Below are 56032 nucleotides of genomic sequence, written 5' to 3' on the forward strand. Positions count from 1 at the left end.
CTCTGTCACGGTGATGTCCATCAAATCGAAAATGATGGGCACCACTTTGATGTCGCTTCTCGCCCTCGTCTACGACGGTCGCCGTGAGGCGCTTACCTGTTTTGCGCAAATGCGCGCTCTACAAGGCACCAAGGGGGATTTTCAGATAACGCGTGCCGTTGTCTTCCGGTTCAGGCAATGAGCCTGCGCGAATGTTGACCTGGACAGCTGGAAGGATGAGCGTAGGCATATCAAGCGTCCGGTCGCGTGCGGTGCGCATCGCGACGAACGTAGCTTCCGAGTTGCCATCATGCAGATGAATATTGCCTTTGCGCTGTTCAGCCACTGTGGTTTGCCATTGGGGTTGACGCGACTGAGGCGGGTAATCGTGACACATATAAAGCCGGGTCTCGTCAGGTAACGACAACAGTTTACGTGCTGAGCGATAAAGCGTATGCGCATCACCACCCGGAAAATCACACCGTGCGCTACCTACGTCCGGCATGAACATCGTGTCGCCGACAAAAACCGCGTCCCCGATCTGATACGCCACGTCAGCCGGCGTATGTCCCGGCGCATGTATGGCATGCGCACTCAGCCCGCCGATCTGGAACGTTTCGCCAGCGGTGAACAGATGATCGAACTGCTGACCGTCGTCCGGCACGTGCGTACCCAGGTTGAAGACGCGCTTGAATACACCCTGCACTGCGCGAATGCTCTCGCCGATGGCAATCCTTCCTCCCAGTCGCGTCTTCAGATATTGAGCTGCCGACAGATGGTCCGCGTGAGCATGCGTTTCCAGCAGCCATTCGACACGCAACCCATGCGCCCGCACAAATTCCACGACCTTGTCGGCCGATCGAGTCGAGATACGGCCGGCCTTCGGGTCATAGTCGAGCACCGAATCGATCACGGCACACGCAGAGCCATCGCCGGCGTGAACGACATAGGTAACGGTGCAGGTGGTCCGATCAAAGAACGCTTCTACCAGTGGCTTCATCGCATGTTCCAGTCAGTACATTGAAAAATAATATATATTTTAATATAATGAAGGTCAACATGATTGTCAGGTAAAAGGACGCCGATCGATGGGCACGCCATTATCTCCCGCCGCGCTCGACTCGCTGCGGCAATCCGCGACGAAATGCTGCGCCCTTCTCAAAGCCATGGCGCAGGAGGACCGTCTGCTGCTGTTGTGCCAACTGATCGAAGGCGAACATAACGTTGGGGAACTGGAAGCAGCGGTCGGCCTTCATCAACCGAGCCTTTCGCAACATCTTGGCGTGCTGCGCGAAGAAGGCCTTGTCAGCACGCGGCGCGAGGGAAAGTACATGTACTACAGTCTCGCGGGCGCCGAAGTCTTAAGCATCATGGAGACGTTGTCGAACCTCTATTGCGGCAAAGTCAAAGGGCGCCTGAAATGAGCATCGATCTTGCTCACTTCACGCCGCTTCCCGCACTCGCCGGCGGCTTGCTGATCGGTCTCGCGGCAACGCTGCTTGTGCTCGGGAACGGCCGTATCGCCGGCATCAGCGGGATACTTGGCGGCCTGCTCAACACGACATCCAGCGATCATGCATGGCGCGCAGCATTCGTGCTTGGGCTCTTTGCTGCGCCCTGGGTATTCAAGCTTTTCACGGCACTGCCGACCGTCGCGATTACGTCATCGCCGCCAGTGCTCGTTGCGGCTGGTCTGCTCGTTGGCATCGGCACCCGCTATGCGTCCGGTTGCACGAGTGGTCACGGCGTATGCGGCCTTTCACGCGGTTCGGTCCGCTCGCTTGCGGCCACCGCGACGTTCATGGCAATGGGCTTTTTGACCGTTTTCGTTACCCGCCATCCGCTGGGGCTTTGACATGCTGATTCTCAACGCGCTACTGGCCGGTCTGATATTCGCCACGGGACTGATCGTTTCCGGCATGGCCAACCCTGCGAAGGTGCTGGGTTTTCTCGATATCGCGGGCAACTGGGACCCGTCACTGGCGTTCGTCATGGCCGGCGCGATCGCAGTTAGCAGTGTCGGCTTCACGATAGCACGCAGGCTCAAGCGGAGCCTGCTCAAGGCGCCCATGTCGCTGCCGACCGCGACGCACATTGACCGCCGCCTGCTTGCTGGTAGCGCCATGTTCGGTGCCGGCTGGGGCATGGCAGGATTCTGCCCGGGACCGGCTCTCGTTAGCGCCGGAAGCGGTGAGTTTGAATCGATGCTGTTCGTCATCGCCATGCTCGTTGGCATGAAGATTTTCGCGTTGGTCGAACAACGCGTTACCCAAACCAACTGATCGTAGCCGTGCCCAGACCTCGCACTTCCTGACGCGGTGGTCTGGCCGATATGGTGTGCCGGTGCCTGCTACTGTCAGCTAGTGTCATGAGTTGGAAATTCATTGAATGATGTCGATCGCGTACTAAAGTGTTCTGTGTGGCACTTGATACGAGGAGACATCGATGAGCGGACGGGCCAAAGGGGAACTCGTGCTGAGCGAATCGGAGCGCGAAGAACTGCAAGCGCTGACGATGCGACGCAAGACTGCGCAGGCCCTAGCATCGCGGGCGCGCATAGTGTTGGCCTGTGCCGACGGGATAGACAACAAGGCCGTTGCAGCGAAACAGCGGGTCACTCAGCAAACGGTTTCGAAGTGGCGGGCGAGGTTCATGATCCACCGTCTGGACGGACTGCTCGATGCACCTCGACCTGGCGCGCCGAGAACGATCAATGACGCGCGCGTCGATGCGGTCATCGCAAAAACGCTTGAGTCGGTGCCTGTCGGAGCAACGCACTGGAGTACGCGCACGATGGCCCGTGAGATGAAGCTGTCGCAGACGGCGGTCACGCGGATCTGGCGTGCTTTCGGCTTGCAGCCGCACCGGCAGGAAACGTTCAAGTTCTCCAGCGATCCGATGTTCGTCGACAAGGTGCGGGATATCGTCGGGCTTTACCTGAACCCGCCGCTCAAGACGATGGTGCTGTGTGTGGACGAGAAGAGCCAGATTCAGGCGCTGGACATCGCGACCGGTGAAGTGATCGGCGAGATACATCGGCGCCATCGCAGCAGCGAATTCCTACGCTTTCTGCGCACCATCGAGGCCACCGTGCCGTCTTACCTGGATGTTCATCTGGTGATGGACAACTATGGCACGCACAAAACGCCCTCGATCAAAGCCTGGTTCGCTCGTCATCCTCGCTTCCATGTTCACTTCACGCCCACCTCGGCATCGTGGCTTAACCAGGTCGAACGCTGGTTCGCTGCGCTGACTGAAAAATACCTTCGACGCGGTACGCACCGCTCGACGCGTCAACTCGAAGACGCGATCCGCCATTACCTGGACGTCTATAACGCCAATCCGCAACGGTTCATCTGGAGCAAGTCGGCTGATGGCATTCTGGCGAGTCTCGAACGGTTTTGTGCGCGGATCGGCAACGCTACGGCAGGTGCGTCATGAATATCAATACCGATGCAATCGACGAAGTCGCCCTGGCACTGCTCTACCTGACCCTGCACGACCGGTACCGCGCGTGGAAGGGATTCGACTGGGATGTGCTGAACCGGCTCTACGAGCGAGGTTTCATTGAAGACCCGGTCAACAAGACGAAGTCCGTGATCTTTACCGAAAAAGGATTGCGTGAGTCCGAGCGGCTCTTCAATCAGCATTTCGTCATTCCGGACAAGACAGGAAATTGATTCAGCGAACTTCTAACTCACGACACTAGCTGTGCACCGTTCTCGTTGTCTTTCCCTAGATGAGCGATACTCCCGGTCAGCGGTTCGACGCTCCCGATCTTCACAATTTCATCCGCTTGAACAGCGCCCGTCACCGCGACGAGCGCGATGGTAGCCGTAACATAGGACGCGAGCTTGCACGAGGAAAAGATCAAGCTTTTTCTTATCACTTTAGTTTTCCTATTTTTAAAAATCACCTCATAGCCAAACTTTCCATTCGACCGCTGGAAGTTCAGCCGAACGTATCGCCGAGCGCCGCCTCGATATCTGCAATCAGATCGGCCGGGTCCTCGAGACCGATCGACAGGCGCAGGTGACCATACTCCCGAAACACGTCCGGATAGCACTCCGATCCGCCGCGCCCCGCCTTGCCGACGTGCACGATCAGAGACTCGTCATGTCCGAGCGATACCGCTGAGGTAATGAGACGCAGATTAGCCACGAAGCGATTCTGTCTGTCCGGTTCACCTTTGACGGCAAACGCCATGACACCGCCGTATCCCGCGCCACCAAACTGGCGCGATGCAAGCTCATGTTGAGAATGAGAAGCCAGTCCCGGAAATGCCACGAAAGCAATGCGCGAATCCTTGTCGAGGAACTCGGCAACTTTCCGTGCGGTAGACATATGCTGAGCCAGACGTAGCGGCAATGTCACCGAGCCTCGCATGATCAGCCACGCGTTGAAAGGCGAGATCGAACCGCCCACGTCGACAAGCGCATCCGCCTTCAGGCGGCGGATCAACTCCGCGCGGCCGATCACGGCTCCGCCCATTGCGTCGCCGTGTCCGTTGATGTATTTCGTCAGCGCATGAACGACGAAATCCGCATCGTGCTCAAGGCCCCGGAACATCGGCGGGGGCGTGAAGGTCGCATCGATCGACAGCATGGCGCCCGCATCGCGCGCAATCGCCGCCAGCGCCCGGACGTCCGCCACCTTCGTGGTTGGATTAGCAATGGTCTCAGCATGGATCAGCTTCGTATTCGGCCGTACCGCTTCGCGTACCGCGGTGAGGTCGCTGACGTCCACGAACGTCGCTTCGATACCGTACCGCGCCGGGAGCAGATCGCTGAAGAGACGCCAGACTGCCTCATACGTGACATCGCTGACCACGACGTGATCGCCGCTTTTCAGGAAGGTGAAAAAAATCGCATGCAACGCAGCAACGCCCGTGCTGAACACGGCAGCTTCCTCACCACGCTCCATCGCGGCAAGCTTGCGCTCGAGGCAAAGCTGGTTGTGCCCGGAATTGCGGTTATAGAAGAGTGTCTGCGAGTCCGACCAGTCGAGCGCGGACGGGTCATCAGGCAACCGGTATGAATTCGCCATCACGATCGGTGTACGGATCGCGCCCGTCGTCGTATCGATGACGTTTCCCGCATGCACCGCCTGACTACAGAAAGCGAGGCTAGCGGGCTGATCTTTATCGGGGCGTTGCTGAATGCTTGCGGGTGGCATATTCGCTCTTCCTGATACACACGACCTTCGGTTGTGTCATTTCCTCGTACGCAAACCTGACGCCTTCGCGGCCCAGGCTTCCGTACTTGAAGCCGCCGAACGGCATGGCATCGAACCGGTAGTCCGACGAGTCGTTGATCATGACCCCACCGGCTTCCAGTTCGTCAGCCGCCTTCAGCGCAGCGTGCAGATCATTGGTGAAAATGCCAGCATGTAGACTGTACTCGGGGCTGTTGGCGAGCAGGAGCGCCTCCTCCAGCGTCTCGATCCGCTGCAGCACGACAACCGGGCTGAAAACCTCCTGATGCCACAGGTCGCATGCGAAGCTGACATTCTCGAGCACGGTCGGAGCATAGAGCGAACCGTCCTGAGTATTGCCGCAGAGCAGCGTGGCGCCCTGACCGATTGCAGCGTCCACCACGCGTTTCGTCCGGACGGCCGCCTGGGCCGTGATCATCGGCCCGACATCGGTGTCGGGCAGCGCGGGATTGCCCGTCCTGAGCGCTCTGGTACGGTCAACGAAGCAACTCCTGAAGTCGTCATAGACGGACGACTGGATCAGTATGCGCTGCGTGCCGACGCAATTCTGGCCTGCGGCCCAGTACGCTCCCGATACGCAGGACTCGACGGCATCGTCGAGGTCGCAGTCATTCAGGACGATGACGGGCGCGTTGCCTCCCAGGTCCATCGCGAGCTTTTTGAGGCCTGCGGCGCGGGCTATTTTCTCGCCGGTGATGAACCCGCCGGTAAAGGACACCATTCTGACGTCCCGGGATGAAACCAGTGCTTCGCCGAGCGCCGCCCCGCCTGTTGCCACCGACACGACGTGCGGCGGCATGCCGGCCGCCACAAGGTAGCCGACCAGCTTGATGGCCGAAAGCGGCGTCAGTTCCGAGGGTTTGAGGATCACGGCATTGCCGCCGGCGATCGCGGGCCCGAGCTTGTGCGCGACCAGGTTGAGCGGGTCGTTGTACGGCGTGATCGCCACGATGACACCGAGGGGTTCGCGCGTGAACCATCCCTGCCGGTTGGCCGATCCGTCATAGGCATCGAACGGCACGACTTCACCTCCGTTTCGACGTGCCTCATCGGCGGAGAGCTTGAGCGTGTTCACGCAGCGCAGCACTTCCTTGCGGGCCTGCCGGACCGTCTTGCCCGCTTCCGCGACGATGAGTTCGGCAAACGCATCCCTGTCGCGCTCCACGAGCGACGCGCAGGTCTCTAGCACGCGAGCCCGTTCGTAACGGGACAGGCTTCGGCAGGCGCGCGCCCCCTCCTTCGCAGTCTCTATCAGCACCTGCGCGCCTTCCGGCGGAATATCCACGACGGTGCCCACCTCGACGCCATCGAAGGGATTGGTAACGGAGATAAAGCCGGACGATGATTCGATGGGCAATGCGTGGTTCATTTCACAACACCAGGGGGTCGTCTTTTATGTCGAATGGGGAACATGCCGGAAATCGAAGTGCAAACAACTTCAGCCTGTCTCGTTGCCGGTCCCGGTCCGAAGCGTCAGCGAACCTTCCACCGATGTGACGCAGGCACCGCCGACGCGCACATTTCCGTTCGCATCCACGCTCACCTTGATTCGTCCATCCCGGCCAACACGGCGCCCCTGTGCAGCCACGTAGTCCGTCCCGCCGGGCGGCAACAGGCCGCGCTGCCACTGGAAGGCCGCCACGCTGCCGTTGCCGCTTCCGCAGACAGGATCCTCCTCGACCCCGCACGAGGGCGCGAAGGTCCGCACCTCGATTACCGCGTCGCCTCCCTCTTCGCGAGCGCCGAATACGGTCACGCCAGTCACGCCGAGGCGACGCTCGAGGTCCGCCAGCCGCGCGAAATCCGGCCGAAGATCGAGTACGGAAGCGGCATCCTTCAAACGCGCCACGATCCAGACTGGGCCAACAGTCACGATACCCGGCGCCGTCTCGACGTCCACCTGGCAGCCGAGAATGCGCGCAAGTTCAGCCTTGTCTTCGGGGTGCAACGGCTCCAGCTTCGCAGGCGGCAAGCAGAAGCTGAGCTGACCGCTTCCGCCTTGCTCCTCGGCCCTCACTTCGACGAGGCCGATACTGCATTGCTGGACCAAACAGCCGCCTTGACGAAGGGTAGCGCGTCCGGCTTCCAGCAGGGCGTGCGCACTGCCGAGCGTCGGATGTCCCGCAAACGGAAGCTCACTGCGCGGCGTGAAAATCCTCAGTCGATAATCGGCTTCGGCGGTCGTAGTCCGCAGGACAAAGGTGGTTTCGGAAAGGTTGGTCCAGCCCGCGATAGCCTGCATCTCGCCGTCGGTCAGTCCGTCCGCGTCCATGACCACGGCCACCGGATTGCCCAGCAGTGGCCGGGACGTGAAGACGTCGACTACTCTATAGGATCGCTTCATAACGCTTCGCTCGACTCCCTCGGATATCGGGGTTACCTTCGGATGCAATGGAACACATGCATCGTAGCGCCTGCGGCGCAGCCATAACAGTCACAATTTTCGCGCCATTGGAGCATCACAATTTCTCTTCGGGATGCGGGCGTGGGCTCACCGGTTGACGATCCGCTTCGGCATCGCGAGCGCCAGCAGGGAACCCAACAGCAGGCACGCACCAAAAGTGATGACACCCGCGCTCATGCTGTGCGTCCGATCTTTCAGCCAGCCGAGGAAATAGGTGCTCGCGAAGCCGCCAAGGTTGGCGATGGAGCACGCGAACGCAATCCCCGCCGCCGCAGCCGTGCCGCGGAGAAACGTCGACGGGAGCGCCCAGATCACCGGCATCGCGGCCGCTGCCCCGGCGTTGGCCATCGAGAGCAGGATGACGATCGCGGCAACGTTGCCCGGAAAGAAAGCGCATGCAATCAGGCCGAACGCCGACCACAGAAACGGCACGGCGACATGCCAGCGACGCTCGCGGAACCAGTCGGAGCTGATCCCGGCTACCAGCACCATGACAACCGCGAAGCCATTGGGTATCGCCATCAGCGCGCCTATCTGGACTGCGCTCCTGACGCCGGCCTCACGCAGCATGGTGGGCATCCAGAAGCCGATTGAATAGAAGCAGAGCAGCACGCACAGGTCGAGATAGCCCACCACCCATACTTTCGGATTGGCAAATGCCTGCGCCAACCCGTGCGCCTTCGTCTGATCCTGATCCGCCTCGATGTCGCGCCTGAGCCTCGCAAGTTCGGCTGTGGTGAGAAAACGCGCATCCTGCCAGGTTTTCGGCAGGCACAGATAGACGAGCACGCCCAGCAGCAAGGACGGCAGCGCCTCCAGCGCGAACAGCCACTGCCAGCCTTGCAGGCCGCGCAAGCCGTCGAAGACCGACAGGATCCAGCCGGAAAGCGGCGAGCCAAGCAGACTCGACAGCGGCAGGCCCACCATAAAGAGTGCGACGATCCGGCCGCGCCGCGCATCGGGAAACCAGTAGGTGAGGTAAAGCAGTGCGCCAGGAAGAAAGCCTGCTTCCGCCACGCCAAGCAGGAAGCGCACGACGTAGAACTGCGCGGGTGTCTTCACGAACATCGTCAGCCCGGAAAGCAGGCCCCACGTGACCATGATGCGCGCAATCCAGAACCGGGCGCCCACCTTGTCGAGTATGAGATTGCTGGGTACCTCGAACAGGATGTAGCCGACGAAGAACAGGCCTGCGCCGAGCCCATAGACCGTTTCGCTGAAGCCCAGCGAATCGAGCATCTGCAGTTTCGCAATGCCCACATTGACCCGGTCCAGGAACGCGGAAAAGAAACACAAGCCAAGGAACGGGGCGAACCTCCACGTGAGCTTGCGATAGAGACTGCGCCCGGTCAGCGCGTCGTCTTCGAGTTCACAGGACGGAATGTTCACGGGAGACGTCGACATGTCGTATCCATTCAGGATGGTAGGGAAAGCGTGGGTCGCCACTCGCGGTGACCCGCGCAAAGGGGCGTCACGAATAGTTGATCACGAGCAGTTTGATTTCCGACATCTCGTCCATCGCGTATCGTGTGCCTTCACGGCCCGAGCCGGATTCCTTCCAGCCGCCGAAAGGCATGTTGTCGATGCGGTAGATCGGAACATCGTTGATCATCAATCCACCGACGTCCCACTTCTCCAGCGCCCGGAACGCACGCTGCAGATCCCTCGTGAACAGGCCGCCCTGCAGGCCATAGCGCGAATCGTTGGCACGCGCGACGGCCTCGTCGAACGTGCGATAGCTGTTGAGTGTGAGCGCCGGCCCGAAGATTTCCTCGTCCTCGACCAGCATGCCCGGCTGGGTATTCGCCAGCACCGTCGGCTGCACCACGGCTCCGACGCGCGGACCGCCGGCCAGCAGGTGCGCTCCCTCAGCCTGGGCCGCGTCGATCCAGCTCTGGATGCGGATCGCTGATTTCTCGTCGATAACCGGTCCCACGTCGATACCCTCCTCCATCGGATCGCCGACGCGGCAAGCCCGCACCTTGTCGAGCAGCCGGGTCTCGAACTGCTCCCGCACGCTTTCGTGCACCAGAATGCGTTGCACACCGATGCAGTACTGTCCGCCGAACACGACTCCGCCACGGACACAACGCGCCGCCGCGAGGTCGAGATCCGCGTCTTCCGCCACGATCACCGTGCCGTTACCGCCGAGTTCGAGCGCCACCTTTTTGTGACCGGCAATCGATTTGATGTGCCAGCCGACCTTGGCGCTTCCCGTAAAGGTCACCATGGCAAAGCGGCTGTCGCGCACCATCGACTCCGCCAGCGGGATGCTGCAGTGACACACCTCGAGCGCGCCGTCGGGCAGGCCCGCATCGCGCATGACCTGCTGGAGCAAGAGGCTGGTCAGCGGGGTTTGCGGCGCAGGCTTCAGCACGACCGCATTGCCTACCGCAATCGCCGGCGCGACTTTGTGAAGGACGAGGTTGAGCGGAAAATTGAATGGCGAAATCGCCAGGATGACACCGATCGGAAACCGCCGTGCGAGACCGACACGACGGCGCATGTCCGCCAGCTTGTCCACGTCGAGCCCCGACAGATTCGTCGCGCCGCCGCTCGCATCGGTCGTCTGGTACTCAAATACGCCCGCGTCGACGTCGAGCGGCACTTCTTCGCCGTGACTGCGCCGCGCTTCGGCAGCCGCATTGCGCAGATTGAAGATGCCACGCGAAACTTCGCCGCGCGCATCGTACAAGGGCTTTCCCGATTCCGCCGCGATCGTCCGCACGAATTCGTCGCGCCGAACTTCGATCAGGTCCGCCGCGCGGCGCAGGATATCCGCGCGCACAAAGCGGGGCAGACTGCGCATGATCTCGAACGCTGCCTGGGCACGCTCGATCGATCGCTCGACGGCATCCGCGTCGGCGACCGGCATATGACCGACCACGCTGCCGTCGTAAGGGCTGCGCACAACATCGGATTGTCGGCTTTCGACTTCGCTTTCGTTTTTCATATGGAATCCTTATCTATCGGTTTAGTTTCAATTCATTGCTGGTCGCTTTCGCCCTGCTATCCGAAGGCAGGCCTTTTGCCGGCTAGGCGACGACCAGGGTCCGGGTCAGATCCACGATCGCGCGGACGAGGCTGTGGGGCGCCAGCATCGAGGTTTTGGGGTTGCTCGGCAACGTCTTACCTGACACAGCGATGTCGATCTCGCCAAAGTCGCCCTGCGCCTTGATCCGGTGCGCGTTGCCGGTGGCGAGAGGATCGGCGTTCAGGACGACTTTGGTCTGATCGAAGCCGATGCCGGCGAGCGCGACGGCAGCCGCCACATTGGCATTCTGCGGAAAGAGGCGTGCCGCATCTCGCGCCGTGCCCTCATAGAAGGCGGTGGGCCGCATGATGTCGTCGAGCGCCACCAGCGCTTCGGCGGGCGTGCCCCGCCACGCATCCGGCGCCTTGTGCGATTCGTACCGCACCTCGCGCAGGCCGGCGAACTTCGCCGCACCGAGCGCGTCGAGCCCGCCCAGCGCGCCGGAGGGAATGCGCAGACGCGCCCCTTTGGCCGTTGCCGCATCGATCAACAATGTCTCGAGCACGGGATCCGCCAGTGCACCGACCGAGGCGACGAGCAGGTCATGCCCCGCCGCCAGGACCGACGGTCCCAGATTGCGCAGCGCTTCGTGGCCCGCGCATTCGACGACGAGATCGAGCTCGCCATCGAGCAGATCGTCAACGCTGTCGACGATCCGCGTGCCGGTGCCGGTACCGAGCGCCTTGCGCGCACGTTCGCGGGATTCGGTCCGCTCATAGACGACCTGGACCCGAACACCAGGCGCATATCGACCCAGCAGGTCATAAAGCAGGCTACCGATCGCTCCGCAGCCTATCAATCCTACGTTCATCGTTTTCCTCGCTCGGTTCGCGGCGCAAAGGTGCGGCGTCGCGTGATGAACACATTAGAGGTGAACCAAATTTCCCGAGGAAGGTGCTTGAGGTGATGTCTATGGTCACCAAAACAGAACACCAAGTGCGATGAGGAAGGAGGAAGGAAGGGATTCAGCGCGCCGTCCCCAGGCGGCGAAGCAGAACTTTCAGGAAGCGCTGCGCCGCGGCGGACATCTGCCGTCCCCGGGCCGTAATCACGTCGATCGTGGCAGCCCCGGAATCGCGCTCGTCGAGCGGAATGGCGCGCAGCCAGCCGTGCGCCTGTTCCTGCGTCAGGGTGAGCGGCGGCATGAAGCTGACGATGTCGGACTGCCTGACGAGGTTCTTGATCACCTGCAGCGAGTTCGCTTCGACGGCGATCTGAAGCGTGACGTTCGCCCGCTCGGCGGCCTTTTCGATCAGATAGCGGATACCGAAGGTCCGCGCCGGCAAAGCGACCCGGATCATCTCCAGTTCGGACATCGACACCGCTCTTCGGTCGGCCAGAGGATGCTCCGGCCGGCAAATCATCTGCAACGGCTGGACGGAGCGGCCGTGCAGATTGAGGTCGTCGCGATTGAGAACATTGAAGGCCACGCCAATCTCGGCGCGATGGTCGACGAGCGCGTCGACGATCTGTGCGGTGCCGCAAACATCGAGATGGACGACAATGCCCGGATAGTCGCGAGAAAACTCGTTGATCAGGTCGGGCATGAAGCTGTGCACGGCGGCCTCGACCAGCGCGACGCGGACCGCGCCTCGGCGTAACGCGCTCAGGTCGTCCATCGCGGCATGCAACTGCTCCACGTGGCGTGTGTTGGCGCCAACGTAATCGAGCAGAAGCTGGCCGGCCACGGTCAGCGTCACGCCGCGCGCCGAGCGGTCGAACAGCGTGACGCCCAGTTCCTTTTCCAGGTTGCTGATCTGTTTGCTGATCGCGCTGGGTGCAACAAAGAACGTCTCGGACGCATGCCTTAGCGACCCCGTGCGCGCGACCTCTGCGAAATACCTGAGCGACTGCGGCTGGATCATGATGTCAGGTCCGCGCGGCAGAGCATCCAGCCTGACGCCTTTCTTCTCAGGCTGCGCTCACGCCGTCGAGCTCCGTGCGTGTGAGACCGTACTTCGCCATGCGGGCACGGTGATCATCCGAACCGAGGTACTGGCGAAGCTGCTCGTTCACGGCCTGCAGGAGATCAGGGTTGCGCTTGCTGAACGAAAAGGCACCCACGGGCGCTCGCCCGTCCCGACTCATCTCGAGCGCAGCCACTTCAAGTTGCGGGTTGGCACTCGCAAGGGCACGGCTTCCAACCGCCGTGCTCGCGTAGGCATCGATCGTTCCTGACAGCAGTGCGTCGATCGCGTCGGGCTGGTCCTTGAATGCCACGATCTGGCTATCGCTCACGCCGGCCGACTTCGCGGCGTCGAGCTGAACCGTCCCGGCGACGACCCCAAGCCGCGCGTCGTTCCGCGCCGCGACGGCGCCGTAGCTCGTGAGCACTTTCGGATTGCCATGCCGGAGCAGCAAGCCGTCACCCAGTGCCCAGACCGGCGCGCTGAACGCCACGGACCCGGCACGCTCTGCCGTCACGAAAATCGGCACGTTCATGTCCCAACGGTCTTCCTGCACGCCACGCAGAAGCTCATCGAAAGGTACCCGCTGATATTCGATGGCCGACACACCGGCTGCCCGCAGCACCACCTCGGCAAGTTCGATGTCGGCGCCCTTCACGGATCCGTCTTCGGCCGTCCAGTAAAAGGGCGGTTCCTCGAGATAGGCGATTCTTACTTTCATAGCTTTGCTCCGCATGTAGAGGAGTTAAAGGACCTTGAATGCCAATCCGGTTGCGGCACACGCAGTCCGTCGCGTTTCATTTGAGCGGGTTCGTCGTCCGCTTTGCACAGGTTGCCGCATGAATCTCGCAGCGTTGTGAACCGAGTCCCTCAATTCCGCAGGTGATGATGTCGCCTTCCTTCAGATAGTCCGGATCCGGCTTGTTGTAGGCCACGCCTTGCGGCGTTCCGGTCAGGACGAGATCGCCCGGCAGCAACGTCATGAACTCGCTCAGATGCGCAACGATCTGGCTGACCGGAAAAACCAGCCTGCCGGTACGGCTTTCCTGTCGGGGCACATCGTTTTTCCGCAGCCAGATCCTGAGATCCAGCGACGCCGGAAGTTCATCCAGCGTGACGAGCCATGGCCCGAGGGGCGCGAACGTATCCGCGCTTTTCGCCTTGCTCCACTGGCCGCCACGCTCGAACTGCCATTGCCGGTCGGTAACGTCGTTGGCGACGGCGACGCCCGCGACAAGCGACGCGGCCTCCCCGGGTCGAACATTGCGAGCCACGCCCCCCATGACCACGGCGAGTTCGACTTCCCAGTCCACCGCATTGGCCGTCGCCGGAATGACGATCGGGTCGAATGGTCCGCTAAGCGCGGTCGGAGACTTGAAGAAAATGAGCGGTTCCCGCGGCAGGTCGAATCCGGTTTCCTCCGCGTGATCGGCGTAGTTCAATCCAATACAGATGATTTTGCCCGGGGTGCCGATCGGGCAACCCAGCCGGGACCGTGCCTCCGCAACCGGCAGTTGAGAGACGTCGGATCGCGCCAGGTCGCGCAAGGCGCCGACCTCCAGCGCGTTACCGGACCAGTCGCGGACCAGGCTGCTGGCGTCACGGACGGTTCCGGACGCATCGAGGACCCCTGGTCGCTCTTCTTCGGGCAGACCAAATCGAACAAGTCTCATGCCGATGGTATCCAGTTGTTACGACGCATCACGCCGTAACCGCGTCCATGACCGACGAAAGTGCGGACAACGCGGGTCCAAGGCGCGCAGACGGCAGATAACCGAAGCCCAGCCGGAATACCCGGCTACTTTCGCCAAACCATGTTCCGCACGCCAGTTGCAGGTCGTGGCCGGGCAAACGGTCCCAGAAGCGCGAGACAGCGGCTTCGTCGAATGCGTCGGAGCGTAGCCGCACGCAGCACAGCGCGCCGGCATCCGGGCGTACCCACTCGACGCGTCCGTGCTCGCTCTCGCACCAGAGCGCCAGTTGCTGGAGCGCGCCGGCAAGCAGCTGGCGTCGCGCTGAGAGCACGCCTTGCCTGTTGCGCAGCAACGCCACAGCGAGGGTCTCGTCGAGTACCGAGCCCGAGATCACGGTGTTCATTTTGGCGACGGTCAGGCGCGCCCGAAGATCCGCGTCGGGCACCGTGAGCCAGCCGGTGCGCAAGCCCGGCGCACCGAGCGCCTTCGATACCGACGCGCCGGTGACGATACGTGGGTCCATCGCGGCGAAACTCTCGATGACGGCGTCGTCGCCATAGGCGGCCTCCCGATAGGTCTCGTCGATGAACAGGATCGCTTGCGGCGAGCGCTTTTCCATCAAGGCAAGGAGCTTCTCGACGTCTGCACGAGACGTCTGGATCCCACTCGGGTTTTGCGGCGAAGCGATACTCACCAGCTTCGTTTTCGGCGACAGGCTTGCGGCGATCTGGTCGAGGTCCAGTCCATAGCCGTTCTCGAACGACAGCTTGACCTCACAAACGCTGACGCCAGCGCCGACCAGGCAGTCACGACTCGGCGGAAAGCATGGTGTCGCGAGAACGGCGTCGTCGCCGGACCGGCACACTTCGAAAGCAAGCAGAAACAGCCCGAGCGCGGTGCCTTGTGTCGTGATGATCTGCTCTGCCGGAACATTGCAGCCCTCGGCAATGGCCTCACGAAGGGCGCTTGAACCCGCCGACGTGCCATAGCCCAGCTTCAGCGAGCGGATCTGATCGAGACCCGCCAGATCCAGCAGTTCGCCTAACGTCAGATCCTGTGAGGTACTCTCCGCCAGATTGAACGGGCGATTCACGTCGAGCAGCGAAATGATCTCGTTGCGTGGAAATCGCCCGCGCCATTCAGGACGATCCGATTCGCTCGCTCCAGACCTTTGCCTTGCGTTGAACTTCGCTTGAAAACCATCATTCATGCGCTTGCCTTTGTTTGCCTTGAACTATTGCCGGACGATCGGCCGCGAGCAGCCGACCGCTGCTCCATCGTAGCCTCGATGAAATCTACGGCTGCACGGGCTTCACTGCGGTATGAGATCCGGATTGCTCCGGACGCGATCGCATAGCAAGCATCGTAGCGCTGCCGCCTCGACCATAACAGTCACAATTTCTGCGAGAACGAACCATCACAGTTTCTCTTGGCTGACGGGAGTTCCGGGCCGATAATTGCGGATTACCCCGTTCCGATCGCTCTCATGGACACGCCCACTCCGTACCGGTACGAACAACTGGCCGAACTCATCGTCGGCATGATCGACAACGGCGCGCTAGCACCGGGCGTGCGTCTGCCTTCCGTGCGCACCGTCAGCGAACAGCACCGCATCAGTATTTCCACGGCACTCCAGGCGTACCGCCTGCTCGAGGATCGAGGCATACTCGTTGCGCGGCCACAGTCGGGCTTCTACGTTGCCGCCGCACGCCGGGGTGCGCTCGCGTTGCCGTCCGCCTCGCGACCGCGCGCGAAAGCATCGACGGTGTCAATCAGCGGGGCCGTCGCGGCACTGCTCGAGCACGCATCGAACGCGGGGCTCGTGCCGCTCGGCTGCGCCGTACCGGATGCGGAACTACTGCAATCGAAGCGGCTCGACATGGCACTGGCGCGCGCCGCGCGCCAACACGGCACGCGCTACAACATCTATTGCGCACCGCAAGGCGAACCGCGCCTGCGCCGCGAAATCGCAAGGCGGGCCATGGGTATCGGACACGCGCTTTCGCCCGACGACGTGCTCGTGACGAGTGGCTGCACCGAGGCGCTGACTCTCGCGCTAAGTGCTGTTGCCAAGCGCGGTGATGCGATTGCGATCGAATCACCGACCTACTTCGGCTTTCTGCATACGATCGAAATGCTCGGCCTGAAGGCATTCGAACTGCCGACCGACCCGACGCGAGGCGTCGATGTCGACGCGCTGGCGCGCCTGCTTGATATGGAACCGGTCGCCGCCTGTCTGCTGTCGTCGAATTTCAACAATCCGTTGGGTTGTGCAATGGCCGAGACGGACAAGCGCTCGCTGCTCGCGTTGCTCGCACGGCACGACGTGCCGCTGATCGAGGATGACGTGTACGGCGACGTCTACTTCGGCCGTGAGCGCCCCAAGCCCTTCATCGCGCTCGACGGCGGCGCCAATACGATCTACTGCAGCTCTTTTTCGAAAAGCCTTGCTCCGGGGTACCGGGTCGGCTGGATAGTCGCGGGCGCCTACGCGCAGCGGGTGATGGAACGCAAACTCGCGTTCAGCCTCTGCGGCGCCGTCTTGCCGCAGGTCGCGCTCGCGGCCTTTCTGGAAAGCGGCGCTTACGATACGCACCTGCGCACGATCCGCCGCCTGTTCGAAGAGAACCTTGCACGCATGACGCGCACGATCGAGACAAGCTTCCCGGCCGGCACGAAAGTGAGCCGGCCGGCTGGTGGCTTTGCGCTCTGGCTCGAACTGCCAAGGCGCTTCGATTCGCGCATGCTCTTCGACGAAGCGCTCGAACACGGCATTTGCTTCGCGCCTGGTGATGTGTTCTCTGCAAGCCGGCGCTTTCGCAACTGTCTGCGCTTGAGCGCGGGGCATGCGTGGAATGACCGTATCGATGACGGCGTTCGCCGCCTGGGTCAACTGGCACAGATCCAGCTTGGGCGCTGAACGGATTTGCAAGCTAGCCAATCGCACTGGCTGTTCAAACCAGCCCCGCCTTGACGTCCGCTTCATGGCGCGCCTGATTTTCGCCGCTCATCGGATACAGGCCCCCAAGCGCCGCGCCCGATCCGACGTGTTTGAGAATCGATGATTCGCTTTGTTCCTGCGGCAGCGCGGCCTTGAACAAGTCATGCAGGACTGCAGAGGAAATGACGTTCGCGCCGTCGGTTAGCGGACGATTGTCAGCGTTTCTCGCCGCTCGTCTATGCGGTAGTCGTATCGAAAGGAAATGGTGCCCGCCGGAGATACTGCAACATACCGTCGCGGTCGGCGATCTTGTACAGGGCTGTGCGCGGCTTGAGGTTGCGGAGTGCAAATTCGGTGAGCATCAGAGAGGCTATTTCACTGTCCTGCAGACTTGGCGAGCGCGGTTTCAACCCACTGGAAGCCAATACGCTCTTGCTCGAGCCGCAAATTTTTACGAAGCCGGTTATCGCGCAGGTCGTTGAACAGCGCTTTCTCCGCATCGTCGAGCCGTGACAAGTCGCGGAGCACCTGATCATGCTCCTCACCCCATTGAGCTTCGTGGGCGATCAGCGTCGCCCGGTCCATCAGAAAAGACTCGACGTGGTCGAATCGGCTGCGCAACTGATCGAGGATGGCGAAGCCATGAGTGTCGATATCTCCCCAGTAGTGGATGCTGCAGCGGGAAAGCCATGCCGCTTTTGACAGCGCGTCCCATCCATAGCCTGCACCGAAGACGACGATCGTATCTGCTAGAGGCGGGAACGCGAGGAAGTTCGTTTCGTTCTCAGTGATGAAAACCCGGCAGGTCGGCATGGCCAGCGCGGCAAAGCTGTCCGCATCGACTGAGATATCGGGAAGCGCAGGGCCGGGAAGCATGGGCAACTGCGCGTCGAGCACGCGAAACCGGATACGGGCAGGCTTGTCGAGGAAGCCGTAGCGGGCCGCGAAGTGCACAGCGCCGTTTCTTTCTACCGCGACGGCCTCCAGGGGAAGGACGAGATCGAGCCATTCTGCCAGCACACCGCGCCAGTTTTCGATGTACTTACTGTGCACACCGGCAATATCCACTTGTCTCAGGTAAATGCCGGGACGTGGATGCCGTACGATCCAACCGACCACTGCCAGTAAACGTTCACATTCGTCAGCCAGCTCAAGCGCCTGCAGCGGACGCCGGCGAAACCATACCAGCAGCGCCGGCTGCCGCGAGCCCACGAGGGCGAGCAAGCGGCCGAATTGTGCCGCTTCGCCAAGCTTGCCGATCATCGCCAGCGCACTGTCCAGATCGTCAATCCAGACCGCCTGCGGCACTCGCTGAACACCGAGGACACGATGATTGAACTCGCGCCATTCGATCCGGATCCGGGCGACGGTGACAAGCTCAGCAATCCATTCGCGCACAGCCTGGAAACGTTCGGTGAGTTCGGCCGAAGCCGGTCCCCTCAGGACGAGCCGCAGCGGGAACGCACAGCCGGAGCGCAGGTCGACCTTCACTTCGTCGCGAGCGGTAAGCACGGCATTCGGCGCCGTGCAGGCGTCGTCGCTAACCATGCTGCGCAACAGTTCACCTCGCTCCCACAAACGGCGCACCTGCGCTTTCAGGTCACTGGCGGTTGTCCAGCTCACGTCGAGCCCTCCGCCTTGCGCGCGAGATGCTCCTCGATCGTCAGATTGCGCAGCTTCGAAGCACGTCCCTCATCGTTGTGCACGAAGCCGACGCTGGAAACGAATGGCTCGATGATATGGATCTTCTGCAGCGGTGTAACGATCAGCAGTTGCAGGTTGAGCTGCTTGAACAACTTAAGCCCGTATTGCGCGGACTCGTCCGAGCCACGTCCAAACGCTTCGTCGATGACCACGAAGCGGAACGAGCGTGACCGTGCCGCGCCCCATTCCAAACCAAATTGATACGCGAGGCTGGCTGCGAGAATCGTATAGGCCAGTTTTTCCTTCTGCCCGCCCGACTTACCGCCCGAATCCGAATAGTGCTCGTATTCCGTATCATCTTCGCGCCAACGCTCGCTTGCGGCAAACAGGAACCAGTTGCGCACGTCGGTGACCTTCGTAGTCCATCGGCGGTCCTGATCCGACAGGCCTTCGCGGCCGCGAAACCGGTCGATAATCGCCTTGACCTGCAGAAATTTGGCTTCAGAATACTGTGTGTCGTCCGAACCGGTCAGCATACCCTCCGTGCAGGCTCGCAGCTCCGCCTGGAAATCGCGGATGTCTGCATCGGGGCTCGCCTGAGACTCCAGCACGATATAACGACCTGGGTCATAGTCGATTTGAGCCAGCGATTCATTGATGCGGGCGATGCGTTCCTTGATCGTTTCGCGTTCCCGCGCCAGTTGCCCGTTGAAGTTGGCAATCTCGTTGATCGTGTTGACGTTCAATAGCTCCTTGAAGCGAGCCTCGAAGCGCGGAAGATCGTCGGTATTCAGGCGAGCCAGCAACTCGCGATACTCGAACGTGGCTTCGAGGCTGGCGTCGAAATCGGCCGTATCGAGCTTGTATGTGTCCTTAAACGTCGACATGCTCTTGATGATGCGCTCGGTGAGGCGATCCAGGCGCTTGGCCTCGGCGTCCATATGCGCCTGCAACGCGTCACGCAGTTCGCGTTCACGGTTGTCGCATGACTCGACCGAAAGCTGATGCTCGCCCAGAATCTGCGCGCGCAGCACGTCAAGCCGCTCGCGGGTATCGGGGGCGATCCCGGCCAGCCATGCCGCGGTTTGCTCCCGCAATGCTTCGGCCGCTTCGCGTCTGGCGTCGATCCCGCCTAACTCCCGGTTGACGTCCGACAATGCCTTCTCGCTCTCCTTCAGCGCCGCCTGCACCGAGTCAAGCTGCGCGGCCAGTTCCAGCAACGCGTTGCTGGCCGCCTCCAGACGCGCTTTCTCATCCTGCAGGCGAGCGATCGTGGCTGAGCAGCTCTGCCAATCCAGCTCACGGAAATCGTTGAACTCATTGAGCGCCGCCAACACCTCCAACTGCCGCCGCAGTTTCGTCTGATCGCCCTGCGCTTTGGCGATCTGGCTGGCGATGCCGCCAAGGCGCATCTCGAGCGCACGCAGTTGCCCTTCCATCGCGGCGATCTTGGCGGCGTTGCTCCAACCGAGGACGTAGCGGCTGCGGTCGTCGAGACGATGGCGGTCGTCTTTCTCATGGCGTTCGCCGGACGCCTTGACCTGCCCTGTGCGAGTCAGCGCACGGGACTCGCGACGAAACTGTTCCTGCGTCGCGCAGCACGCGTAATCGAAGCGCCGCGCCAGCGCCCGCTCAAGCCAGCCGTAAAACGGCGAATCCGGTTTGATCGCGACGTTGCGCACCAGCGAGTCGCGATGCAGCTCGGCGATGTCCTGGTCGCGCGTGGCTCGCACGCGAAAATACACGAGCCGTCCCGCGAGATGCGTGCGATCCACCCACGCGGCGACATCGGAATAGTGCGCATCGGGCACGAGAAGCGAGAGGCCAAAGTTATGCAGCACCCGCTCGATCGCGCCTTCCCATTCGCGCGCTTCTTCACGCACCTGGATCAGTTCACCGGCGAACGGCATGCTGTCTTCGTCGAGACCGAGTGCTGCGCACAACGCCGCACGCATGGCGATCTGCTCCTTGGGGATATTGCTGCGTCGCGCCTTCAGGCTCGCGACTTCCTCGCCAAGCACATCATGTTCGCGCTTGCCCTCACGCAGCGACACGCCCCACTCGGTGATCTGGTTTTGCAGATCGGCTTCCCGCTGACTCACGCCCTCGCGCAGATCGGTCACCTGCTGCCGCTGCGCGATGAAATCAGGCTCGTCGGCAATCGCGGTTTCACCGACCTCAGCAAGCAATTGCGCGTGACGTTCGGCGCGCTGCTGGCGTCGATTGCGTTCGCGTTCCTCGTCTCGAATAGCGGCAGCAAGCTGCTCCAGCCGGTCACCGCCCTGCTCGGCAATCGCACGCTTTAGGCGATCGGCTTGCGTTCGATCCTGGTCGCACTGCTCGATACGCCGCTCCCTCTGCGCGCAAAGGCGTGCATGATCTTCCGCGAGCAACTGCAACCGCCGATCCAGCAGGCCCAGCTTCAATTCGGCGAAGTACGGCTTCAGCGCATCACGGCATACGCGCGAAGCCTCCAGTTCCACCGCCAGCGCGCCGTGCTGGTCGCAGTCCGCCACCAGGGGCCTGAGCAGCTCCACCTGACGCTTCGCCTTGAGCACTGCCTCGTGCGCGCGATTCAGATCGTCGAAGTGCGAGATCAGCGCGGCAATACGAGGCGCGACGTCGAACGGCTCGAGCATGTGGCTACGCACGAAGTCGGTCAGGTTACCGACCGACTTCATCGACACTGTCTGATGAAACAGCTCGAGCGCCTGCTCATTGTCGATGCCGAAGCGCCGGCGAAACCACGCGCCATATCTCGGAAAGGTGTCTTCGATTTGCGCGCCCAGGCTGCGCAACTTTTTGCGCAATTGCGCGATATCGGAGCCGAAGTGGACAAAGTCCGTCGCTATCGACAAATTCCGCTCAGCGCCGACATAAAAACGCTCGGGCTGGCTCTGCGCCTCTTTCATCCAGAAGACCTGCGCCAGCGAGATCGTCTGGTCATACCCAGCGTTGTGGAACACGCCGAGGATCACCGAGTAGCTGTTGCGGTCCCGCAAGGAAACGGGCCTGGCTGTACCGGTCACCTCGTTGCGCTCGGACTTGTAATGCCCGAGTACGTATGAGCGCAGCGTCCGCTCCTTGCTGTCCGCTCCTGCCGCCTTGTTGTAGGCGATACGCTGGGAGGGAACCATTAGCGTCGTAATCGCGTCGACCAGCGTCGACTTGCCCGAGCCGATGTCGCCCGTCAGCAGACCGTTCTTGCCATCCAACTGAAGCGTCCATACGCGCCCGTCGAATGTGCCCCAGTTAAAAACTTCCAGGCGAGTCAGGCGAAAGCCGGAGAGCGTGTCGTCGGCGAGAAAATCCAGTTCCAGCAGTTTTGGAATCGCCTCGTTCGGCTCATTCATCGACATCCCCTCCCGGTCCTGCCGTCGTGCCCGTCAGTTGCGCCTGGTACGCGGCGAGACGCGTGTCGAAGTCCGACAGCCATTGCGCGTCGACGAACGCCTTCAGGATGCGCTGCACTTCGAAACTGGCCGAGCCGTTCGCAACCTTCAACCGGCGCAGGAAGCCCAGCTCAACGATCTTGTTGATGTGCGTTTCGATCTGATCGATCAGCTTCGCTTCATTGCTGCTGTCCGGAAGGAAGACCCTGACGAGCTCGACGATGTCGTCGCGCGACAGCACCAGGCGCGTATCGCCGCCACCGGCATCGAATTCGGCAAGCTTCTTGCGCAGCAATGCCAGCAGCAGGCTGACCGGAAAAGAGATCGGCCGGCGTGCAATCAAACGCGGCAGCTTTGGCGCTGCGCCATCTTCAGCCTGCTCGGGACGGCTGCGCAGGAACGCGTAGCCTTCGGCCTCGTCCAGCACCAGTTCCAGGCCCAGTACCGACACGTAGTCCCGCACGCGTGCCTGCAGGTCGAGCAACGCGCCCCACAGACGTTCATCACCCTCACGATAGATCACGCCTTTGAGCAGCGTGATCGCCAGTGTCGATAGATCGACGTTCCCCGCCACATCTTGTCGTTCGTCTTCCATCTTCACCTCACAAAGATCACGCGTGGCAGCCGTGCGCATCGTGTCTTCGGCGTCTCGCCGCGACGGGTTGTTTGCCACACGATGACTTCGTGCGCATCTTCGTCCACGACCGTCTTGAACGCGTCGCTGCCCAGTTGCAGATACGCGACCAGCTCCGCAAGACCCTGCTGCAGCGGGTGTGATTCGATCAGCTCGCGCAACGTCACTTGCGACCGATCCTGCAAGGCCTGGCGGATATGACCCGCGAGCTGCGCACGGTCAACCACCACTTGCAAATACAGTGCCGCAGCGTCCAGATCGACGTCGCCCGTTTCCAGCGCAATATCCGTGATAACCGGCTTCTGCACGGGCGTGTGCAGCGGACGTTCCATCGGAAGCTCGACGTCGGATGACAACTCGCCAAGATTCATTATCTCGCCGACCGGCGGCGTGTCGCGTACAGCCAGCGCCCTGGCTTCGATGCCGCGCAGGATGTCCATGATGCGGCGGTTCTCCAGCCACGCCTGGTCATCGAGGAACCGGCGCAGTTGCTGCGACAACTGTGCGACCGTGCGCTGCGTGTGTTCGCCCGCTTCCAGCCAGTCGTAATGCACGCGGCCGGTCCGAACGTCGGGCTTGAGGTTGGCCACCACGGGCAATGCAAGCACTCGCGCGAGCCGTTCGGTGAGCTCTTCCTGGCGAGTGCTGGACATCAGGAAATCCCAGAATGCGCGGAAGCTTTTGCCCTCGTCCGAGTTACCGATCGCATCGCGCTCGCCCATGATCTCCTCCAGTAGCGCGCCCTTCGAACCCTCCCACAGCGCAATGCGCTCGCGCACCCGACGGTCGAGCATGCGGAAGTTCTGCTCCACTTCGCGAAAGTCGGTCAGCAGGTCGCGCGCCAGCTGCATGAATTGCTGGAAGCGATCTTTGAGGGCCGTGTCGTCCAACAGTGGAAGGTCCCCGGAATTCACCCGCGCGATCTCGGCATCGATCTCGTCTCGACGCCTATGTAATTCGGCTATGCGCTTTTGCGGATCGGATTCGCTGCCTTCGCTCATCTGCCGCAACAACTCGAACAACGTCAGCAGGCGTGATTCCGTGCCGACGAAGCTGCGTTCCGTTAGCGCATCCAGCCATACGATCGCTTTTTCCGTAGCTGGCGTAAGGTCGAAGTGGGCTTCGTCCGAGCCCTGGCGGTAAAACTTGCGCAACCAGCCCTTTTCCGGGCTGGCCCAGTCGTTGAGGTAGTCGAGCGCGCGTTTAGGATAGGCGTCCGCGTCCAGGCAATCGCGCAGTGTGTACAGTTCGTCTTCGAGCACTTCGGAGAGGTCAGCGGCGGACATCACGCGCACGTTCGGAACCACGAAAACGCGATGCAGGAAGCTCGCCACCAGCGGGGCGTGGTCGGAACGCAATAGCCGCCATGCTGGATGGCGCGTGCGAAGGGTGTCGAGGGTTGAGTAGTCGAGTGGCAAGGCTCTGGTCCCGGGCCGGCTCGTATCATTTGGCATGATCCGGCCGCGCGCTCATGTTAACTTGACGGCTGTAACGATACGCCCATTGCGCGCCCACTTCTGCATGCTTGGAGCAGGAGGAAACCTGTCGTCTCACATCCTCAGCGGCTTCCGTCTTCCATACCCTTGCGCAGCAAGGGTGTGAAATTTCCGACAGGACATCTGCAAGCCGCCTTGCCACGTCCGGTTTTCACCTGGGCCAGCCCAACGGCGGTTCCGCTCGGTCGAGCGGCGTGAATACCGTCGCTGACACCAGCGTGCTCTTTCGAACGCGATCCTCGATACAGGTCGCAACCGCAATGCAGCGCAAGTCAGTGCGTCAACCAGTTCGGGATAACTGCCGCATTGGCCGTCCCTCGATCCCGTCATCGACATAGCCGAGAGAAAGGGGATGCGAATGCTCCCAGCACGATCGAAGCGACGCGACAGCAGCACAGGCTGGCCTGCTACCTGGAGCAGATCGTGATGCGGGGTGGATATGCCGGCGCGTTCAGCCAATCGCAGTGCGATTTCCTCCTAGATACTATGGTTCTGTATTCGTCGGTCTCCTTCGGGAATTTGGCAATCGACAAATAGCCGTGCCGGTCGATGACCGAGACCTTGGGACGTGCGCCACCGAGTGACGACGCCGGCGCGAAGATCAGTTGCAGATCCTCATCAGTTTCCTCGTCCCGCAGGATCCGCTCGGTGATTTGCAGCAGCCGCCCCAATTCGATGAGCGCGGGGACGCCGACGGGCACGGGCGCCTGAAATTCGTCTTCTCCGCTCCAGCGGAATCGCAGTGCACCCAGACGCGTTTCATCCGCTACGCCCAACAGATAATCCGGTTCACCGAGCGTACGCACGCTCCGTCTTTCCCATTCGGCCTGTCGACGCTCCGCGCGCTGCATGAGGCGGTGCCCCCAGGCATCGGGCGCCGAATCGCCGATCGAACCAAAGACGGATTGATCTGGCGGCGGCGGGAAAACACCGCGCGTCAACGCCAGCGCCGGCTCGATCGAAAAGCGCTCGGCGTCGGCCAACCAGGTCTCGTCATATTCGAACGAGACCGTTTGTCCGGCGACAATTACTTCTGCCGGCCTCATACGATCGACATAGCTCGACCTCAAGCGGCTCCTCGCCCAGCCCCCTTTCGTTTATTGCGTTTTTCGATTATTTCGAATACATTTCACTCTGAGATTGCTTCACAACCGAGGAATTCGCCATGACCACTGCCGCACAAACCAAGATGACGCTGCCCGCCGAACGGGAAGTTCAAGCAGCCATGCAGGGTCAACGCGCCTTGGCGGCCTACCTGGCAACGCGCCTCGAAACGCAACGCATCCAGATCTTCGATGACCGGAACCAAGCCCACCAAGTAGAGTTGCCCACCTCTGCGTTGCGTCTGCTCGTCGATATCCTGGCCGAGTTGGCCGACGGCAATGCAGTGAAAGTCGTACCTGTCCATGCAGAACTGACAACCCAAGAGGCCGCGGACATCCTCAACGTCTCCCGCCCTCACCTGGTCAAGCTATTGGAGGATGGTGTACTGCCGTTTCATCGGACGGGAAAGCATCGTCGGGTGAGGTTCGCGGATCTGATGCAGTACAAGGATGCACGCGACCATGCTAGCGAAGAGGCCATGGCCGAACTCGCCCGCCAGGCTCAGGAATCAGACATGGGGTACGAATGAGGCATTCCCCATTCACTGCCATCTTTGATGCCTGTGTTCTCTATCCTGCGCCGTTGCGCGACTTTCTGATGTGGCTAGGACTGTCGGGACGGTTCCGTGCCCGCTGGAGTCGCGATATTCATGAGGAGTGGAAACGCAATCTACTGCTCAACAGGCCCGATCTGACACGCGCGCAGGTGGATCGCACTTCAGACCTGATGGATCGCGCAATCCCCGATGGCTTGGTGGATGGGTATGAAGATCTCACCGCGGGACTGACTCTGCCCGACCCCGACGACCGCCATGTTCTGGCTGCGGCCATCCGCTGTGGTGCCAGCGTGATCGTAACGTTCAATCAGCGGGATTTCCCAGCGGACATCCTCGCTTTCTACGGAGTGGAGTCTCAACATCCCGACGAGTTTGTGGAGAATCTCTTCGATCTTGATGCAGCAGCGGTGGTAGCCGCAGCGCAGCGCCAGCGTGCACAACTCAAGAACCCACCTATTGACGTCGATCGCTATCTGGAAATCTTATTTCGGCAAGGATTGGTTCAAACGATCAAAGCCTTAGCAACCTATCGTTCCATTCTCTAACATCGCAACCCAACACGGGCCGATTAAATTACTCGATACCATGTTGGAATTGTGCGCCCAAACATGGTATCGGCGTTTTTTCCATGGCACGCCCTCCGCGTGCCATAAGAAATACCATTGATGATGTGGGATTATATTTAACGAATATTATTTTTTACCACAAAATCAATAACCTATAAATCACCCTCACTCCCACTCAATCGTCGCCGGCGGCTTCCCCGAAATGTCATACACCACCCGATTGATCCCACGCACTTCATTGATGATCCGGTTCGACACATGCCCGAGCAGTTCATGCGGCAGGTGCGCCCAGTGCGCGGTCATGAAATCAAGCGTCTGCACTGCGCGCAGCGCGACCACGTATTCGTAGGTCCGGCCGTCGCCCATCACGCCGACGCTCTTCACCGGCAGAAACACCGCGAACGCCTGGCTCGTCAGCTCGTACCAGCTCTTGCCGGTTTCCTTGTCGACGGTGTTGCGCAGCGTCTCGATGAAAATCGCGTCCGCGCGACGCAGCAGGTCCGCGAACTCGCGCTTCACTTCGCCGAGAATCCGCACGCCGAGACCCGGGCCCGGGAACGGATGGCGATACACCATGTCGTGCGGCAGACCGAGCTTCACGCCCAGTTCGCGCACCTCGTCCTTGAACAGCTCGCGCAGCGGCTCGAGCAGCTTCAGGTTCAGCGTCTCCGGCAAGCCGCCAACATTGTGGTGGCTCTTGATCGTGTGCGCGGCCTTCTTGCCCTTGCCTGCCGACTCGATCACGTCCGGGTAGATGGTGCCCTGTGCGAGCCACTTCGCGTCCTTCAGCTTGCCGGCTTCCGTCTGGAACACCTCGACGAACTCCGCGCCGATGATCTTGCGCTTCGCTTCCGGATCGGTCACGCCCTTGAGCTTCGACATGAACGCTTCGCTCGCGTCGACGTGAATCACCTTCACGCCGAGGTTGTCCGCGAACATCGACATCACCTGCTCCGCTTCGTTCAGACGCAGCAGGCCGTGATCGACGAACACGCAGGTGAGCTGATCGCCGATCGCGCGATGCAGCAGCGCCGCCGCCACCGACGAATCCACGCCGCCCGACAGACCGAGAATCACGTGCTCGTCACCGACCTGCGCGCGGATCTTCTCGACGGCTTCGTCGATATAGTGGCCCATCTCCCAGTCGGCCTTCGCGCCGCAGATCGACAGCACGAAGCGTTCGAGCATCTCGCGGCCCTTCACCGTGTGCGTGACTTCCGGGTGCCATTGCAGGCCGTAGAAGTGGCGCGCCTCGTCGGCCATCGCCGCGATCGGACACGATTCCGTCGACGCCATCAGCTTGAAGCCTTCAGGCATCTCGAGCACCTTGTCGCCGTGGCTCATCCACACCTTCAGCATGCCGTGGCCTTCAGCGGTACGGAAATCTTCGATGCCTTCGAGGAAGCTCGTATGGTTGCGCGCGCGCACCTCGGCGTAACCGAATTCGCGCAGGTGACCGGCATCGACCTTGCCGCCCAGCTGCTCCGCCATCGTCTGCATACCGTAGCAAATGCCGAGCACCGGCACGCCGAGCTCGAACACCGCCTGCGGCGCGCGCGGCGTGTCGGCGTCGGTGACCGAGTTCGGACCGCCGGACAGGATCACGCCCTTCGGCGCGAACTCGCGGACGAACGCGTCATCGACGTCATACGGATGGATCTCCGAGTACACGTTCGCCTCGCGGACGCGTCGGGCGATCAGTTGAGTGACTTGCGAGCCGAAGTCGAGGATCAGGATCTTGTCGTGCATGGCAGCGGCCGATAGAGAGGGATTGAGCGGATAGGGAGTGATACGGGAAACTGGAAAGCCGCGTGTGCTGCGCGGCGAATGGCGTGTCTGTGTTCGTGATGTGGCGGCGAGGCGGTTGCCGCAAGGCAGTACTGCGGCCGCGATGCGTCCGGTTGCTGAAGCGTTCGATGCGTTCGATGCTGTCGAAGCGCGTTCGATGCGCGCGGGCGGACTTCGTCTGTATTCGTAGGGTTCGGTGTGTTGCGTGCGTCAACCATGAAACGGAGGCCGCGGATTCGCGACCGAGTCGCGCGCTTCGCGCCGCGCTGCTTCGCGCGCCGCCTCCTCTTCCGGCGTGAGCGGCACACCGGGCATGAGCGGCGCGGTTCTCATCGGCGGGGTCGTAGGGATGTCCGGGGGTACGTTACTGCGAGGCGACATCACCGGCTCGACCGGCACATAGCTCGCCGCCGTGAGCGGGGCCGCGGATCTTGGTGCGTTCGTCGCATCCACTGCAGCCGTGTCTCGCGCAGCAGCACGACGGTCGGCCTTCACTTCCGCTTTCGCGTTGCGTTCGGCCACCAGCGCTTCCGCGGCAAGTACCCGTTCGCGCCGGCGTACCGCACCGGCCAGCCGCACGCCACCGAAGCCGATGATCAGCAGCACCGCGCCCGCCAGCACCGATACAAGCTGGCCAAAGCCCGTCAGCGCCGGCTTGCGCAGCGCGAGCAGCCACACCAGCATCAGCACGCCGACCACCCAGTTCACGTGCCCGACGGTACGCGCGACCGGCGTCGTCATCGCGCCGTGCACCGATGCGCGCAACGCAAGCCACGCCATGCCGAGCAGCACTACACCGAATGCCTGACCGACCATCGATGGATCCGTCGGCACCAGCTGCAGCGCGTTGTACAGCGACGTCCAGGGCGTCAGCAGGAACAGCACGCCGAACCCGAGAACCAGCAATGCATCGACGACGAGTACCGCGCGCAGCAACGTTTTCATCGGTGTTTAGTCCACGTGGTAGTTGGGCGCTTCCTTCGTGATCTGCACGTCATGCACATGCGACTCGCGCATGCCGGCCGCGGTGATCTGCACGAACTCGGCCTTGTCGTGCATTTCTTCGATCGTGCGGCAGCCGCAGTAGCCCATGCTCGCGCGCACGCCGCCGATCAGCTGGAACAGGATCGCGCTGACCGAACCCTTATACGCGACGCGGCCTTCGATGCCTTCCGGCACGAGCTTGTCGATGTTCGCGGAGTTGTCCTGGAAGTAGCGGTCCGCGGCGCCGTCCTTCATCGCGCCGACCGAGCCCATGCCGCGGTACGACTTGTACTGGCGGCCCTGATACAGGAATACGTCGCCCGGCGCTTCTTCGGTGCCCGCGAACATGCTGCCCATCATCACTGCGTTCGCGCCGGCCGCGAGGGCCTTCGACACGTCGCCCGAGAAGCGCACGCCGCCGTCCGCGATGGCCGGCACGCCCGTGCCCTTCAGCGCTTCCGCGACGTTCGCGATCGCGCTGATCTGCGGCACGCCGACGCCCGCGACGATCCGCGTCGTGCAGATCGAGCCGGGGCCGATGCCGACCTTGACCGCGTCCGCGCCGTACTCGACGAGCGCGCGCGCAGCATCCGCCGTGGCGATGTTGCCGCCGATCACTTCCACGTGCGGGTAGGTCTTCTTGACCCAGCGAACACGTTCCAGCACACCCTTGCTGTGACCGTGCGCGGTATCGACGACGATCACGTCGACGCCCGCCTGCACCAGCAGCGACACGCGCTCTTCGTTATCCGCGCCGACGCCGACCGCGGCGCCCACGCGCAGCTTGCCGTGCTCGTCCTTGCACGCGTCCGGGTGTTCGGTCTGCTTCGTGATGTCCTTCACCGTCATCAGGCCGCGCAGCTCGAATGCGTCGTTGACTACCAGCACGCGCTCGAGGCGGTGGCTGTGCATCAGCGCCTTCGCATCGGCGAGCGGCGTGCCTTCCTTGACGGTAACGAGCCGCTCGCGCGGCGTCATGATGTTGCGCACCGGCTCGTCGAGCCGGCTTTCGAAGCGCAGATCGCGGTTCGTGACGATACCGATCAGCTGCGCGCCTTCGACGACCGGAAAGCCGGAAATGCCATGCTGTTGCGACAGCGCGATCACGTCACGCACCTTCATTTGCGGCGGCACCGTGATCGGATCGCGCACCACGCCCGATTCGAAGCGCTTCACCTTCGCGACTTCACGCGCCTGCTCGGCCGGCGTCAGATTCTTGTGGACGATACCGACGCCGCCCAGCTGCGCCATCGCGATCGCGAGACGCGCTTCGGTGACCGTATCCATTGCGGCGGACACGAGCGGCATGTTCAGGGAAATCTTGCGGGTCAGCCGGGTTTTCAGGCTGGTGTCGCGCGGCAGAACGTCGGAGAAGGCCGGGACGAGGAGCACGTCATCGAACGTGAGTGCTTTCTGGATCAGACGCATGGCAAATCCTATAGGCGCAAAAGCGAATTATACGCGAAACCGGAGCGGTTTTTGCTGCGCGAACAGCGAGTTAGCCGGTTTCGTGTCGTTTTTCCCGCTTCGGCGCCGTCGTGCCCGCGCGGAAATTTCGCTCTGCCTTTCAGGTCGTGTTCGGACGGTTTTCGTTTGCCCGGATTGCACGTTTCGCGGGCAGTGCAGGATCGAACAAGACCGCGGCCGCGGCACCTTCTACACTTCGCCGCATCGGGTTTTCCTTTTTGTCGGAGCAGTGTCGATGCAGCGCGGTGTGTTCTACGGCGTCCTCGCGGGCGCGATCTGGGGCGCGATTTTCCTCGTCCCGCGCACGCTCCCGGAGTTTTCTCCCGTGCAGATCGCGGCCGGCCGCTACATGATGTACGGCGTCGTGTCCGTCGTGCTCGCGCTGCCGTCCGCGCGCTCGCTGCTCGCGCGTCTCACGCGCCGCGACCTCGCCGAGCTCGTCCGGCTCGCGCTCGTCGGCAACCTGCTCTACTACATCCTCGTGACGGACGCGGTTCACACGATCGGCGTCGCGCCGGCTTCGCTGATCATCGGCGTGCTGCCGGTCAGCGTGACGCTCGCCGGCCGCGGCGACCACGGCGCGGTGCCCGTCGCGCGGCTCGTCGTGCCGCTTTCGCTGGTGATGGCGGGCATCGTCTGCATCAACGTCGACGTGTTCTCCGGCGGCACGCACGGCGCGAGCCTCGCGCTACAGCTCGGCGGGCTGGCCAGCGCCGTCGGCGCGCTCGCCAGCTGGACCTGGTTCGCCGTCGAGAACAGCCGCTATCTGCGCCGGCACACGCATTTCTCGGGCAGCGAATGGTCGATGCTGTGGGGCGTTGTCACGGGCGGGCTCGGCGCGCTGCTGTGGGTCGTGCTGCTCGGGTGGCAGGCGGGGATGGCGGCGCTGCACGCGGGCGGCACGGATCAGCTCGATGCCGCCGCCGCAATTCCGGCGTCGCGCTGGACGACCTTCTGGCTGTTGAACCTGTTTCTCGCGATCGGCCCGTCGTGGCTCGGCAACACGTTGTGGAACGCGGCGCAGAAGCGCCTGCCGCTGACGCTGTCAGGTCAGCTGATCGTCTTCGAGACGCTGTTCGCGCTCTTCTACGGCTTCATCTACGATGCGCGGCTGCCGCGGCCGCTCGAACTCGCCGCCGTCGCGCTGCTGGTGATCGGCGTGAGCTGGTCGGTGCGGCTGCATGCGGGGGAACGGCGCGGCGCGGCTACGTCGGAAACGCCCGATGCGGTTGCAAGAGATGCTTCTGAAGAATCCGTCGAAGACAAGGCCCAGCCGCAAGCGCACTGAGTTGCGCATTGAGTTGATTCGCGCGCGGACGGCCCCAGATTGTTCAAGCGTTCGATCCGTGGAGCCGGGCCCGAACCCGCAGCGTCAGCGCGAGTCCTTCGGCAGCCACTTGCGCCCTTCCACCGACCCGGCCTTGCGGCTCTTGTCGACGCGTCGCTGCCGCGCGGCCTTCGGATCGACGATCAGCGGCCGGTAGATTTCGACGCGATCGTGATCGGCGAGCACCGTATCGCGCGGCTTCAGTTTGCCGAACACGCCGACCTTCGCGTGCGCGAGGTCGAGTTCCGGGTGCTGCTGCTGGATCGCGCTCGCGTCGAGCGCCTGCTGCAGCGTCGCACCTTCGGGCAGGCGCAGTTCGATGCGCGTCTGACGGTCCGGCAGCGCGTAGCAGACTTCGACGAAAAGCTCGCGGCTCATGGCTTGCCGTAGCGCTGGTCGGCGCGCTTCACGAACGATTCGACGAAGGTATTCGCGATGTGACTGAACACTGGCCCAATGATTTTTTCGAGCAGCACGTTCGCGAATTCGTAGTGCAGCGCGAACTCGATCTTGCAGGCGTCGGCGCGCAGCGGCGTGAACCGCCAGTAGCCGGTGAACTTCCGGAACGGGCCATCGGCGAAATTCATGTCGATGCGGGTGGGACGCTCCTGCGTGTTGTGCGTCGCGAAGTGCTGCTTGATGCCCTTGAAGTTGATGTCGATCCGCGCTTCCATGCCGGTCTCGTCCTGACGGCGGATCTCGACGCCGCCGCACCACGGCAGGAAGTTCGGGTAGTCGGCCACGTCGGTGACGAGGTCGAACATCTGTTCCGCCGAATGGCGTATCAGGACGGTTTTCTGGACATCTGCCATAAATAGCGGACTTGCAGCGAGGATGGACTGGCGGCGGCGTTGCCGCCGCGGTGCGCTTTGCTAGAATTGTGATTTTAAACGAGTTGGCCACTTTCCATTCATGAGCATCATCGACAACAGGAAGGCATTCTTCGATTACTTCATCGAAGACCGCTACGAAGCGGGGCTCGTGCTCGAAGGATGGGAGGTCAAGGCGCTGCGCGCGGGGCGCGGCCAGATCAAGGAAGGGTACGTCGTGATCAAGAGCGGCGAGCTGTTCCTGATCGGCACGCATATCAGCCCGCTGCCCGAGGCCTCCACCCATATCAAGCCGGACCCCGTCCGCACCCGCAAGCTGCTGTTGCACAGCGAAGAGATCGACAAGCTGATCGGCAAGGTCGAGCAGCGCGGCTACACGCTCGTGCCGCTCAACTTCCACTACAAGGGCGGCCGCGTGAAGTGCGAGATCGGCCTCGCGAAGGGCAAGAAGCAGCACGACAAGCGCGAAACGGAAAAGCAGCGCGACTGGCAGCGCGAAAAGGCGCGGCTGATGCGTACGCCGACGTGAACGCGCGGTTTCGGGCGCTTCCTGCATCCCGCTTTCCACTTCCCGCAAACGGCAAGGCCCGCATCGAATGCGGGCCTTGCCTTTTTCAGCGTTGCAGCAGCGTGCGTGCGGCGATCCGCCGCGTTGTGGCGCCAGGAAGGCGCTACGAGCGCAGTTCCTCGCTCCGCGTACGGTTCACGATGGTCAGCGCCGACGCGATCATCGAGCTCATCTCCGCGAAATTGCCCGGCACGATCAGCGTATTGCCCTGCTTCGCGAGATTGCCGAACGCCGTCACGTACTGCTCGGCCACCTTCAGGTTCACCGCATCCATGCCGCCCTGCGACTGGATCGACGCCGCGATCTTCTGGATGGCCTGTGCGTTCGCCTCGGCCACCGCGAGAATCGCCGACGCCTGCCCCTGCGCCTGATTGATCGCGGCCTGCCGCTCGCCTTCCGATTTCTGGATGGCCGCTTCGCGCGCGCCGGCCGCGAGATTGATCTGCTCCTGCTTGCGGCCTTCGGACGCCGCGATCAGCGCGCGCTTCTCGCGCTCGGCGGTGATCTGCGCCTGCATCGCGTGCAGGATTTCCTTCGGCGGCGTCAGGTCCTTGATCTCGTAGCGCAGCACCTTGACGCCCCAGTTCGATGCGGCTTCATCCAGCGCGGACACCACGCTGTGGTTGATGAAGTCGCGCTCCTCGAAGGTCTTGTCGAGTTCGAGCTTGCCGATCACCGAGCGCAGCGTGGTCTGCGACAGCTGCGTGATCGCGAACACGAAGTTGCTCGACCCGTACGACGCCTTCATCGGATCGGTGACCTGAAAGTACAGCACGCCGTCCACCTGCAGCTGCGTGTTGTCGCGCGTGATGCAAACCTGGCTCGGCACGTCGAGCGGAATTTCCTTCAGCACGTGCCGGTACGCGACGCGATCGATGAACGGCAGCACGAGCGTCAGGCCCGGCGTCAGCGTGGCGTGATACCGGCCGAGCCGCTCGAGCACCCATGCGTGCTGCTGCGGCACGATCTTGACCGTCTGCGCGATCACCATGACGACGATCAGGAAAACGATGGCGGCGGCAATTGTCGATTCCATCTGCACTCCATCCGAATGGCCTGGCTGGCCGTTATTGGTCTTTTTTCACGCGTGCGCCGGTTGCCGGCTCGCGCTGACGATCAGGCAACTGCCGCGCAGCGCGGTGACCTTGTACCAGCGTGCGTCTTCCGGCTCGCCGGGCGCGAGTTCGACGTCCCATTGCGCGCCGCGATAGCTCGCCCGCGCGCGGCGGTCGTGCCAGCTTTCGACGGCGAGCTCCGCACCGATGTCGAGATTCACGTCGGGATTCTGCTGTGCCTCGAGCCGCGGCGGCCGGCGGCCGATGCGTGAGCGCCGCAGCACGAGCACCGCCGCCACCGCGACGACCGCGGCCACCAGCAGCTGCACGCCGAACGGCGCGCCCGCGAGCCGCGCGATCGCGCCCGCGATGCAACCCAGCGCGACCATCAGCATGTAGAACGTGCCGACGAGCAGCTCGAGCACCACGAGCGCCCCCGCGCCAACCCACCAGAACCATCCGGCAGCACTCACGATTCTCTCCATCGCGCCCTCACGGCGGGCGGTCGCCCGATTTATAGCACGAAGCGCCGGCGTTGTAGCGCAGTGTCAGTGCCGCGCTGCACAGTATGTGCGACGCACGTAGCGGTGCCGGTTCGCGCCGCTGCGCCGCCGTTTCGCAGGTCATTTGCCGCGCATAAGACAACGCCCCGGACAATGCCGGGGCGTTGGGGGAAACGCAGGACAATGAATGCGGCAACCGGGCATCGCGGTTCAGGCGTCAAGGATGGCGAAACAAGTTCGCCTTCCCTGATCCGTTGGGCGGCTCCCGGTGGTCCCGGCCATTAAGCCTTCGACTTCGCGAGCGCCTGCCATGTTTCGATGATCGTGTCCGGGTTCAGCGAGATCGACGCGATGCCTTCGTCGGTCAGCCATTGCGCGAAATCCGGATGATCCGACGGACCCTGGCCGCAGATGCCGACGTACTTGTTCAGCCGCAGGCACGTTTCGATCGCGCGCTTGAGCATGAACTTGACGGCCGGATCGCGCTCGTCGAAATCCACCGCGAGCAGTTCCATGCCCGAGTCGCGGTCGAGGCCGAGCGTGAGCTGCGTGAGGTCGTTCGAGCCGATCGAGAAGCCGTCGAAGTACTGAAGGAACTCTTCGGCGAGAATCGCGTTCGACGGCACTTCGCACATCATGATCACGCGCAGGTCGTTCACGCCGCGCTTCAGCCCGAACTTCTCGAGCAGGCCGATCACGCGCTCCGCCTGCTTCAGCGTCCGCACGAACGGCACCATGATCTCGACGTTGGTCAGGCCCATCTCTTCACGCACGCGCTTCAGCGCGAGACATTCCATCTCGAACGCCTGCGCGAAATCGTCGGCCACGTAGCGCGACGCACCGCGGAAGCCGAGCATCGGGTTCTCTTCGTCCGGCTCGTAGCGCGAACCGCCGATCAGCTTCTTGTACTCGTTCGACTTGAAGTCCGACAGACGCACGATCACGGGCTTCGGGAAGAACGCCGCGCCGATCGTCGCGATGCCTTCCGTCAGCTTGTCGACGTAAAACGCACGCGGCGACGCATGGCCGCGCGCGACGCTCTCGACGGCCTTCTTCAGGTCCGGATCGACGTTCGGGTACTCGAGGATCGCCTTCGGGTGCACGCCGATGTTGTTGTTGATGATGAATTCCAGCCGCGCCAGACCCACTCCGTAGTTCGGCAGCTGCGAGAAGTCGAACGCGAGCTGCGGATTGCCGACGTTCATCATGATCTTGACCGGAATCTCCGGCAGCTCGCCGCGCTGCACTTCGGTGACTTCGGTTTCGAGCAGACCGTCGTAGATCTTGCCTTCGTCGCCTTCCGCGCACGACACGGTGACGAGCGCGCCGTCCTTCAGCACGTCCGTTGCGTCGCCGCAGCCGACCACCGCCGGCACGCCGAGCTCACGCGCGATGATCGCCGCGTGGCAGGTCCGGCCGCCACGGTTCGTGACGATCGCCGACGCGCGCTTCATCACCGGCTCCCAGTTCGGATCGGTCATGTCCGCGACGAGCACGTCGCCCGGCTGCACACGCTCCATTTCCGACGGATCGTGAATCACGCGCACCGGGCCCGCGCCGATCTTCTGGCCGATCGCGCGGCCCGTTGCGATCACCTGCGACTGGCCCTTCAGCTTGAAGCGCTGCTCGACCTTGCCCGCGGCCTGGCTCTTCACCGTCTCCGGACGGGCCTGGAGAATGAAGATCTTGCCGTCGCGGCCGTCCTTGCCCCACTCGATGTCCATCGGGCGCTGGTAGTGCTGCTCGATGATCACCGCGTATTTCGCGAGCTCGATCACGTCTTCATCCGTGATCGAGAAGCGGTTGCGCTGCTCGTGGGCGACGTCCACCGTCTTCACGCGGCCCGGCTCGCCCGGCTTCGTGAATTCCATCTTGATCAGCTTCGAGCCGATCGAGCGGCGGATGATCGGGTATTTGTTCTGCGCGAGCGTGGTCTTGAAGACGTAGAACTCGTCCGGATTCACCGCGCCCTGCACGACGGTTTCGCCGAGGCCATAGCTCGACGTGATGAACACGGCATCCTTGAAGCCGGACTCCGTATCGAGCGTGAACATCACGCCCGCCGCGCCGACGTCCGAGCGCACCATGCGCTGCACGCCCGCCGACAGCGCGACTTCGGCATGCGTGAAGCCCTTGTGGACGCGGTACGAGATCGCGCGGTCGTTGTACAGCGACGCGAACACGTGCTTCATGCGGTCGAGCACGTCTTCGATGCCGACCACGTTCAGGTAGCTCTCCTGCTGACCGGCGAACGAAGCGTCCGGCAGGTCTTCGGCCGTGGCCGACGAGCGGACCGCGAACGACAGTTCTTCAGGCGAGCTTTCCGTGAGCGTGACGAAGCCCTCGCGGATTTCCTGTTCGAGGCGGGGCTGCAGCGGCGCGTCGACGATCCACTGGCGGATTTCCTTGCCAGCTTCGGCGAGCGCCTTCACGTCGTCGACGTTGAGCGTTTCGAGACGCGCGGCGATGCGTTCGGTGAGGTTGTTGTGATGGAGGAAGTCGCGGAACGCGAGCGCCGTGGTCGCGAAGCCCGTCGGCACGCGCACACCGGCCTGGGCGAGCTGACTGATCATCTCGCCGAGCGACGCGTTCTTGCCGCCGACGATCTCGACGTCGGTCATCCGCAACTGCTCGAAGGGAACTACATACGCCTGATCCTTTGCGACGTTTACTGCGTTAGTCATACAAGCCCCTAAGTGGAAAAAATGCACGATTGCGCAAGTGGGCTCACGCGGGCCCGCTTCATTGGAAAGCGGGCGCGCCTTGCACAACCTGTTGGAGAAGCAATCGCCGCGGCGTACCCGGCAGCGCCGGGCTTTCGGTCTCCAGCGGGCAGCGCCCAGAAGCGCACCGATTCGCAAAATTAGAGACAGAAACGCGAAAAACGAACCGGTTATCGGGAGATAACCCAGCGAATAGCACGACGTTGAACGTCGGATCGCTGCGATTCGCCTGCAATTGCTTATCCAACAGGTTGCCGCTATTCTACCGTGCCGACTTGCCGAATGGGTCAGTCGGACGAGAAATGCGCGCCGAGGCGCGCGGGGCGGCCATCCCGCCGGTTTTTCGTGCGCCGCGGAGCACTGTCTGAAGCGCGGCCGCAACGCTCTTTGCGGCGGGACCGGGCATAGAACGCATTTCCCGTGCCTGACCGCCTTTGATCTCATGCAGCCAGATGCGTCGCCCACGGGCGCCAGCCCCGCCCATCGCGACGCGCGTGACGCTTTACCTTCTGCTTCGACTTTTTGCAGGCCCCATCCGATGCCGCCTACCGTCTTCATCGTGTCCGACGGGACCGGGATCACTGCCGAGACCTTCGCGCATTCGATCCTCTCCCAGTTCGACCAGAAATTCCGCCTCGTGCGCGTGCCGTTCGTCGACTCGACCGAAAAAGCCTACGCGACGCTCGAAAAGATCAACGAGGCCGGGCGCCAGGACGGCCGCCGGCCGATCGTGTTCACGACGCTCGTGAACAGCGGCTCGAACCAGATCGTGAAGGACTCCGACGCGCTCGTGCTGGACATGTTCCAGACCTTCGTCGAGCCGCTCGAGCAGGAACTCGAACTGAAGTCGAGCCATGCGATGGGCCGCGGTCACCAGAACGCGGACACCGAGGAGTACAAGAACCGCATCGAGGCGATCAACTTCTCGCTCGCGCACGACGACGGCCAGTCGAACCGCAATCTCGCGGAAGCCGACGTGATCCTCGTCGGCGTATCGCGCAGCGGCAAGACGCCGACGAGCCTCTACCTCGCGATGCAGTACGGCGTGAAAGCAGCCAACTATCCGCTGATTCCGGAAGATTTCGAGCGCGGCAAGCTGCCCACGCCGCTCCTCGAGCACCGCGCGAAGATGTTCGGGCTATCCATCGATCCGCAGCGGCTCGCGGAGATCCGCAACGAGCGGCGCCCGGGCAGCAAATACGCGGCGCTCGAAAACTGCCGCTACGAGATCAACGAAGCGGAAGCGATGATGCGGCGCGAAGGGATCAAATGGCTGTCGTCGACGCACAAGTCGATCGAAGAGATCGCGACCACGATCCTGCAGGAAATCAAGCTGGATCGGCCGGGGTATTGATTCGAGGGCCTTCCTTCTGTCGCGGAAGGCTACAAGCGCGGCAGATTCAGCGGCTGCCGCGCTGCTGACGGCACTGCTCGAACAGGCACACGGCCGCTGCGGCCGCGACATTCAGCGACTCCATCCCGCCTGGCTGCGGAATCGTCACGCGCTGGGTCGCGGCATCACGCCAGGCCTGCGACACCCCGGCGCCCTCATTGCCGAAAATCCACGCCAGCGGTCCGGACAGATCGGCATCGTAGATCGCCTTCGCGCCATGCGAATCGGTGATCGCCGCCGGAATGTCGAGGCGCTGGATCAGCTCGGTCGCATCGATGTCCTCATGAATCTGCAGCAGGAAATGCGCGCCCATCGCCGAGCGCAGCACCTTCGACGACCACGCGTACGCCGTGCCCGGCGCGCAGAACACATGCGCGACGCCCGCGGCCGCCGCGCTGCGCAGGATCGAGCCGACGTTGCCTGCGTCCTGCACGCCGTCCAGCACGATGCAGGTCTCGCGCACCCGTTCGGGTAACGCTTTCGCGAGCTTTTCCACCAGCAGCAGCACACCCACGCCGTTGACCACGTTCGATAGTTGCCCGAACAGCGCATCGGGCAGCGTGACGACGCGCGACGGCTCGATCCGCGCGACGATCGCCTGCGTTTCGGCGTGGCGCAGCGCGCCCTCGGTGACGACGCAGGTTTCGGGCTGCCCTGCCGTGTCGAGATACCCGGCGGCGAGGTGCAGGCCTTCGAGCAGCGCATGGCCGCTCCTGCGCTGCTGATGCGTCGAGCCGGCGAGCGCCTTCAGGCGTTTGTAGAGCGGATTGTCACGCGACGTGATGGCTTTCACAGGCAGCGCACGCAGTGGGAATGGATGGAATTCGAAGGCCGCACGCTGCGCGAGACATTGCGGTCGCGCACAGTCGTATCGGCAAGATCAGGACCCGGCGGCCGGATGATCGCCGTTCGTATCCGGCGACACTTCATCGGGAAATGCCGCGAACGGGTCGTCGTCGAGCGCGAGCGCATCGGCGCCGGGCCCGACGATATGGGCGACCGGTACGTTGACCACCGTGCCGAACAGCAGATGCGCTTCGCGCACCGGCGCGAAAGAACGCCGGTGATGCTCGCACGGCCCATGCACGCGCAACGCTTCGAGATGCTGCGGCGTGCCGTAGCCCGCGTGCGCATCGAAGCCGTACATCGGGAACGTCCGGTGCAGATCGACCAGCATCCGGTCGCGCGTCACCTTCGCAATGATCGACGCCGCCGAGATCGACTTCACCAGCGCGTCGCCGCCGATCACCGCCTCACTGCGGATCGACAGCACCGGGCAGCGGTTGCCGTCGATGCGCGCGAGCGTGGGCGTCACCGACAGCCCTTCCACCGCGCGCCGCATCGCGAGCATGGTGGCGTGCAGGATGTTGAGCGTGTCGATCTCGTCGACCGACGCGGACGCGACGCACCACGCGAGCGAGCGCTCGACGATCTTCTCGTAGAGCGCCTCGCGCTTCGCCGCCGGCAGCACCTTCGAGTCGTCGAGGCCGCGAATCGGCCGCTCGGGGTCGAGGATCACCGCCGCCGCGACCACCGGCCCGGCCAGCGGCCCGCGACCGGCTTCGTCGACGCCGCAGATCACTTCATCCGGTGCGTTGAAGTCGAAGCCCGATTGCGTGAGCGCACGGCGCCGCGCCGCGTTCTTCGCGGCGATCTTTGTCATCGGCTTGCGCGCGGTCGGCTTCTCCGCCGGCGCGGAGCCGGCGACCGCCTTGCCTTTGGACGTGCGCGACGGCGTGCTCATACCCGCTTCCCACGCGCTTCGATCACACCGGCCACCGCTTCCGCGGCCCGTTGTGCCGTGTTCTGCTTCAGCGCGTGATGCATCTCGGTGAAGATTTCTGTCAGCGTGCGCCGGTTCGCCTCGTCGCGCAACTGCGTCAGCGTGGCTTCCGCGAGCGCCTCGGGCGTCGCGAAGTGCTGCAGGATCTCCGGCACGACGAACCGACCGGCCAGAATGTTCGGCAGGCCCACGTACGGCAGATAGCCCTGGCGGCGCATGATCTCGCCGGTCAGCCACGGCACCTTGTACGAGATCACCATCGGCTTCTTCAGCAGCGCGGCTTCGAGCGTGACGGTGCCGCTCTTCACGAGGATTGCGTCCGCGGCGGTCATCGCGAGCTGCGACTGGCCGTCGGTCAGCGTCAGATCGAGCAGCGGGTGAGCCGCGACGAGCGGCCGCAGCAGTTCGCGGATCGCCGGCGTCGCGGCCGGCATCACGAAGCGCACACCGGGCTCGCGCTGCCGCATCAGGTCCATCGCGGCGAAGAAGGTCGGCCCGATCAGGCCGATTTCGGACTTGCGGCTGCCCGGCAGCACGGCAATCACGGGACCGGATTCAGGCAGGCCCAGCGTGCGCCGCGCGCCCGCCGTATCGGGTACGAGCGGAATTTCATCCGCAAGCGGATGACCGACGTACGTCGCCGCGACGCCCGATTTTTCCAGCAGCGCGGTTTCGAACGGAAACACGCACAGCATGTGATCGACGGCCTTCGCGATCTTCTTGATGCGGCCGCCGCGCCACGCCCAGATCGACGGGCAGACGAAATGGATGGTCGGAATGCCCGCGTCGCGCAGCGCGTGCTCGAGCGCGAAGTTGAAGTCCGGCGCATCGACGCCGACGAAGGCCGCCGGCGGCTCCGCGAGCAGCTGGCGCTTCAGTTCGTTGCGGATGCCGAGGATCTCGGGAATGTGACGGAGCACTTCGACGTAGCCGCGCACCGTCAGCTTTTCCATCGGGAAATGGGCGTCGAAGCCCTCCGCGATCATGCGCGGCCCGCCGATGCCGTAGATGTGCGCCGATTCCGGCAGCCGGCTTTTCAGGCCGCCCAGCAGCGATGCCGCGAGCAGGTCGCCGGACGGTTCTCCGGCGACCATCGCGAGCCGCAGCGGACTCGGTTGCAGCGCCATCCTAGCGGATGATGCCGCGTTGCGACGCCTCGACGAAGTCGACGAGCGCCTTCACGTGCTCGTCGCCGTCGCCGCCGGCCGTCGCCAGTTCGCGCAGCTGCACCTTCGCGTCTTCGAGCGACAGGCCGTTCTTGTACAGCAGCCGGTACGCGCTGCGCAGCGCCGAGATCGCGTCGGCCGAAAAGCCGCGCCGGCGCAGGCCTTCGACGTTGATGCCGTGCGGCTCCGCCTTGTTGCCCGCGGCGATCACGAACGGCGGGATGTCCTGCACGAGCGCGGACGCGCCGCCGAGCATCGAATGCGCGCCGATCCGCACGAACTGGTGCACGCCCGACATGCCGCCGACGATCGCGTAGTCGCCGATGATCACGTGGCCCGCCATCTGCGCGTTGCTCGACAGGATCACGTTGCTGCCCACGCGGCAGTCGTGGCCGATGTGCACGTACGCCATGATCCAGTTGTCGTCGCCGAGCGTGGTGAGGCCCGCGTCCTGCACCGTGCCGGTGTGAATCGTCGTGAATTCGCGGATCGTGTTGCGATTGCCGATCTCGAGCCGCGTGGGCTCGTCGCGGTACTTCATGTCCTGCGGACGACCGCCGACCGACGCATAGTGGCCGATCCGGTTGTCTTCGCCGAGTGTCGTGTACCCCTCGATCACGCTATGCGAACCGATCGTCGTACGCGCGCCGATCGTGACGTGCGCACCGACGACCGCGTACGGGCCGACTTCGACGCTTTCGTCGAGCTGCGCGCCCGGTTCGATGATCGCGGTGGGATGAATCCTGCTCATGCTCCCTCGCCTGTGAAGCTGTTGCGTTGCGGGGCCTGCCTGCCGTCCATGCCGGACGCGCGTGGACTTACTGGCCGTCCGTATCCGTATTGCGCACCGCGCACATCAGGTCGGCTTCCGCCGCGACCTGACCGTCCACCTCGGCGCGCGCCTTGAATTTCCAGATGCCGCGCATGTGGCGCTCGAACGTGACGTTGAGAATCAGCTGGTCGCCCGGTTCGACGACACGCTTGAAGCGCGCGCCATCGATGCCGACGAACAGGTACAGCGTCGTGTCCGGATCGTGCGGTTCTTCCGCGAACGTCAGCAGCGCCGCCGTCTGGGCGAGCGCTTCGAGAATCAGCACGCCCGGCATCACTGGCCGCTTCGGGAAATGTCCCTGGAAGTACGGCTCGTTGATCGTCACGTTCTTCAGCGCTTTGATGCTCTTGTGCGGTTCGAGTTCGAGCACGCGATCAACCAGCAGGATCGGATAGCGATGCGGCAGAAGCGTGAGAATCTTGTGTATGTCGAGGTTGATTTTTTCGGTGCTCATGGTGTTTCTGCTCACGCGTTGACTGCGCGATGATGACTGCGGATGTTAGTGCCGGCGGACGTGCTCAGGCTGACGGCTTGCCTGCCGCGTCTTTCGCCGCGGCTTCCAGTGCCTTGATCCGGTCGCGCAGCTTGTCGATGTTACGCAAGAGCGCGGCGCTTTTGTTCCAGTCGGCGTGCTCCACGGCCGGGAATGCGCTCGTGTACATGCCGGGCTTCAGCAGCGACTTCGATACGCCCGACTTCGCGGTGACGATCACGTGGTCGGCAAGCGTCACGTGGCCGGCGATGCCGACCGCGCCGCCGATCATGCAATGCCGGCCGATCGTCGTGCTGCCCGCGATGCCCGCGCAGCCCGCGATCACCGTGTACGCGCCGACCTTGCAGTTATGGCCGATCTGCACGAGGTTGTCGATCTTCACCGACTCCTCGATGATCGTATCGGCCATCGCGCCGCGGTCGATCGTGGTATTCGCGCCGATTTCCACATCGGGGCCGATCGTCACGCCGCCGACCTGCGGAATCTTCACCCACGTGCCGGTGCGCTCGTCGCCTTCGCCGGTGAAGTCCGGCGCGAAGCCGAAGCCGTCCGACCCGATCACGGCGCCTGCATGAACGATCGCGCGTTCGCCGATCGTGCAGCCATGATAGACCGCGACGTTCGGATACAGGTGCGAGCCCTCGCCGATGCTGGTGCTGCGGCCGATGAACACGTTCGCGTCGAGCCGCACGCCGGCGCCGATCACCGCGTCCGCTTCGATCGTCACGTTCGGGCCGATCACCGCGCTCGCGGCCACCTCGGCGGACGGGTCGACCGTTGCGCTCGGGTGGATGCCCGCGTCGAGCTTCGGCGCGTTCAGGTCGATATACGCCTGCGCGAGGCGGGCGAAATAAGCGTACGGGTTCGGCGTGACGATGAAGTTGCGGCCTTCGCGCGCCGCGACCTTCGCGAGATCGTTCGCGTTGATCAGCACGGCGCCGGCGCGGGTCGTCTCGACCTGCGAGAGGTACTTCGGGTTCGCGAGGAACGCCAGCTGGTCCGGGCCAGCCTGATCGAGCGGCGCGAGACTGCCGACGGTATGCGTCGGGTCGCCGACGATCTCTCCGCCGAACTGCTGGACGATCTGCTCGAGCTTGAATGCCATACCTGTGATGCTCCCTGCTTTTCTTTGTGGCTGCGCTGGCAACTGCGGCTAACAGCTTCTGCTAACTACCGCGGCCGTCAACTTCGGCCGACAACCGCTGCGGCCGAGCCAACCCGCATCGCCGCCGGTTGTCCGCGGGACGGTTCCCGCGGATGCCGGTCAGTTGCTGCTGGTCGCGCTCGCGCCGCTTGCCGGTGCGCCCGAGGCCAGCGCCTTCAGCACCTGATCGGTGATGTCGATGCGCGGGCTGACGTACACCGCTTCCTGCACGATCAGGTCGTAATGCTGCTGCTCGGCGATCTGCTTGATCACCTTGTTCGCGCGGTCGAGCACCGCCGCGAGTTCTTCGTTGCGGCGCTGGTTCAGGTCTTCACGGAATTCGCGCTGCTTGCGCTGGAAATCCGAGTCGAGCTGCGACAGGTCGCGCTGCTTCTGCGCGCGATCGGTCGGGGACATCGACGCGCCGTTCTTGTCGAGCGAATCCGACATGACCTTCAGCTTCTGCGCCATGTCCTGCAGATCCTTGTCGCGCTTCGCGAACTCCGCTTCGAGCTTGGTCTGCGCGGCCTTCGCCGGCACCGACTCCCGCAGGATACGGTCCGAATTCACGGCCGCGATCCGCGCCTCCTGCGCGTCTGCGTTCATCGCACCGGCGCCGAGGCCGAGCGTCACCGCAAACGCCACCGCCCACATCACACGTTTCGAACCCATACCGGTTAGCAAAGTCATCCTCTCGATACCGTATTGAAGCCGATCAGAACGCCGTCCCGATCTGGAACTGGAACTTCTGGTACTGGTCGCCAGCATGCTTGACGAGCGGGAAGCCGAGGCTCAGCTTCAGCGGACCGATCGGCGAGATCCACGCGAGGCCGAGACCGTAGCCGTAACGCAGCCCGTTCGCACCGGTGCTGCTGCCTTCCGTGCCCCAGACGTTGCCGCCGTCGAGGAACGTAAACACGCGCAGCGTGCGATCGTAGCCGGTGCCCGGCAGCGGGAACGTCAGCTCGATGTTGCCGACCACCATCTTCGAACCGCCGATCGGGTCGTTTGTCGACGTGTCGCGCGGACCCAGCGAACTCGGCTCGCAGCCCCGCACCGAGCCGATACCGCCGGCGTAGTAGTTCTTGAAGATCGGGAACGGCTTGCCGCCGAAGCCATTGCCGTAGCCGCCCTGCACATTCAGGCCCAGCACGAAGCCACGCGCAAACGAGTAATAGTACTGCGCCTGCACATCCGCCTTGTAGTACTCGGTGCTGCCCGCCGGCGTACCAACCTCGGCATTCGCCTGCGTGAAGTAGCCGCGGCTCGGCACGAGCGCGCTGTCGCGGGCGTCGCGCGACCAGCCGATCGTGACGGGCACGTTGTTCGACACGCGGCCGAAATCGTTGACGTAGTCCTTGTAGCTTTGCGGCGTCGACTGGTCGACGTCGAGCGTGTCCTGCTCGAAGCCCGCGCCGAAGTAGACCGTGTCGACTTCCGAGAACGGGATGCCGAACTTCAGGTCACCGCCCATCGTGACGATCCGGAAGCTGGAATCGCTCGAATAGTACAGCGGCTGGTAGGTGCGGTAGTACAGATCGGTGATGCGCTTGATGCCATCCACCGTGAAGTACGGATCGACCTGCGTGACCGTCAGCGTGCGATAGGTCTTCGCGGTGTTCACGTTGACCGCGAGGCTCGTGCCGGTGCCGAACACGTTGTCCTGCGACACGCCGGCCGACAGCACCACCTTGTCCGTCGACGAGAAGCCCGCGCCGGGCGTGATCGCGCCGGTCGGCTTTTCCGCGACCTTCACGTCGATGTCGACCTGGTCGGGCGTGCCTTCGACGGGCACCGTGGTCACGTCGACATCGGTGAAGTAGCCGAGACGGTTGATGCGGTCTTTCGACAGCGCAAGGCGGTTCGAATCGAACCACGAGCTTTCGAGCTGGCGCAGTTCGCGGCGCACGACTTCGTCGCGCGTGCGCGTATTGCCGACCACGTTGATGCGGCGCACGTACACGCGGCGGCTCGGATCGACCTGCAGCGTAAGATCAACCTTGTGACGTTCCTGATCGAGCTGCGGCACCGCGTTCACCGTGGCGAACGCATAGCCGTACTCGCCGAGCTTGCCGACGAGCGCCTTGGTGGTGGCCTGCAGCCTGTCGGCGGAGAATCGATCGCCCGGCTTGATGTCGACGAGCTTGTTCAGCTCCGCTTCGCGATCGAGCAGATTGCCCGCGAGCCTCGCGCCCGAAATCGTGTAAGGTTGGCCTTCATGTACCGTGATGGCCAGATACATGTCCTTCTTGTCCGGCGACACCTGCACCTGGGTCGACTCGATGCTGAATTCGAGGTAGCCGTGATTCAGGTAGTACGAGCGCACGTTTTCCAGGTCGCCCGTGAGCTTGTCTTTCGGGTACAGGTCGTTCTTCGTGTACCACGAGAACCAGTTCGGCGTGGACAGCTGCATTTCGTCGAGCAGCGTGCCCGAGCTGAATGCCTGGTTGCCGATGAAGTTGATCTGGCGGGTCTTCGCGCTCGGACCTTCGTCGACCGCGAACAGGATCGACATGCGGTTGCGGTCGATCGGCGTGACGGTGGTGGTGACTTCAGCGGCGTAGTAGCCGCGCGTCAGGTACTGGCGCTTCAGTTCCTGCCCGGCACGGTCGACGAGCGCGCGGTCGTAGTAGCGGCCCTGCGAAAGGCCGATGCTGCGCAGCGCCTTCGTCAATGCGTCTTTCTCGAACTCGTAGATGCCGGAGAACTCGATGCCGCCGATGGCCGCGCGCTCGACGACCTGAACGCCTACCACGTTGCCTTCGACCACGATCTTCACATCATTGAAGAAGCCGGTGGCGTACAGCGCGCGGATCGCTTCGGACGCTTTGTCGTCCGTGAACGTGTTGCCGCGCTTGATGGGCAGGTACGCGAACACGGTGCCCGGCTCGATGCGCTGCAGTCCCTCGATGCGGATGTCCTGAACCACGAAAGGAGTCGTCGCCTCGGCGACCAGCCCTTGTGCGGCGAACGCCGTGGCTGCAACCGATTTAGGAACCAGGCGATGAGCTTCTACCAAGTGCTTCCCCAAAGATTTTAGCTGCATCGGGTCTGGCGTTCGTGCGTCGAGACACCGCCAGGCCCTTTCAAAAGTGAATCAAACGAGCCAGATCGTTAAACAACGCGATCGCCGACAACGCGACGATGCACGCGAGTCCTGCTCTTTGCAGCACGAGTTGCCACCGATCCGAAACGGCTTTGCCGGTTACGGCCTCAACCAAATAATATAACAGATGCCCCCCGTCCAATACCGGAATCGGTAATAGATTCAGCACGCCAAGACTGATGCTGACGAGACCTAGAAACGAGAGGAATGCTGACGGACCGAGCCGCGCGCTTTTGCCCGCGTAGTCCGCAATGGTTACCGGTCCGGACAGGTTCTTCAGCGACGCCTCGCCGACCAGCATGCGGCCGAACATCCTGAGCGAGTACAGCGCAATGTCCCATGTGCGTTGCGCGCCGAGCTGGATGCTCTCGAACGGGCCGTAGCGCACCTCCACCATCGGCACCTGATCCGCGAGCGCGGCACCGATCCGGCCGACCGACGCGCCCGTCGCATCGTCACGCTGCAGCACCGGCGTGACCGTCACATTCTGCAGCGCGCGCGCGTAGCCGCGTTCGATCTGCAGCAGGACCGGCTGCCCGGCGTGCGACTTGATCGTCGCGATGAAACTGGTTGCGCTGTCGACAGGTTTGCCGTCGATGCTGCGCAGCTTGTCGCCGGGCACGAGTCCCGCGCGCTGCGCCGCGCTGCCCGGCTCCACCGACGCCACCGACAGCGTGCCACCACCGGGCTCGAAGCCGAGATGCGACATGAAGTCGTCGTCGACCTGGCGATCGGAAACGCTCGACAGATCCAGCGGGAAATCGAATGGGCCACGCGTGCCTTCGCGCGCGACGAGCACCACGTGACGATGATCGAAGGTCGCGCCGAGCAGTTTCCAGCGCAGGTCGGACCACGAGCGCACCGCGTGGGTCTCGCCATCGCCGCCGTCACGATAGCGGATCCCGACGATCGTCTCGCCGCCGTCGAAGCCCGCGCGCGACGCTACAGTATTCGACGCAGGCGCCGCGACGGTGGCGACCGGTTCACTGACGCCGCTCGCGTAGACGATGGCGAACAGCAGGATGGCCAGCAGGAAGTTCGCGATCGGACCGGCCGCCACAATCGCGAAGCGCTGCGCGACCGATTTGCGCGTGAACGCATACGGCAGATCTTCCGGCGCGATCACCGCGTCGGGATCGCGTTCGTCGAGCATCTTCACGTAGCCGCCGAGCGGCAGCGCGGCGATCGTCCACTCGGTGCCGGTCTTGCGGCTCACGCGCTGGAAGAGCGGCTTGCCGAAGCCGATCGAAAAGCGCAGGACCTTGACGCCGCACAGCCGCGCGACGCTGTAATGCCCGTACTCGTGAACGACGACAAGGACGCCGATGGCGACCGCGAAGGCAAGCAGTTCGGTCAGCAGGTCCATGAGCGCCTCGCTACTGAATGGCGCGTTCCGTGTATTCGGTGCGCGCCGCGCGCTGAAACACGGCCGGCAGCCGGTCGATGAACGCGGTGGCCGCGCGGCGCGCCGCCGCGTCGGCTTCAATCACATCGTCGAGACTCGCGGCGCGGCGGTTCGGCAGTGCGTTCAGCACGGCATCGACCGTGTCCGCGATCGCCATGAAACCGATCCGGCGCGCGAGGAACGCCTCGACGGCCACTTCGTTCGCGGCGTTCAGCGCCGCGCTCGCGACGCCGCCCTCGGCCAGCGCTTTCAGTGCGAGCGCGAGACACGGGAAGCGCGCGTAGTCCGGCTTTTCGAACGACAGCGACGCGACCTGCGCGAGGTCCAGCGGCGCGACGCCCGAGTCGACCCGCTCCGGAAACGCCAGCGCGTGCGCGATCGGTGTACGCATGTCGGGATTGCCCAGTTGCGCGAGCACCGATCCGTCCGCGTACGACACCATCGAATGGATCACGCTCTGCGGATGGATCAACACTTCGATGCGCTCGCCGGGCAGATCGAACAGCCAGTGCGCCTCGATCACTTCGAGGCCCTTGTTCATCATCGTGGCCGAATCGACCGAGATCTTGCGGCCCATCGACCAGTTCGGGTGCTTGCAGGCTTCGTCCGGTGTCACGTCGGTGAGCGTGGACGGCTCGCGGGTGCGGAACGGGCCGCCCGACGCGGTGAGGATGATCTTCGACACGCCGCCGTGCAGTGCCGCTTCGCGCGGCAGGCACTGGAAGATCGCGTTGTGCTCGCTGTCCACCGGCAGCAGGATCGCGCCATGGTCGCGCACCGCGTCCATGAAGATCGCGCCGGACATCACGAGCGCTTCCTTGTTCGCGAGCAGGATGCGCTTGCCCGAGCGCGCGGCGGCGAGACTCGGCGCAAGACCCGCCGCGCCGACGATCGCGGCCACGACCGTATCGCAGCCGCCGCTCTTCGCGACCTCGACGAGTGCGTCGGGACCGTACGTGACCTCGATGCGGCTGCCCGCGTCGCGCAGCTTCTGCTGAACCACGCGCGCGGTCTCCGCATCGCCGACCACGGCCACTTCCGGCGAGAAGCGCAGGCATTGTTCGACGAGCTTGTCGCCGTTGCGATGCGCGGTCAGCGCGTAGACGGAGAAACGGTCGGGATGACGCGCGACGACGTCGAGCGTGCTGTCTCCGATCGAGCCCGTGGAACCGAGCAGGGTAAGTCGTTTTTGCATGTCTCTTTCTCTAGCCGAAGAGCGACAACGCGAGCATCGCGAGCGGCAGCACCGGCAGCAGTGCGTCGATGCGGTCGAGGACGCCGCCGTGTCCCGGCAGCAGACCGCTGGAATCTTTCACGCCGGCCTGGCGTTTCATCGTCGACTCGAACAGATCGCCGACGATGCTGAAGGCCACCAGCACGGTCAGCGCGCCGAGCGCCGCGGCGGCCCCGCGGCCGAACAGCGCGGAATACAGGGTCGGTTCGAAGGCGTGCGCGAGGACGGCAACCGTCGAGACCACCAGCACGGCGATCCAGCCGCCGAGCGCGCCCTCCCAGGTCTTGCCCGGACTGATCGCGGGGGCGAGCTTGTGCCGGCCGAACGCCTTCCCGGCAAAGTATGCGCCTATATCGGCCAGCCAGACCACCAGCAGCAGCGACAGCACGAACGGCACGCCAACCGCGCGCGCCGCGACGAGCGCGTGCCAGCTTGCGAGCATGAGCACGATGCCGGCGGCAAGCAGGAACGGCCGCCACGGACCGGCGGCGAGCGTCGGGCGGCGCAGCAGCACGAACGGGCCGGCGCAGATCCAGAAGATCGCGGCGGCCTCGAACAGCGGCTTCACGACGCCGCCGAGCCGCGCAGTCGCGACCAGAATTGCGCCTGCGATGGCCGCGTAGACGATCGCGCCGGCGCCGCCAAGCTTCAGCAGACGTGCCCACTCCCACGCCGCGAACACGACGACGACGCCGATCAGCGCGCCAAACGCGCCGATCGGGGCAAACAGGGTAACCGGCAGGAAGATGGCCAGCAGGACGAGCGCCGTGATGACGCGGGTCTTCAGCATGGAAGCGGGTCGACGTTCTGCGACTGAGGCTCGAGCTGCGCGCTGGTGCGGCCGAAACGGCGTTCGCGTTCCGTGTAGGAATCGATCGCATGGCCGAGGGCGTCCGCGTCGAAGTCCGGCCAGTAGGTGTCGGTGAAGTAGAACTCGGTGTACGCGAGCTGCCACAGCAGGAAATTGCTGACGCGCTGCTCGCCGCCCGTGCGGATGAAGAGGTCCGGTTCGGGCGCATAGGCCATCGCCAGATGCTGCTCGAACGACTCCTCGGTCACGTCGACGGGCTTGCCCGCGAGCGCCGACTGCTCGGCGAGCTTGCGGGTGGCCTGCATGATGTCCCAACGACCGCCGTAGTTCGCGGCGATCGTCAGCGTGAGACGGGTGTTGCGCGCGGTCTTGGTTTCCGCGCGGCGAATCAGGTCCTGGATCTTCGCGTCGAATTTGGTCAGATCGCCGACCACGCGCAGACGGATGCCGTTCGCGTGCAGCTTGCCGATCTCGCGCTCCAGCGCGGTGACGAAGAGGCGCATCAGGAACGACACTTCCTCGTTCGGGCGGCGCCAGTTTTCCGAGCTGAACGCGAACAGTGTCAGATATTCCACGCCGCGCCGCGCGCAGGCTTCGACCGCGGCACGCACCGCGTCGACGCCGCGCGTGTGACCCGCGACGCGCGGCAGCCGGCGTTGCGTCGCCCAGCGGCCGTTGCCGTCCATGATGATCGCGATGTGGCGCGGAACTGCCGCGACATCGGGTACGCGCACGGTGGAGCTGGTATAGGTCATGGCCGTTGATACTGTAACTGCGGGTGAAGAAAAAACCTGAGCGGCGAGGCGGACGCGGGCCGGGCCCGCGCCGGCGTCACACCGTCATGATCTCGCCTTCCTTGGTCTGGACGAGCTTGTCGATCTCGCCGACGAAACGGTCGGTCAGCTTCTGGATCTCGTCGCCGGAACGACGCTCGTCGTCTTCCGAAATTTCCTTGTCCTTGACGAGCTTCTTCAGCTGTTCATTGGCGTCGCGACGCAGATTGCGCACGGCCACCTTGGCCGTTTCGCCTTCGCTCTTGACGACCTTCGTCAGCTCGCGGCGACGCTCTTCGGTGAGCGCGGGCATCGGCACGCGGATCAGGTCGCCGGCGGTGGCCGGATTCAGACCCAGGTCCGATTCGCGAATCGCCTTCTCGACGACCGGCACCATCTTCTTTTCCCACGGCTGCACGCCGATCGTGCGGGCGTCGACGAGCGTCAGGTTGGCCACCTGCGAAATCGGCACGGGCGAGCCGTAGTAGTCGACCTGAATGTGGTCGAGCAGCCCCGTGTGCGCGCGACCGGTGCGGATCTTCGACAGATCGTTCTTGAATGCGTCGAGCGAGCGTTGCATCTTCTGCTCGGCGCCTTTTTTGATATCAGCGGCAGTCATTGAAACCTCCGAACCTTCAAAAACAGTTGCGGGCCCGCCGTCGCATTCAGGCGGCGACCCGGCCCACGTGTGACGTGAGAGTTTACACGTGGACGAGCGTGCCCTCGTCCTCGCCCTGAACGATGCGCTTCAGCGCGCCCGGCTTGACGATCGAAAACACGCGGATCGGCAGCTTCTGGTCGCGGCACAGCGCAAACGCCGTCGCGTCCATCACCTGCAGATTGCGGCCGATCGCCTCGTCGAAGCTGATCGTCGTATAGCGCGTCGCCGTCGGATCTTTTTTCGGATCGGCGGAGTATACGCCGTCCACCTTGGTCGCCTTCAGCACCACTTCCGCGCCGATCTCCGAGCCGCGCAGCGCGGCCGCCGTATCGGTCGTGAAGAACGGGTTGCCGGTACCGGCCGCGAACACGACCACCTTGCCCTCTTCCAGCTGGCGGATCGCCCGCGGACGGATGTACGGCTCGACGACCTGGTCCATGCGCAGCGCCGACTGCACGCGCGCCTCGATCCCGGCGTGACGCATCGCGTCCTGCAGCGCGAGCGCGTTCATCATCGTGGCGAGCATCCCCATGTAGTCGGCCGTGGCGCGATCCATGCCCGCCGCGCCGCCCGCGACGCCGCGGAAGATGTTACCGCCACCGATCACCACCGCGAGTTGCGTGCCAAGGCGAACCACCTCGGCCACGTCTGCCACCATTCTTTCGATTGTCGCGCGATTGATGCCGAAAGCATCGTCGCCCATCAGAGCTTCACCGGAGAGTTTGAGCAGAACACGTTTGTATGCAGTGGGCATGGAGGTATCCAGATCGCGCTGAGAGAGAGACGGCAACTTGAGACTGTAGGGGTGAAATGCTGATTCGGGCAAGCGCCGCCAAATTGACCTCCCGGCGTGTCCGCTCAGGGCCTGCCGCAAGGCTGCCGGAGGCCTGCAAGCCGCCTGGGAGACGGCTTGCGGACCGGCGTGCGGTCCTGGCGGGCGCCTGCCGGAACGGTCGGCCGATAGGGATCTGCCCGCGGCTTTCGTTGCTGGCGCTGCCGACCGCGGCGGGCTGGTTGACCCGTCGCGGGTACTGCGATGCTACCTGCCGCGCGCTTAATGGTTCCTTAAAGCGGGCCTTTGAAAGACCCGCGAACAATCGTGGCGCGGCGAACGGCCTTATTGCTGCTTTGCAGCAGCTGCGACCTGCGCGGCCACTTCGGCAGCGAAGTCGTCCTGACGCTTCTCGATGCCTTCGCCGACCACGAACAGCGTGAACTTCTGCACCGATGCGCCGGCTGCCTTCAGCATCTGTTCGATCGTCTGCTTGTCGTTCTTCACGAACGGCTGGTTCAGCAGCGACACTTCCTTCAGGTACTTCTGCACCGAACCGTCGACCATCTTCGCGACGATTTCAGCCGGCTTGCCCGACTCAGCGGCCTTCTGCTCGGCGATGCTGCGTTCCTTCGCGATCAGATCCGCCGGCACGTCGTCCGACGACAGCGAGACCGGCTTCATCGCGGCGATGTGCATCGCGACGTCCTTGCCGACCTGCTCGTCCGCGCCGGTGTACTCGACCAGCACGCCGATGCGCGTGCCGTGCAGGTACGCAGCCAGCTTGTTCGACGTTTCGAAGCGCACGAAACGGCGGATCGTCATGTTCTCGCCGATCTTGCCGATCAGCGCCGAGCGGACGGCGTCGACCGTCGAGCCGTCGAACGGCAGCGCCGACAGCGCGGCCACGTCGGCCGGGTTCTGCGTCGCGATCAGTTCGGCGACCTTGTTACAGAACGCGAGGAAGTCGTCGTTTTTCGAAACGAAGTCGGTTTCGCAGTTGAGCTCGACGAGCGCACCCGCGCCGCCGCCGATGAACGATGCGACCACGCCTTCGGCCGTCACGCGCGCCGCCGCCTTGCTCGCCTTGTTGCCGAGCTTGACGCGCAGCAGCTCTTCGGCGCGCGCCATGTCGCCGTCGGCTTCCGTCAGCGCCTTCTTGCACTCCATCATCGGCGCGTCGGTCTTCGCGCGCAGTTCTGCCACCATGCTTGCGGTAATTGCCGCCATCATTCGCTCCTTGAGTCTGTCTGTCACACGCCGCCCGCTGTTCGATGCCGGCGGCAGCCATTCGTTTCCGCGCTACGCGCATTTTTGCGCGTGCTGCCGACCGCCTGATTACAAACGGCGCGGCTTAAAAAAAGGGGGCCTGTAGCAAGCCCCCTTTTTGGCCGGTCACGGGGCAGATTTACGCCTCCGGGCTGACCTCGACGAACTCGTCGCCTTCATCGCCGCGAGCAGCCTGCACGACTTCGTTGACCGCGTTCGCACGGCCTTCGAGGATCGCGTCGGCCACGCCTTCCGCGTACAGCGCGACAGCCTTGCTGGCGTCGTCGTTGCCCGGGATCACGTAGTCGATGCCTTCCGGCGAGTGGTTCGTGTCGACCACGGCGATGACCGGCACGCCGAGCTTGTTCGCTTCGGTGACGGCAATCTTGTGGTAGCCGACGTCGACGACGAAGATCGCGTCAGGAATGCCCGGCATGTCCTTCACGCCGCCGATCGACTTCTGCAGCTTGGCGATTTCGCGTTCGAACAGGAGCGCTTCCTTCTTGCTCATCTTTTCGAGCTCGCCCGCTTCGACCGCCGCTTCCATGTCCTTCAGGCGCTTGATCGACACCTTCAGCGTCTTGAAGTTGGTCAGCATGCCGCCGAGCCAGCGCGCGTTGACGAACGGCATGCCCGCGCGTGCTGCTTCCTGCGCGATCGTGTCGCGCGACTGACGCTTCGTGCCGACGAACAGGATCGTGCCGCGATTCGCTGCCAGTTGACGCACGTACTTCAGCGCGTCGTTGTACATCGGCAGCGTCTTTTCGAGGTTGATGATGTGAATCTTGTTGCGATGACCGAAAATGAACGGGGCCATCTTCGGGTTCCAGAAGCGCGTCTGGTGACCGAAGTGGACACCGGCTTCCAGCATTTGACGCATGGTGACTGCCATGAAATTCTCCGCCAGGGTTGGGTCTTAGGCCGGCTGCCGCATCCGCGATGCGCACCGCTTTTGCGGTTAATGCGATCGCGGACACCCAGGGTGCGCCGGCCTGCGAATTTGCCGCTACCTGCCTGCGCCCGAAAAAGGCGCCGACCGGTAACAGCCACTTGCCAAGCCGCTTTGGCCGTTCCGCCGTGCTTCCGCCTTGTTTCGACAGGAGCATCAGGGAAAACCATGAGCGACTTAGCCAGCGATTATAGCATGCGTGTATTGCATGGCTCAACCCGCCCGGACGGCCCTGTTAGCCCAACGTGAGAATGCCCGGTCAGCGCAAAGCAAGAATGTCCGCTCGGTGGTGAGCGGGCGACGCGCGATCCATCTTCCCCACTGCTCCCGCCTGTTCTCCTAAGGCGCTACAATATTGCTACAGCCGGATCAACGCGGCGGCAAGAGGTCACGGTGCAGACCGTGGCCTTTTTCATTTGGGCCGCGGCGGT

Annotated in this window: 53 protein-coding genes and 3 pseudogenes; 12 read left to right on the plus strand and 44 right to left on the minus strand. The window is 63.3% G+C overall.

Annotated features, from left to right (window positions below; all coding sequences use genetic code 11):
• Positions 1 to 118 precede the first annotated feature (118 nt).
• A complete protein-coding gene (locus DVS29_RS03575; RefSeq protein WP_118179078.1) occupies positions 119 to 979 on the minus strand; it encodes an MBL fold metallo-hydrolase in 861 nt (286 codons plus the stop codon).
• An 88-nt stretch (positions 980 to 1067) separates the two neighbouring features.
• Between DVS29_RS03575 and DVS29_RS03580 the strand changes: the two genes are divergently transcribed.
• From DVS29_RS03580 to DVS29_RS03600, 5 genes are all read left to right on the plus strand, one after another.
• A complete protein-coding gene (locus DVS29_RS03580) occupies positions 1068 to 1403 on the plus strand; it encodes an ArsR/SmtB family transcription factor (protein ID WP_118179079.1) in 336 nt (111 codons plus the stop codon).
• Complete coding sequence (locus DVS29_RS03585; RefSeq protein WP_118179080.1) at positions 1400 to 1834, plus strand: YeeE/YedE family protein; 435 nt, start codon at positions 1400 to 1402, stop codon at positions 1832 to 1834. The genes DVS29_RS03580 and DVS29_RS03585 overlap by 4 nt, the downstream gene beginning before the upstream one ends.
• Before the next feature lies 1 nt (position 1835).
• Entirely contained in the window at positions 1836 to 2261 is a 426-nt protein-coding gene (locus tag DVS29_RS03590; protein WP_118179081.1) for a YeeE/YedE family protein, read from the plus strand.
• A 163-nt stretch (positions 2262 to 2424) separates the two neighbouring features.
• Entirely contained in the window at positions 2425 to 3420 is a 996-nt protein-coding gene (locus tag DVS29_RS03595; protein ID WP_118179082.1) for an IS630 family transposase, read from the plus strand.
• Positions 3417 to 3659: a DUF6429 family protein gene (locus tag DVS29_RS03600; protein ID WP_118179083.1), complete on the plus strand. Its 243-nt coding sequence runs from the start codon at positions 3417 to 3419 to the stop codon at positions 3657 to 3659. The genes DVS29_RS03595 and DVS29_RS03600 overlap by 4 nt, the downstream gene beginning before the upstream one ends.
• 26 nt (positions 3660 to 3685) lie before the next feature.
• Here the strand turns inward: DVS29_RS03600 and DVS29_RS37730 are convergent.
• From DVS29_RS37730 to DVS29_RS03655, 11 genes and pseudogenes are all read right to left on the minus strand, one after another.
• A pseudogene (locus tag DVS29_RS37730) lies at positions 3686 to 3808 on the minus strand (branched-chain amino acid ABC transporter substrate-binding protein); the annotation flags it as partial.
• Positions 3809 to 3930: 122 nt separating this feature from the next.
• A complete protein-coding gene (locus DVS29_RS03610) occupies positions 3931 to 5154 on the minus strand; it encodes a trans-sulfuration enzyme family protein (RefSeq protein ID WP_205962396.1) in 1224 nt (407 codons plus the stop codon).
• Positions 5120 to 6562, minus strand: a complete 1443-nt coding sequence (locus DVS29_RS03615; RefSeq protein ID WP_118179085.1) for an aldehyde dehydrogenase family protein — start codon at positions 6560 to 6562, stop codon at positions 5120 to 5122. The genes DVS29_RS03610 and DVS29_RS03615 overlap by 35 nt, the downstream gene beginning before the upstream one ends.
• Positions 6563 to 6631: 69 nt before the next feature.
• Entirely contained in the window at positions 6632 to 7537 is a 906-nt protein-coding gene (locus DVS29_RS03620) for a PhzF family phenazine biosynthesis protein (RefSeq protein ID WP_118179086.1), read from the minus strand.
• Between the two features lie 147 nt (positions 7538 to 7684).
• A complete protein-coding gene (locus DVS29_RS03625; protein ID WP_118179087.1) occupies positions 7685 to 9001 on the minus strand; it encodes an MFS transporter in 1317 nt (438 codons plus the stop codon).
• Between the two features lie 67 nt (positions 9002 to 9068).
• Positions 9069 to 10550 (minus strand): aldehyde dehydrogenase family protein, encoded by a 1482-nt coding sequence (locus DVS29_RS03630; protein ID WP_118179088.1) that lies wholly within the window; start codon positions 10548 to 10550, stop codon positions 9069 to 9071.
• A gap of 82 nt (positions 10551 to 10632) precedes the next feature.
• Positions 10633 to 11442, minus strand: a complete 810-nt coding sequence (locus DVS29_RS03635; protein ID WP_118179089.1) for an aspartate dehydrogenase — start codon at positions 11440 to 11442, stop codon at positions 10633 to 10635.
• 154 nt (positions 11443 to 11596) lie between these two features.
• Positions 11597 to 12496: a LysR family transcriptional regulator gene (locus tag DVS29_RS03640; RefSeq protein ID WP_118179090.1), complete on the minus strand. Its 900-nt coding sequence runs from the start codon at positions 12494 to 12496 to the stop codon at positions 11597 to 11599.
• Between the two features lie 46 nt (positions 12497 to 12542).
• Positions 12543 to 13259: a transporter substrate-binding domain-containing protein gene (locus DVS29_RS03645; protein ID WP_118179091.1), complete on the minus strand. Its 717-nt coding sequence runs from the start codon at positions 13257 to 13259 to the stop codon at positions 12543 to 12545.
• A gap of 76 nt (positions 13260 to 13335) precedes the next feature.
• A complete protein-coding gene (locus tag DVS29_RS03650) occupies positions 13336 to 14211 on the minus strand; it encodes a fumarylacetoacetate hydrolase family protein (protein ID WP_118179092.1) in 876 nt (291 codons plus the stop codon).
• Positions 14212 to 14239: 28 nt separating this feature from the next.
• Positions 14240 to 15442: a pyridoxal phosphate-dependent aminotransferase gene (locus DVS29_RS03655; protein ID WP_118179093.1), complete on the minus strand. Its 1203-nt coding sequence runs from the start codon at positions 15440 to 15442 to the stop codon at positions 14240 to 14242.
• Between the two features lie 276 nt (positions 15443 to 15718).
• Between DVS29_RS03655 and DVS29_RS38095 the strand changes: the two are divergent.
• Both DVS29_RS38095 and DVS29_RS03660 read left to right on the plus strand, forming a co-directional pair.
• Positions 15719 to 15919: pseudogene (locus DVS29_RS38095) on the plus strand (GntR family transcriptional regulator); the annotation flags it as partial.
• A 135-nt stretch (positions 15920 to 16054) separates the two neighbouring features.
• Positions 16055 to 17152, plus strand: a complete 1098-nt coding sequence (locus DVS29_RS03660) for an aminotransferase-like domain-containing protein (protein ID WP_240655464.1) — start codon at positions 16055 to 16057, stop codon at positions 17150 to 17152.
• Between the two features lie 34 nt (positions 17153 to 17186).
• On the opposite strand, the gene DVS29_RS37195 is transcribed toward DVS29_RS03660, so the two are convergent.
• From DVS29_RS37195 to DVS29_RS03690, 8 genes and pseudogenes are all read right to left on the minus strand, one after another.
• Positions 17187 to 17333 carry a hypothetical protein gene (locus DVS29_RS37195; RefSeq protein ID WP_164707839.1) on the minus strand — a complete coding sequence of 49 codons (147 nt, stop codon included), beginning with the start codon at positions 17331 to 17333 and terminating at the stop codon, positions 17187 to 17189.
• Between the two features lie 44 nt (positions 17334 to 17377).
• Positions 17378 to 17535 (minus strand): annotated as a pseudogene (locus DVS29_RS37740) (Arm DNA-binding domain-containing protein); the annotation flags it as partial.
• A gap of 13 nt (positions 17536 to 17548) precedes the next feature.
• Entirely contained in the window at positions 17549 to 18796 is a 1248-nt protein-coding gene (locus tag DVS29_RS03670) for a Wadjet anti-phage system protein JetD domain-containing protein (protein WP_118179095.1), read from the minus strand.
• Positions 18793 to 22176, minus strand: coding sequence for an ATP-binding protein (locus tag DVS29_RS03675; protein ID WP_118179096.1), 3384 nt, complete (start codon positions 22174 to 22176; stop codon positions 18793 to 18795). The genes DVS29_RS03670 and DVS29_RS03675 overlap by 4 nt, the downstream gene beginning before the upstream one ends.
• Entirely contained in the window at positions 22163 to 22804 is a 642-nt protein-coding gene (locus DVS29_RS03680; RefSeq protein ID WP_118179097.1) for a DUF4194 domain-containing protein, read from the minus strand. Before DVS29_RS03680 ends, DVS29_RS03675 begins: the two co-directional genes overlap by 14 nt.
• 2 nt (positions 22805 to 22806) lie before the next feature.
• The gene (locus DVS29_RS03685; protein WP_118179098.1) at positions 22807 to 24261 is read right to left on the minus strand and encodes a DUF3375 domain-containing protein; all 1455 of its coding nucleotides are present in this window, start codon (positions 24259 to 24261) and stop codon (positions 22807 to 22809) included.
• Positions 24262 to 24393: 132 nt separating this feature from the next.
• Entirely contained in the window at positions 24394 to 24798 is a 405-nt protein-coding gene (locus DVS29_RS38300) for a HipA domain-containing protein (protein ID WP_205962397.1), read from the minus strand.
• Positions 24747 to 25322, minus strand: a complete 576-nt coding sequence (locus tag DVS29_RS03690; RefSeq protein ID WP_205962398.1) for a hypothetical protein — start codon at positions 25320 to 25322, stop codon at positions 24747 to 24749. Before DVS29_RS03690 ends, DVS29_RS38300 begins: the two co-directional genes overlap by 52 nt.
• A 182-nt stretch (positions 25323 to 25504) precedes the next feature.
• Here DVS29_RS03690 and DVS29_RS03695 point away from each other — a divergent pair, with 182 nt between their 5' ends.
• Both DVS29_RS03695 and DVS29_RS03700 read left to right on the plus strand, forming a co-directional pair.
• Positions 25505 to 25972, plus strand: a complete 468-nt coding sequence (locus DVS29_RS03695) for a helix-turn-helix domain-containing protein (RefSeq protein ID WP_118179099.1) — start codon at positions 25505 to 25507, stop codon at positions 25970 to 25972.
• Positions 25969 to 26544, plus strand: a complete 576-nt coding sequence (locus DVS29_RS03700; protein WP_118179100.1) for a PIN domain-containing protein — start codon at positions 25969 to 25971, stop codon at positions 26542 to 26544. The genes DVS29_RS03695 and DVS29_RS03700 overlap by 4 nt, the downstream gene beginning before the upstream one ends.
• A gap of 186 nt (positions 26545 to 26730) precedes the next feature.
• Here DVS29_RS03700 and guaA read toward each other — a convergent pair whose 3' ends face one another.
• The 3 genes from guaA to guaB form a co-directional block, all read right to left on the minus strand.
• Positions 26731 to 28314, minus strand: coding sequence for a glutamine-hydrolyzing GMP synthase (gene guaA / locus DVS29_RS03705; RefSeq protein ID WP_118179101.1), 1584 nt, complete (start codon positions 28312 to 28314; stop codon positions 26731 to 26733).
• A gap of 249 nt (positions 28315 to 28563) precedes the next feature.
• Positions 28564 to 29298, minus strand: coding sequence for a hypothetical protein (locus tag DVS29_RS03710; RefSeq protein WP_118179102.1), 735 nt, complete (start codon positions 29296 to 29298; stop codon positions 28564 to 28566).
• 6 nt (positions 29299 to 29304) lie between these two features.
• Positions 29305 to 30765, minus strand: coding sequence for an IMP dehydrogenase (gene guaB / locus DVS29_RS03715; RefSeq protein ID WP_118179103.1), 1461 nt, complete (start codon positions 30763 to 30765; stop codon positions 29305 to 29307).
• 274 nt (positions 30766 to 31039) lie between these two features.
• Here guaB and DVS29_RS03720 point away from each other — a divergent pair, with 274 nt between their 5' ends.
• Entirely contained in the window at positions 31040 to 32092 is a 1053-nt protein-coding gene (locus DVS29_RS03720) for a DMT family transporter (protein ID WP_118179104.1), read from the plus strand.
• 84 nt (positions 32093 to 32176) lie between these two features.
• Here DVS29_RS03720 and DVS29_RS03725 read toward each other — a convergent pair whose 3' ends face one another.
• Positions 32177 to 32509, minus strand: coding sequence for an RnfH family protein (locus DVS29_RS03725; RefSeq protein ID WP_118179105.1), 333 nt, complete (start codon positions 32507 to 32509; stop codon positions 32177 to 32179).
• The gene (locus tag DVS29_RS03730) at positions 32506 to 32943 is read right to left on the minus strand and encodes a type II toxin-antitoxin system RatA family toxin (protein ID WP_118179106.1); all 438 of its coding nucleotides are present in this window, start codon (positions 32941 to 32943) and stop codon (positions 32506 to 32508) included. The genes DVS29_RS03725 and DVS29_RS03730 overlap by 4 nt, the downstream gene beginning before the upstream one ends.
• Positions 32944 to 33043: 100 nt before the next feature.
• Between DVS29_RS03730 and smpB the strand changes: the two genes are divergently transcribed.
• Positions 33044 to 33490, plus strand: coding sequence for an SsrA-binding protein SmpB (gene smpB / locus DVS29_RS03735; protein ID WP_118179107.1), 447 nt, complete (start codon positions 33044 to 33046; stop codon positions 33488 to 33490).
• Between the two features lie 142 nt (positions 33491 to 33632).
• Here the strand turns inward: smpB and DVS29_RS03740 are convergent, their stop codons facing one another.
• From DVS29_RS03740 to ppsA, 3 genes are all read right to left on the minus strand, one after another.
• Positions 33633 to 34565, minus strand: a complete 933-nt coding sequence (locus tag DVS29_RS03740) for an SPFH domain-containing protein (RefSeq protein WP_118179108.1) — start codon at positions 34563 to 34565, stop codon at positions 33633 to 33635.
• Between the two features lie 45 nt (positions 34566 to 34610).
• Positions 34611 to 35069 (minus strand): NfeD family protein, encoded by a 459-nt coding sequence (locus DVS29_RS03745; RefSeq protein WP_420816066.1) that lies wholly within the window; start codon positions 35067 to 35069, stop codon positions 34611 to 34613.
• A 299-nt stretch (positions 35070 to 35368) separates the two neighbouring features.
• The gene (ppsA, locus tag DVS29_RS03750) at positions 35369 to 37771 is read right to left on the minus strand and encodes a phosphoenolpyruvate synthase (protein ID WP_118179110.1); all 2403 of its coding nucleotides are present in this window, start codon (positions 37769 to 37771) and stop codon (positions 35369 to 35371) included.
• A 577-nt stretch (positions 37772 to 38348) separates the two neighbouring features.
• On the opposite strand from ppsA, the gene ppsR reads away from it, so the two are divergent.
• Positions 38349 to 39164: a posphoenolpyruvate synthetase regulatory kinase/phosphorylase PpsR gene (gene ppsR, locus DVS29_RS03755; RefSeq protein WP_118179111.1), complete on the plus strand. Its 816-nt coding sequence runs from the start codon at positions 38349 to 38351 to the stop codon at positions 39162 to 39164.
• A gap of 46 nt (positions 39165 to 39210) precedes the next feature.
• Here the strand turns inward: ppsR and DVS29_RS03760 are convergent, their stop codons facing one another.
• The 16 genes from DVS29_RS03760 to rpsB all read right to left on the minus strand — a co-directional run bounded on the left by DVS29_RS03760 (position 39211) and on the right by rpsB (position 55544).
• The gene (locus DVS29_RS03760; protein ID WP_118179112.1) at positions 39211 to 39996 is read right to left on the minus strand and encodes a TrmH family RNA methyltransferase; all 786 of its coding nucleotides are present in this window, start codon (positions 39994 to 39996) and stop codon (positions 39211 to 39213) included.
• Positions 39997 to 40083: 87 nt separating this feature from the next.
• Entirely contained in the window at positions 40084 to 40866 is a 783-nt protein-coding gene (gene rnhB / locus DVS29_RS03765) for a ribonuclease HII (protein ID WP_118179363.1), read from the minus strand.
• Positions 40867 to 40943: 77 nt separating this feature from the next.
• On the minus strand, positions 40944 to 42113 hold the full coding sequence (lpxB, locus tag DVS29_RS03770; protein WP_118179113.1) for a lipid-A-disaccharide synthase: 1170 nt from the start codon (positions 42111 to 42113) through the stop codon (positions 40944 to 40946).
• Between the two features lies 1 nt (position 42114).
• Positions 42115 to 42903: an acyl-ACP--UDP-N-acetylglucosamine O-acyltransferase gene (lpxA, locus tag DVS29_RS03775; RefSeq protein ID WP_118179114.1), complete on the minus strand. Its 789-nt coding sequence runs from the start codon at positions 42901 to 42903 to the stop codon at positions 42115 to 42117.
• 67 nt (positions 42904 to 42970) lie between these two features.
• Positions 42971 to 43438, minus strand: a complete 468-nt coding sequence (gene fabZ / locus DVS29_RS03780; RefSeq protein ID WP_118179115.1) for a 3-hydroxyacyl-ACP dehydratase FabZ — start codon at positions 43436 to 43438, stop codon at positions 42971 to 42973.
• 64 nt (positions 43439 to 43502) lie between these two features.
• On the minus strand, positions 43503 to 44582 hold the full coding sequence (gene lpxD / locus DVS29_RS03785) for a UDP-3-O-(3-hydroxymyristoyl)glucosamine N-acyltransferase (protein ID WP_118179116.1): 1080 nt from the start codon (positions 44580 to 44582) through the stop codon (positions 43503 to 43505).
• A gap of 159 nt (positions 44583 to 44741) precedes the next feature.
• On the minus strand, positions 44742 to 45311 hold the full coding sequence (locus DVS29_RS03790; protein ID WP_240655449.1) for an OmpH/Skp family outer membrane protein: 570 nt from the start codon (positions 45309 to 45311) through the stop codon (positions 44742 to 44744).
• Between the two features lie 25 nt (positions 45312 to 45336).
• The gene (bamA, locus tag DVS29_RS03795) at positions 45337 to 47667 is read right to left on the minus strand and encodes an outer membrane protein assembly factor BamA (protein ID WP_118179118.1); all 2331 of its coding nucleotides are present in this window, start codon (positions 47665 to 47667) and stop codon (positions 45337 to 45339) included.
• Positions 47668 to 47707: 40 nt separating this feature from the next.
• The gene (rseP, locus tag DVS29_RS03800; protein WP_118179119.1) at positions 47708 to 49093 is read right to left on the minus strand and encodes an RIP metalloprotease RseP; all 1386 of its coding nucleotides are present in this window, start codon (positions 49091 to 49093) and stop codon (positions 47708 to 47710) included.
• Between the two features lie 10 nt (positions 49094 to 49103).
• Positions 49104 to 50327 carry a 1-deoxy-D-xylulose-5-phosphate reductoisomerase gene (locus DVS29_RS03805; protein WP_118179120.1) on the minus strand — a complete coding sequence of 408 codons (1224 nt, stop codon included), beginning with the start codon at positions 50325 to 50327 and terminating at the stop codon, positions 49104 to 49106.
• Between the two features lie 10 nt (positions 50328 to 50337).
• Positions 50338 to 51156, minus strand: coding sequence for a phosphatidate cytidylyltransferase (locus DVS29_RS03810; RefSeq protein ID WP_118179121.1), 819 nt, complete (start codon positions 51154 to 51156; stop codon positions 50338 to 50340).
• Positions 51150 to 51932, minus strand: a complete 783-nt coding sequence (gene uppS, locus DVS29_RS03815) for a polyprenyl diphosphate synthase (protein WP_118179122.1) — start codon at positions 51930 to 51932, stop codon at positions 51150 to 51152. The genes DVS29_RS03810 and uppS overlap by 7 nt, the downstream gene beginning before the upstream one ends.
• 76 nt (positions 51933 to 52008) lie before the next feature.
• Positions 52009 to 52569, minus strand: a complete 561-nt coding sequence (frr, locus tag DVS29_RS03820) for a ribosome recycling factor (RefSeq protein ID WP_118179123.1) — start codon at positions 52567 to 52569, stop codon at positions 52009 to 52011.
• Between the two features lie 82 nt (positions 52570 to 52651).
• On the minus strand, positions 52652 to 53365 hold the full coding sequence (gene pyrH / locus DVS29_RS03825; protein WP_118179124.1) for a UMP kinase: 714 nt from the start codon (positions 53363 to 53365) through the stop codon (positions 52652 to 52654).
• A gap of 363 nt (positions 53366 to 53728) precedes the next feature.
• Positions 53729 to 54613: a translation elongation factor Ts gene (gene tsf / locus DVS29_RS03830; protein ID WP_118179125.1), complete on the minus strand. Its 885-nt coding sequence runs from the start codon at positions 54611 to 54613 to the stop codon at positions 53729 to 53731.
• A 178-nt stretch (positions 54614 to 54791) separates the two neighbouring features.
• Positions 54792 to 55544, minus strand: a complete 753-nt coding sequence (gene rpsB / locus DVS29_RS03835; protein ID WP_118179126.1) for a 30S ribosomal protein S2 — start codon at positions 55542 to 55544, stop codon at positions 54792 to 54794.
• Between the last annotated feature and the right edge of the window lie 488 nt (positions 55545 to 56032).

Source organism: Paraburkholderia phosphatilytica, assembly GCF_003443895.1.
GTDB lineage: Bacteria > Pseudomonadota > Gammaproteobacteria > Burkholderiales > Burkholderiaceae > Paraburkholderia > Paraburkholderia phosphatilytica.

What these genes read in the sequence shown, in the direction of transcription:
- DVS29_RS03680 (WP_118179097.1), bottom strand. Translation starts at nt 22,804, where the DNA reads ATGGAAGACGAACGACAAGATGTGGCGGGGAACGTCGATCTATCGACA.
- DVS29_RS03580 (WP_118179079.1), top strand. Translation starts at nt 1,068, where the DNA reads ATGGGCACGCCATTATCTCCCGCCGCGCTCGACTCGCTGCGGCAATCC.
- DVS29_RS03595 (WP_118179082.1), top strand. Translation starts at nt 2,425, where the DNA reads ATGAGCGGACGGGCCAAAGGGGAACTCGTGCTGAGCGAATCGGAGCGC.
- DVS29_RS03620 (WP_118179086.1), bottom strand. Translation starts at nt 7,537, where the DNA reads ATGAAGCGATCCTATAGAGTAGTCGACGTCTTCACGTCCCGGCCACTG.
- DVS29_RS03730 (WP_118179106.1), bottom strand. Translation starts at nt 32,943, where the DNA reads ATGGCAGATGTCCAGAAAACCGTCCTGATACGCCATTCGGCGGAACAG.
- lpxA (WP_118179114.1), bottom strand. Translation starts at nt 42,903, where the DNA reads ATGAGCAGGATTCATCCCACCGCGATCATCGAACCGGGCGCGCAGCTC.
- DVS29_RS03650 (WP_118179092.1), bottom strand. Translation starts at nt 14,211, where the DNA reads ATGAGACTTGTTCGATTTGGTCTGCCCGAAGAAGAGCGACCAGGGGTC.
- frr (WP_118179123.1), bottom strand. Translation starts at nt 52,569, where the DNA reads ATGACTGCCGCTGATATCAAAAAAGGCGCCGAGCAGAAGATGCAACGC.
- ppsR (WP_118179111.1), top strand. Translation starts at nt 38,349, where the DNA reads ATGCCGCCTACCGTCTTCATCGTGTCCGACGGGACCGGGATCACTGCC.
- DVS29_RS03810 (WP_118179121.1), bottom strand. Translation starts at nt 51,156, where the DNA reads ATGCTGAAGACCCGCGTCATCACGGCGCTCGTCCTGCTGGCCATCTTC.
- lpxD (WP_118179116.1), bottom strand. Translation starts at nt 44,582, where the DNA reads ATGGCATTCAAGCTCGAGCAGATCGTCCAGCAGTTCGGCGGAGAGATC.
- rnhB (WP_118179363.1), bottom strand. Translation starts at nt 40,866, where the DNA reads ATGACAAAGATCGCCGCGAAGAACGCGGCGCGGCGCCGTGCGCTCACG.
- tsf (WP_118179125.1), bottom strand. Translation starts at nt 54,613, where the DNA reads ATGGCGGCAATTACCGCAAGCATGGTGGCAGAACTGCGCGCGAAGACC.
- fabZ (WP_118179115.1), bottom strand. Translation starts at nt 43,438, where the DNA reads ATGAGCACCGAAAAAATCAACCTCGACATACACAAGATTCTCACGCTT.
- DVS29_RS03695 (WP_118179099.1), top strand. Translation starts at nt 25,505, where the DNA reads ATGACCACTGCCGCACAAACCAAGATGACGCTGCCCGCCGAACGGGAA.
- rseP (WP_118179119.1), bottom strand. Translation starts at nt 49,093, where the DNA reads ATGGACCTGCTGACCGAACTGCTTGCCTTCGCGGTCGCCATCGGCGTC.
- DVS29_RS03630 (WP_118179088.1), bottom strand. Translation starts at nt 10,550, where the DNA reads ATGAAAAACGAAAGCGAAGTCGAAAGCCGACAATCCGATGTTGTGCGC.
- DVS29_RS03625 (WP_118179087.1), bottom strand. Translation starts at nt 9,001, where the DNA reads ATGTCGACGTCTCCCGTGAACATTCCGTCCTGTGAACTCGAAGACGAC.
- DVS29_RS03805 (WP_118179120.1), bottom strand. Translation starts at nt 50,327, where the DNA reads ATGCAAAAACGACTTACCCTGCTCGGTTCCACGGGCTCGATCGGAGAC.
- guaA (WP_118179101.1), bottom strand. Translation starts at nt 28,314, where the DNA reads ATGCACGACAAGATCCTGATCCTCGACTTCGGCTCGCAAGTCACTCAA.
- DVS29_RS03645 (WP_118179091.1), bottom strand. Translation starts at nt 13,259, where the DNA reads ATGAAAGTAAGAATCGCCTATCTCGAGGAACCGCCCTTTTACTGGACG.
- DVS29_RS03590 (WP_118179081.1), top strand. Translation starts at nt 1,836, where the DNA reads ATGCTGATTCTCAACGCGCTACTGGCCGGTCTGATATTCGCCACGGGA.
- DVS29_RS03640 (WP_118179090.1), bottom strand. Translation starts at nt 12,496, where the DNA reads ATGATCCAGCCGCAGTCGCTCAGGTATTTCGCAGAGGTCGCGCGCACG.
- DVS29_RS03675 (WP_118179096.1), bottom strand. Translation starts at nt 22,176, where the DNA reads ATGTCGATGAATGAGCCGAACGAGGCGATTCCAAAACTGCTGGAACTG.
- rpsB (WP_118179126.1), bottom strand. Translation starts at nt 55,544, where the DNA reads ATGGCAGTCACCATGCGTCAAATGCTGGAAGCCGGTGTCCACTTCGGT.
- DVS29_RS03790 (WP_240655449.1), bottom strand. Translation starts at nt 45,311, where the DNA reads ATGACTTTGCTAACCGGTATGGGTTCGAAACGTGTGATGTGGGCGGTG.
- DVS29_RS03720 (WP_118179104.1), top strand. Translation starts at nt 31,040, where the DNA reads ATGCAGCGCGGTGTGTTCTACGGCGTCCTCGCGGGCGCGATCTGGGGC.
- guaB (WP_118179103.1), bottom strand. Translation starts at nt 30,765, where the DNA reads ATGCGTCTGATCCAGAAAGCACTCACGTTCGATGACGTGCTCCTCGTC.
- ppsA (WP_118179110.1), bottom strand. Translation starts at nt 37,771, where the DNA reads ATGACTAACGCAGTAAACGTCGCAAAGGATCAGGCGTATGTAGTTCCC.
- pyrH (WP_118179124.1), bottom strand. Translation starts at nt 53,365, where the DNA reads ATGCCCACTGCATACAAACGTGTTCTGCTCAAACTCTCCGGTGAAGCT.
- lpxB (WP_118179113.1), bottom strand. Translation starts at nt 42,113, where the DNA reads ATGGCGCTGCAACCGAGTCCGCTGCGGCTCGCGATGGTCGCCGGAGAA.
- DVS29_RS03655 (WP_118179093.1), bottom strand. Translation starts at nt 15,442, where the DNA reads ATGAATGATGGTTTTCAAGCGAAGTTCAACGCAAGGCAAAGGTCTGGA.
- DVS29_RS03575 (WP_118179078.1), bottom strand. Translation starts at nt 979, where the DNA reads ATGAAGCCACTGGTAGAAGCGTTCTTTGATCGGACCACCTGCACCGTT.
- DVS29_RS03740 (WP_118179108.1), bottom strand. Translation starts at nt 34,565, where the DNA reads ATGGAATCGACAATTGCCGCCGCCATCGTTTTCCTGATCGTCGTCATG.
- bamA (WP_118179118.1), bottom strand. Translation starts at nt 47,667, where the DNA reads ATGCAGCTAAAATCTTTGGGGAAGCACTTGGTAGAAGCTCATCGCCTG.
- DVS29_RS03615 (WP_118179085.1), bottom strand. Translation starts at nt 6,562, where the DNA reads ATGAACCACGCATTGCCCATCGAATCATCGTCCGGCTTTATCTCCGTT.
- DVS29_RS03710 (WP_118179102.1), bottom strand. Translation starts at nt 29,298, where the DNA reads ATGAAAACGTTGCTGCGCGCGGTACTCGTCGTCGATGCATTGCTGGTT.
- DVS29_RS03725 (WP_118179105.1), bottom strand. Translation starts at nt 32,509, where the DNA reads ATGAGCCGCGAGCTTTTCGTCGAAGTCTGCTACGCGCTGCCGGACCGT.
- DVS29_RS03745 (WP_420816066.1), bottom strand. Translation starts at nt 35,069, where the DNA reads ATGGAGAGAATCGTGAGTGCTGCCGGATGGTTCTGGTGGGTTGGCGCG.
- smpB (WP_118179107.1), top strand. Translation starts at nt 33,044, where the DNA reads ATGAGCATCATCGACAACAGGAAGGCATTCTTCGATTACTTCATCGAA.
- DVS29_RS03600 (WP_118179083.1), top strand. Translation starts at nt 3,417, where the DNA reads ATGAATATCAATACCGATGCAATCGACGAAGTCGCCCTGGCACTGCTC.
- uppS (WP_118179122.1), bottom strand. Translation starts at nt 51,932, where the DNA reads ATGACCTATACCAGCTCCACCGTGCGCGTACCCGATGTCGCGGCAGTT.
- DVS29_RS03635 (WP_118179089.1), bottom strand. Translation starts at nt 11,442, where the DNA reads ATGAACGTAGGATTGATAGGCTGCGGAGCGATCGGTAGCCTGCTTTAT.
- DVS29_RS03700 (WP_118179100.1), top strand. Translation starts at nt 25,969, where the DNA reads ATGAGGCATTCCCCATTCACTGCCATCTTTGATGCCTGTGTTCTCTAT.
- DVS29_RS03585 (WP_118179080.1), top strand. Translation starts at nt 1,400, where the DNA reads ATGAGCATCGATCTTGCTCACTTCACGCCGCTTCCCGCACTCGCCGGC.
- DVS29_RS03610 (WP_205962396.1), bottom strand. Translation starts at nt 5,154, where the DNA reads ATGCCACCCGCAAGCATTCAGCAACGCCCCGATAAAGATCAGCCCGCT.